50 protein-coding genes (2 of these 50 only partly in view) are annotated in these 56,639 nt (G+C 71.4%); 21 read left to right on the top strand and 29 right to left on the bottom strand.

Translation table 11 applies throughout. From position 1 onward, the window contains the following. Positions 1-645: the 3' portion of a universal stress protein gene (locus tag AC6H2I_RS03890; protein WP_497499256.1), read on the top strand. It extends 177 nt beyond the left edge of the window; 645 of the gene's 822 nt are visible here — the last part of the coding sequence; the start codon falls outside the window, past its left edge; its stop codon occupies positions 643-645. Between the two features lie 37 nt (positions 646-682). On the opposite strand, the gene AC6H2I_RS03885 is transcribed toward AC6H2I_RS03890, so the two are convergent. Next, complete coding sequence (locus AC6H2I_RS03885; RefSeq protein ID WP_497499255.1) at positions 683-1,162, bottom strand: flavin reductase family protein; 480 nt, start codon at positions 1,160-1,162, stop codon at positions 683-685. 257 nt (positions 1,163-1,419) lie between these two features. Between AC6H2I_RS03885 and AC6H2I_RS03880 the strand changes: the two genes are divergently transcribed. The 6 genes from AC6H2I_RS03880 (at position 1,420) to AC6H2I_RS03855 (ending at position 8,281) form a co-directional block, all read left to right on the top strand. Then, positions 1,420-2,487, top strand: a complete 1,068-nt coding sequence (locus tag AC6H2I_RS03880) for a flagellar motor protein MotB (protein ID WP_497499254.1) — start codon at positions 1,420-1,422, stop codon at positions 2,485-2,487. A gap of 194 nt (positions 2,488-2,681) precedes the next feature. Beyond that, a complete protein-coding gene (locus tag AC6H2I_RS03875; protein ID WP_497499275.1) occupies positions 2,682-4,157 on the top strand; it encodes a circularly permuted type 2 ATP-grasp protein in 1,476 nt (491 codons plus the stop codon). Then, positions 4,154-5,179 carry an alpha-E domain-containing protein gene (locus AC6H2I_RS03870; protein ID WP_497499253.1) on the top strand — a complete coding sequence of 342 codons (1,026 nt, stop codon included), beginning with the start codon at positions 4,154-4,156 and terminating at the stop codon, positions 5,177-5,179. The genes AC6H2I_RS03875 and AC6H2I_RS03870 overlap by 4 nt, the downstream gene beginning before the upstream one ends. A gap of 49 nt (positions 5,180-5,228) precedes the next feature. Further along, a complete protein-coding gene (locus AC6H2I_RS03865) occupies positions 5,229-5,972 on the top strand; it encodes an arginyltransferase (protein ID WP_497499252.1) in 744 nt (247 codons plus the stop codon). A 214-nt stretch (positions 5,973-6,186) separates the two neighbouring features. Next, positions 6,187-6,726 (top strand): TRAP transporter small permease subunit, encoded by a 540-nt coding sequence (locus tag AC6H2I_RS03860; protein WP_497499251.1) that lies wholly within the window; start codon positions 6,187-6,189, stop codon positions 6,724-6,726. Positions 6,727-6,745: 19 nt separating this feature from the next. Beyond that, on the top strand, positions 6,746-8,281 hold the full coding sequence (locus AC6H2I_RS03855) for a TRAP transporter large permease (protein WP_497499250.1): 1,536 nt from the start codon (positions 6,746-6,748) through the stop codon (positions 8,279-8,281). Positions 8,282-8,396: 115 nt separating this feature from the next. Here the strand turns inward: AC6H2I_RS03855 and AC6H2I_RS03850 are convergent, their stop codons facing one another. The 3 genes from AC6H2I_RS03850 to recO form a co-directional block, all read right to left on the bottom strand. After that, on the bottom strand, positions 8,397-9,491 hold the full coding sequence (locus tag AC6H2I_RS03850; protein WP_497499249.1) for a TRAP transporter substrate-binding protein: 1,095 nt from the start codon (positions 9,489-9,491) through the stop codon (positions 8,397-8,399). A 379-nt stretch (positions 9,492-9,870) separates the two neighbouring features. Then, positions 9,871-12,096: a DNA topoisomerase IV subunit A gene (parC, locus tag AC6H2I_RS03845; protein ID WP_497499248.1), complete on the bottom strand. Its 2,226-nt coding sequence runs from the start codon at positions 12,094-12,096 to the stop codon at positions 9,871-9,873. Positions 12,097-12,160: 64 nt separating this feature from the next. Next, positions 12,161-12,871: a DNA repair protein RecO gene (gene recO, locus AC6H2I_RS03840; RefSeq protein ID WP_497499274.1), complete on the bottom strand. Its 711-nt coding sequence runs from the start codon at positions 12,869-12,871 to the stop codon at positions 12,161-12,163. A 192-nt stretch (positions 12,872-13,063) separates the two neighbouring features. Between recO and AC6H2I_RS03835 the strand changes: the two genes are divergently transcribed. After that, positions 13,064-15,595 carry a sensor domain-containing protein gene (locus tag AC6H2I_RS03835; protein ID WP_497499247.1) on the top strand — a complete coding sequence of 844 codons (2,532 nt, stop codon included), beginning with the start codon at positions 13,064-13,066 and terminating at the stop codon, positions 15,593-15,595. A 55-nt stretch (positions 15,596-15,650) separates the two neighbouring features. Here AC6H2I_RS03835 and era read toward each other — a convergent pair whose 3' ends face one another. The 13 genes from era to AC6H2I_RS03770 all read right to left on the bottom strand — a co-directional run bounded on the left by era (position 15,651) and on the right by AC6H2I_RS03770 (position 28,533). Then, a complete protein-coding gene (gene era, locus AC6H2I_RS03830; RefSeq protein ID WP_497499246.1) occupies positions 15,651-16,598 on the bottom strand; it encodes a GTPase Era in 948 nt (315 codons plus the stop codon). Continuing rightward, positions 16,591-17,313 (bottom strand): ribonuclease III, encoded by a 723-nt coding sequence (gene rnc, locus AC6H2I_RS03825; RefSeq protein WP_497499245.1) that lies wholly within the window; start codon positions 17,311-17,313, stop codon positions 16,591-16,593. The genes era and rnc overlap by 8 nt, the downstream gene beginning before the upstream one ends. Positions 17,314-17,323: 10 nt before the next feature. Beyond that, positions 17,324-18,076, bottom strand: a complete 753-nt coding sequence (gene lepB, locus AC6H2I_RS03820; RefSeq protein WP_497499244.1) for a signal peptidase I — start codon at positions 18,074-18,076, stop codon at positions 17,324-17,326. A 59-nt stretch (positions 18,077-18,135) separates the two neighbouring features. After that, positions 18,136-18,591, bottom strand: a complete 456-nt coding sequence (gene acpS / locus AC6H2I_RS03815) for a holo-ACP synthase (protein ID WP_497499243.1) — start codon at positions 18,589-18,591, stop codon at positions 18,136-18,138. After that, positions 18,588-19,337, bottom strand: a complete 750-nt coding sequence (locus AC6H2I_RS03810) for a pyridoxine 5'-phosphate synthase (protein ID WP_497499242.1) — start codon at positions 19,335-19,337, stop codon at positions 18,588-18,590. Before AC6H2I_RS03810 ends, acpS begins: the two co-directional genes overlap by 4 nt. Before the next feature lie 117 nt (positions 19,338-19,454). Beyond that, positions 19,455-20,813, bottom strand: a complete 1,359-nt coding sequence (locus AC6H2I_RS03805; protein ID WP_497499241.1) for a bifunctional folylpolyglutamate synthase/dihydrofolate synthase — start codon at positions 20,811-20,813, stop codon at positions 19,455-19,457. Beyond that, positions 20,810-21,841 carry an ATP-binding protein gene (locus tag AC6H2I_RS03800; protein ID WP_497499240.1) on the bottom strand — a complete coding sequence of 344 codons (1,032 nt, stop codon included), beginning with the start codon at positions 21,839-21,841 and terminating at the stop codon, positions 20,810-20,812. Before AC6H2I_RS03800 ends, AC6H2I_RS03805 begins: the two co-directional genes overlap by 4 nt. Before the next feature lies 1 nt (position 21,842). After that, entirely contained in the window at positions 21,843-23,246 is a 1,404-nt protein-coding gene (locus AC6H2I_RS03795; protein WP_497499239.1) for a bifunctional folylpolyglutamate synthase/dihydrofolate synthase, read from the bottom strand. A 2-nt stretch (positions 23,247-23,248) separates the two neighbouring features. Next, complete coding sequence (gene accD / locus AC6H2I_RS03790) at positions 23,249-24,244, bottom strand: acetyl-CoA carboxylase, carboxyltransferase subunit beta (protein WP_497499238.1); 996 nt, start codon at positions 24,242-24,244, stop codon at positions 23,249-23,251. A 31-nt stretch (positions 24,245-24,275) separates the two neighbouring features. Next, positions 24,276-25,148 (bottom strand): tryptophan synthase subunit alpha, encoded by an 873-nt coding sequence (gene trpA / locus AC6H2I_RS03785; protein WP_497499237.1) that lies wholly within the window; start codon positions 25,146-25,148, stop codon positions 24,276-24,278. After that, positions 25,145-26,362, bottom strand: a complete 1,218-nt coding sequence (gene trpB, locus AC6H2I_RS03780; RefSeq protein WP_497499236.1) for a tryptophan synthase subunit beta — start codon at positions 26,360-26,362, stop codon at positions 25,145-25,147. The genes trpA and trpB overlap by 4 nt, the downstream gene beginning before the upstream one ends. 174 nt (positions 26,363-26,536) lie before the next feature. Beyond that, positions 26,537-27,532, bottom strand: a complete 996-nt coding sequence (locus AC6H2I_RS03775) for a transporter substrate-binding domain-containing protein (protein WP_497499235.1) — start codon at positions 27,530-27,532, stop codon at positions 26,537-26,539. 35 nt (positions 27,533-27,567) lie between these two features. Continuing rightward, complete coding sequence (locus tag AC6H2I_RS03770; RefSeq protein WP_497499234.1) at positions 27,568-28,533, bottom strand: amino acid ABC transporter substrate-binding protein; 966 nt, start codon at positions 28,531-28,533, stop codon at positions 27,568-27,570. A 279-nt stretch (positions 28,534-28,812) separates the two neighbouring features. On the opposite strand from AC6H2I_RS03770, the gene AC6H2I_RS03765 reads away from it, so the two are divergent. The 7 genes from AC6H2I_RS03765 to AC6H2I_RS03735 all read left to right on the top strand — a co-directional run bounded on the left by AC6H2I_RS03765 (position 28,813) and on the right by AC6H2I_RS03735 (position 42,312). Next, positions 28,813-32,301, top strand: a complete 3,489-nt coding sequence (locus AC6H2I_RS03765) for a response regulator (protein WP_497499233.1) — start codon at positions 28,813-28,815, stop codon at positions 32,299-32,301. A 69-nt stretch (positions 32,302-32,370) separates the two neighbouring features. Beyond that, on the top strand, positions 32,371-34,794 hold the full coding sequence (locus AC6H2I_RS03760) for a sensor histidine kinase (protein ID WP_497499232.1): 2,424 nt from the start codon (positions 32,371-32,373) through the stop codon (positions 34,792-34,794). 172 nt (positions 34,795-34,966) lie between these two features. Continuing rightward, positions 34,967-35,749, top strand: a complete 783-nt coding sequence (locus AC6H2I_RS03755; protein WP_497499231.1) for an oxepin-CoA hydrolase, alternative type — start codon at positions 34,967-34,969, stop codon at positions 35,747-35,749. A gap of 74 nt (positions 35,750-35,823) precedes the next feature. Further along, on the top strand, positions 35,824-38,247 hold the full coding sequence (locus tag AC6H2I_RS03750; protein ID WP_497499230.1) for a ligase-associated DNA damage response DEXH box helicase: 2,424 nt from the start codon (positions 35,824-35,826) through the stop codon (positions 38,245-38,247). A gap of 159 nt (positions 38,248-38,406) precedes the next feature. Next, positions 38,407-39,429, top strand: a complete 1,023-nt coding sequence (gene fliG / locus AC6H2I_RS03745) for a flagellar motor switch protein FliG (RefSeq protein WP_497499229.1) — start codon at positions 38,407-38,409, stop codon at positions 39,427-39,429. 49 nt (positions 39,430-39,478) lie between these two features. Next, positions 39,479-40,207 carry a ligase-associated DNA damage response endonuclease PdeM gene (pdeM, locus tag AC6H2I_RS03740; protein ID WP_497499228.1) on the top strand — a complete coding sequence of 243 codons (729 nt, stop codon included), beginning with the start codon at positions 39,479-39,481 and terminating at the stop codon, positions 40,205-40,207. A gap of 641 nt (positions 40,208-40,848) precedes the next feature. Next, positions 40,849-42,312, top strand: coding sequence for a cryptochrome/photolyase family protein (locus AC6H2I_RS03735; protein WP_497499227.1), 1,464 nt, complete (start codon positions 40,849-40,851; stop codon positions 42,310-42,312). Here the strand turns inward: AC6H2I_RS03735 and AC6H2I_RS03730 are convergent. The 6 genes from AC6H2I_RS03730 to dapA form a co-directional block, all read right to left on the bottom strand. Next, complete coding sequence (locus tag AC6H2I_RS03730; RefSeq protein ID WP_497499226.1) at positions 42,290-43,000, bottom strand: c-type cytochrome; 711 nt, start codon at positions 42,998-43,000, stop codon at positions 42,290-42,292. The two genes, AC6H2I_RS03735 and AC6H2I_RS03730, sit on opposite strands and share 23 nt — an antisense overlap. Positions 43,001-43,085: 85 nt before the next feature. After that, positions 43,086-43,523 carry an ArsC/Spx/MgsR family protein gene (locus AC6H2I_RS03725; RefSeq protein WP_497499225.1) on the bottom strand — a complete coding sequence of 146 codons (438 nt, stop codon included), beginning with the start codon at positions 43,521-43,523 and terminating at the stop codon, positions 43,086-43,088. A 99-nt stretch (positions 43,524-43,622) separates the two neighbouring features. Then, the gene (locus AC6H2I_RS03720) at positions 43,623-44,180 is read right to left on the bottom strand and encodes a class I SAM-dependent methyltransferase (protein WP_497499224.1); all 558 of its coding nucleotides are present in this window, start codon (positions 44,178-44,180) and stop codon (positions 43,623-43,625) included. A gap of 11 nt (positions 44,181-44,191) precedes the next feature. Further along, entirely contained in the window at positions 44,192-45,253 is a 1,062-nt protein-coding gene (locus AC6H2I_RS03715) for a class I SAM-dependent methyltransferase (RefSeq protein ID WP_497499223.1), read from the bottom strand. Continuing rightward, a complete protein-coding gene (gene smpB, locus AC6H2I_RS03710) occupies positions 45,250-45,729 on the bottom strand; it encodes an SsrA-binding protein SmpB (RefSeq protein WP_497499222.1) in 480 nt (159 codons plus the stop codon). The genes AC6H2I_RS03715 and smpB overlap by 4 nt, the downstream gene beginning before the upstream one ends. A 30-nt stretch (positions 45,730-45,759) precedes the next feature. Beyond that, the gene (gene dapA / locus AC6H2I_RS03705) at positions 45,760-46,635 is read right to left on the bottom strand and encodes a 4-hydroxy-tetrahydrodipicolinate synthase (protein ID WP_497499221.1); all 876 of its coding nucleotides are present in this window, start codon (positions 46,633-46,635) and stop codon (positions 45,760-45,762) included. Positions 46,636-46,719: 84 nt separating this feature from the next. Here dapA and AC6H2I_RS03700 point away from each other — a divergent pair, with 84 nt between their 5' ends. The 3 genes from AC6H2I_RS03700 to AC6H2I_RS03690 all read left to right on the top strand — a co-directional run bounded on the left by AC6H2I_RS03700 (position 46,720) and on the right by AC6H2I_RS03690 (position 49,816). Next, positions 46,720-48,663 (top strand): lytic transglycosylase domain-containing protein, encoded by a 1,944-nt coding sequence (locus AC6H2I_RS03700; protein WP_497499220.1) that lies wholly within the window; start codon positions 46,720-46,722, stop codon positions 48,661-48,663. Then, on the top strand, positions 48,660-49,349 hold the full coding sequence (locus AC6H2I_RS03695) for a haloacid dehalogenase type II (protein ID WP_497499219.1): 690 nt from the start codon (positions 48,660-48,662) through the stop codon (positions 49,347-49,349). Before AC6H2I_RS03700 ends, AC6H2I_RS03695 begins: the two co-directional genes overlap by 4 nt. Positions 49,350-49,600: 251 nt before the next feature. Further along, a complete protein-coding gene (locus tag AC6H2I_RS03690) occupies positions 49,601-49,816 on the top strand; it encodes a hypothetical protein (protein ID WP_497499218.1) in 216 nt (71 codons plus the stop codon). 152 nt (positions 49,817-49,968) lie between these two features. On the opposite strand, the gene AC6H2I_RS03685 is transcribed toward AC6H2I_RS03690, so the two are convergent. The 6 genes from AC6H2I_RS03685 to fabD form a co-directional block, all read right to left on the bottom strand. Then, positions 49,969-50,298, bottom strand: a complete 330-nt coding sequence (locus AC6H2I_RS03685; protein ID WP_497499217.1) for a DUF2934 domain-containing protein — start codon at positions 50,296-50,298, stop codon at positions 49,969-49,971. Between the two features lie 83 nt (positions 50,299-50,381). Next, a complete protein-coding gene (mltG, locus tag AC6H2I_RS03680; RefSeq protein WP_497499216.1) occupies positions 50,382-51,377 on the bottom strand; it encodes an endolytic transglycosylase MltG in 996 nt (331 codons plus the stop codon). A 10-nt stretch (positions 51,378-51,387) separates the two neighbouring features. Continuing rightward, positions 51,388-52,650: a beta-ketoacyl-ACP synthase II gene (gene fabF, locus AC6H2I_RS03675; RefSeq protein ID WP_497499215.1), complete on the bottom strand. Its 1,263-nt coding sequence runs from the start codon at positions 52,648-52,650 to the stop codon at positions 51,388-51,390. Between the two features lie 85 nt (positions 52,651-52,735). Next, a complete protein-coding gene (locus tag AC6H2I_RS03670; RefSeq protein WP_497499214.1) occupies positions 52,736-52,975 on the bottom strand; it encodes an acyl carrier protein in 240 nt (79 codons plus the stop codon). Positions 52,976-53,168: 193 nt separating this feature from the next. Beyond that, positions 53,169-53,912 carry a 3-oxoacyl-[acyl-carrier-protein] reductase gene (gene fabG / locus AC6H2I_RS03665; RefSeq protein WP_497499213.1) on the bottom strand — a complete coding sequence of 248 codons (744 nt, stop codon included), beginning with the start codon at positions 53,910-53,912 and terminating at the stop codon, positions 53,169-53,171. Between the two features lie 8 nt (positions 53,913-53,920). Next, positions 53,921-54,862 carry an ACP S-malonyltransferase gene (gene fabD / locus AC6H2I_RS03660; protein ID WP_497499212.1) on the bottom strand — a complete coding sequence of 314 codons (942 nt, stop codon included), beginning with the start codon at positions 54,860-54,862 and terminating at the stop codon, positions 53,921-53,923. Between the two features lie 350 nt (positions 54,863-55,212). Between fabD and rpsF the strand changes: the two genes are divergently transcribed. The 3 genes in view from rpsF to AC6H2I_RS03645 are tightly spaced (at most 51 nt apart) and all read left to right on the top strand, a layout consistent with a single transcriptional unit that may run on beyond the window. Next, the gene (rpsF, locus tag AC6H2I_RS03655; protein WP_497499211.1) at positions 55,213-55,659 is read left to right on the top strand and encodes a 30S ribosomal protein S6; all 447 of its coding nucleotides are present in this window, start codon (positions 55,213-55,215) and stop codon (positions 55,657-55,659) included. Continuing rightward, positions 55,659-55,928: a 30S ribosomal protein S18 gene (rpsR, locus tag AC6H2I_RS03650; RefSeq protein ID WP_029006782.1), complete on the top strand. Its 270-nt coding sequence runs from the start codon at positions 55,659-55,661 to the stop codon at positions 55,926-55,928. The genes rpsF and rpsR overlap by 1 nt, the downstream gene beginning before the upstream one ends. A gap of 51 nt (positions 55,929-55,979) precedes the next feature. Next, positions 55,980-56,639: the 5' portion of a DUF2232 domain-containing protein gene (locus AC6H2I_RS03645; protein ID WP_497499210.1), read on the top strand. It continues 312 nt past the right edge of the window; 660 of the gene's 972 nt are visible here — the first part of the coding sequence; it begins with the start codon at positions 55,980-55,982; its stop codon lies off the right edge, out of view.

Genomic DNA, 56,639 nt, shown 5'->3' with positions numbered 1-56,639 from the left:
GCCGAGGCGACCGCCATCGCCCACGAGAAGGCCGCGGAGGTGGAGCACGAGGTTCGCCAGTCCCTGAAGGACTGCTCCTATGCCTGGGCGGTGGTCGAGGGCGACCATGAGGAGCTCCTGGCGGCCCGCGCCACCTACGCCGACCTGGCGGTGATCACCCAGTCCCATCCCGCCTACATCGAGGACCGCGTGCTGCTGCACGTGCCCGACCGCCTCCCCCTCGACGCCCCCTGCCCCGCCCTGGTGCTGCCCTATGACGGCAAGACCGACGGCTTCGGGCGCCACGTGATGGTCGCCTGGAAGAACACCCGGGAGGCCGGCCGCGCCCTGCGCGATTCCCTGCCGATCCTCCAGGCCGCCGACAAGGTGACGGTGCTGACCATCGACGCCCCCGGCCACACCGGCGACAGCGGCCGCGACCCCATGATCTTCCTGGAGCGCCACGGCGTGCGCTCGCAGCACCACGCGGAGACGCACCGCGGCGGTGACATCGGTGAGACCATCCTGGCGCGCGCCCACGACCTCAAGGCCGACATGGTGGTGATGGGTGCGTACGGCCATTCCCGCCTGCGCGAGATGGTGCTGGGCGGAGCCACGCGCACCATCCTCCAGCACGCCCGCATCCCGGTGCTGATGTCCCATTGAGGCGGCGGGAGCCGCCCCCGCCGCGCCGGCCGTCGCGTCAGGCCAGGGTGGCGTAGGCGCCGCGGAAGTACAGCAGGGGCCCGCCGTCCTGCCGGGCCCCCAGGCGGCGCACGCGGCCGACCAGGATGACATGGTCGCCGCCGTCGTGGACCGCCTCCTTGGTGCAGTCGAGGTTGGCAAGGCAGCCCTGGAGCACCGGCGCACCGGTCTCCCACTCCTCGACGCCGACGCCCTCCCAGCGGTCCTGCTCATCGCGGCGGGCGAAGCGCGACGACAGGTCCCCCTGATCGTCCGCCAGCACGTTGGCGGCGAAGCAGGTGCCGTGGGCGAACACGTCGAAGGACCGCGAGGCGCGGCCGAGGCAGAACAGGACCAGCGGCGGGTCGAGCGACACCGAGGAGAAGGAGTTGACCGTCACGCCCACGGGCGTGCCGTCGGGGCACCGGGTGGTGATCACGGTCACACCCGTGGCAAACGTGCCGAGGGCGTCGCGGAACGCCCGGGGATCGATGGTCATGGCAGCCTGTGGTCGGACATGGACGGGGTGCGGACGGGCGGTTGGGCCGGCCGGATTATCCCACCCCGGGGCGCCAGCGCAAGGCGCTTGTCCCCATTCCTTCCCGATCCCCCGTCGCGAGCGCCGCCGCGGGCCGGGCGCCGGCACCATTAAACGGATCTTAAGGAAGAACGGACACCGTGCCGTGGGGCGCGCGCGTGCCTCCGGGCGCCACCCGCGGCGCCCCAGTCCCGCTCCTTCATTGACGATTGGTCCCGATGTCCGCCACCCCCGCCGGCACCGAGCAGCCGATCATCATCAAGAAGAAGAAGGGCGGGCACGGCGGTCACCACGGTGGTGCGTGGAAGGTCGCCTACGCCGATTTCGTGACGGCGATGATGGCGTTCTTCCTGCTGCTGTGGCTGCTGAACGTCACCACCAGCGACCAGCGCAAGGGCATCGCCGACTATTTCGCGCCGGTTTCGGTGAGCCGCGAAACCTCCGGGTCGGGCGGCCTGCTGGGCGGCCAGACCATCACCGCCCCGGGCGCCCAGATGTCCCCGTCGTCGCCGATGTCCGCGGACGTGCCGAGCAGCGGGCCGCCCGGCAATCAGGACACGGAGACCGACCCCGAGGACGATTTGGACGAACCCGCGGCCAGCGGCGGTCCCAACACCGGCGACGCCGCCGAGCAACGGCCCAACGAGACCCGGTTCGAATACCAGGAGCGGCTGGAGCAGATGGCCGAACAGGTGGGCCAGCCCGGGCAGAAACCGGGCGAGACCCTGTCGGACTTCGCCGACCGGGTGCACGAGGCCTCGGACGTGCTGAACATCGGGCAGAGCGAGGCGCAGCAGTTCCAGCAGGCGGCGGCCGAGATCCGCCAGGCCATCCAGTCGATTCCCGAACTGGAGCCGCTGGCCCAGAACCTGATGATCGACCAGACCCCGGAAGGCCTGCGCATCCAGATCGTCGACCAGGACCGCGTGTCCATGTTCCCCGGCGGGTCCAGCCAGATGTTCCCGCAGACCCGGCAGCTGGTGACGCAGCTGGCCCAGGTGCTGTCGAAGCTGCCGAACCGGCTGTCGATCACCGGCCACACCGACGCCGTGCCCTTCGCCGCCAACGCCGGGCGCGACAACTGGGACCTGTCCAGCGAGCGGGCGAACGCCCTGCGCCGCGCCCTGGTCGCCGGCGGCATCCCCGACGCGCGCGTCCAGGACGTGGTCGGCCGCGCCGACCGCGACCTCCTGGTGCCGGACCAGCCGGCGTCGCCGCAAAACCGCCGGATCTCCATCGTTCTGCTGCGCGAAACCCAGGCGAGGGGCGACGCTGCACAGAATTAAGGCGGTACCACGAACGTCTGCCGCGCGTGTATGCAGTATGGCAGCCGTCACACGCCACCGCAGCTTGCCCCTGTTCAAGTCACGAACACTTGGTTCATACTCCCCGAAAGCACCGAAGCGTGCGATGAGCGTTCACAAAGGGTTGCGAAGCGGGGGAGCCGGTGAGTGGAACCGAACCGAGGGTCATCGACCTTTTGTCGTCCTATGACAGCGGAGTTTATTTTGATGAATTGTTCGGGAGTTCTGCCGCTCCCGCCCGTCATACGGAAATCATCCGGTCGCGGATCGGCGGGCTTGATTTTGAAGAGCTGACGCGGCGTGCGTCGGATGCCGAACGTGAACTGTACAATCTCGGAATCACGTTCCTGGTTTACTCGGAAAAGGAGGCGGTCGACCGCATCCTGCCGTTCGACATCGTTCCGCGCGTGCTCTCGGCGCAGGAATGGGCGCATCTCGAAGCCGGAATCGTGCAGCGGGTGGCGACGCTCAACCTCTTCCTGCATGACATCTACCATGACCAGAAGATCCTGAAGGACGGCGTGATCCCGGCCGAACTGGTGCTGGGGAACCCCAACTACCGCCCCCAGGTGCAGGGGCTGAAGGTGCCGTTCGGGACCTACATCCACATCAACGGCACCGATCTGGTGCGCGACCGCGACGGCGCGTTCCGCGTGCTGGAGGACAACGGGCGCGTTCCGTCGGGGGTCTCCTACGTGGTGGAGAACCGCCACATGATGCAGCGGGTCTTTCCGGACCTGATGCAGGACATCGGCATCCGCCGGGTCGACGACTACGGCCACCGTCTGCTCGACGTCATGGCCGAGATCGCCCCGTCGGAGGTCGGCGATCCGGAGGTGGTTCTGCTGTCGCCGGGCGCGTTCAACTCCGCCTATTTCGAACACATCTTCCTGGCCCGGGAAATGGGCGTCCCGCTGGTCGAGGGGCGCGACCTGGTGGTCGAGAACGACCGCGTCTACATGAAGACGACGGACGGCTTGGCCCCGGTCCATTCCATCTACCGCCGACTCGACGACGACTTCCTCGACCCGCGGGCCTTCAACCCCGACAGCCTGCTGGGCGTGCCCGGCATCCTCGAGGCGTACCGCAAGGGCAACGTGGCCCTGGCCAACGCGATCGGCACCGGGGTGGCCGACGACAAGGCCGTGTATTGCTACGTGCCGCGGATGATCAAGTACTACCTCGACCAGGACCCGATCCTGCCCAACGTCGACACCCGGATCTGCCGCGAGGCGGAGTCCCTGCAATACACGCTCGACCACCTGGACGAGCTGGTGGTCAAGCCGGTCGGCGAGGCCGGCGGCTACGGCATCACCATCGGCCCGCGCGCCACGAAGGCGCAGCTCGACGACTGCCGGGCCAAGCTGCTGGCCGATCCCGCCAACTACATCAGCCAGCCGCTGATCGACCTGTCGGTCTGCCCGACCCTCACCCCCGACGGGATCGAGCCGCGCCACGTCGACCTCCGCCCGTTCGCGGTCACCGGCAGCAAGACCTGGGTGCTGCCCGGCGGGCTGTCGCGGGTGGCCCTCAAGAAGGGGACGCTGATCGTCAACTCCTCCCAGGGGGGCGGATCCAAGGACACCTGGGTCCTGGAGGACGGCGCCGGAGACGGCAACGACATCGCCAAGACAGAGGGACACGCCCCGTGAACCTGCTCGCCCGCTATGCCGAGTCCATCTTCTGGATGGCCCGCTACATGGAGCGCGCCGAGAACCTGGCGCGCATCCTCGACGTCCACGAGACCTTCGCCCGCGACAAGCGCGGCGCCTCGAACTGGCTGAGCATCGTCCAGCTCAACGCCGACGAGGCCGATTTCTTCAGCCGCCACGACCGCGCGACGTCCGAAACGGTGATCCACTACTACGTCCTCGACCAGGCCCACATGAACTCGCTGGTGTCGGTCATCCGCGTCGCGCGGTTCAACGCCCGGACCTTGCGGCCGTGGATCTCGACAGAGATGTGGACGCAGCTCAACGTGCTCTACAACCGCCTGCTGGAATTGCGGGCGAAGGACGTGACGGTGCAGAACCTGAGCCGCGTGTGCGCCTGGATCAAGGAGGCCTGCCAGACCCACACCGGCATCACCGAGGGCACGTTCTACCGCGACCAGGGATGGTACTTCTACCAGCTCGGCAAGTACATCGAGCGCGCCGACCAGACCACGCGCCTTCTCGACATCAAGTACCACACGCTGCTTCCCGCCTCGGCCGACGACGGATCGAGCCTGGACATGTTCCAGTGGTTCACCGTGCTGCGCTCGACGGCGGGCTACCACGCCTTCCGGCGGGTCTACCCGCGCGGCATGACCCCGGCCACGGTCGCCGGCTTCATGGTGTTCAACGAAGGCTTCCCGCGGTCCGTGGTCATGTGCGTACGGCAGATGGACGGGGTGCTCACCCGCCTCAAGTCGCGCTACAATCTGCGCCGCGGCAGCGAGGCCATGGAGAAGGTGGACGAATTGCTGGCGGCCCTGCTGTCGCGGCCCATCGAGGCGGTCATCCGCGACGGGCTGCACGAGTATCTGGACTGGGTGCAGTTGCAGCTTGGCAGCGTCGCCGAAGAGATCGGCTACGCCTTCTTCGGACAGGAGCGGGCGGCCGCCGAGTCCGAAGCGGGTGTCGCGCTCGCCGGTGGCGGTGGGATGGCGCAGACGCAGGGCCAGGCCGGCTAGGGCCTGGCCATCGCTCGGGGCAACGGGGTTGGGCCAACAGGGTTCGGGCATGTCGATCATTTCGCCGCAGACGCGGCCGCTTCAGCAGTTCTTCCGATCCGGGCCGATGCCCTGCCCCTATCTGCCCGGCCGGGTGGAACGCAAGCTGTTCACCCGGCTGGCCGGCCCCTTCACGGCGGAGGTCAATTCGACCCTGTCGCGTGCCGGCTTCCGGCGCAGCCATGACATCGTCTACCGCCCGGTCTGCCCGAACTGCCAGGCCTGCGTTCCCGTGCGAATCCCGATCGCCGCCTTCCGCCTGTCGCGCTCGCTGCGCCGGGTCCAGCGGGCCAACGCCGACCTCCACCTGGCGGAGGCGCCCGCCGCCGCCACCGGCGAGCAGTATCGGCTGTTCGCCGCCTACCAGGCCTCCCGGCACGGCGATTCCGACATGGCGCGGATGGCCATGGCGGATTTCGCCGCCATGGTCGACGAGGGGCGCGCCGACACCAGCCTCCTGGAGGCGCGGGACGGCACCGGGCGGCTGGTCGGATGCATGCTGACCGACCGCCTTGCCGACGGGTTCTCCGCCGTCTACAGCTTCTACGACGCCGACGCCGACGCGCGCAGCCTCGGCACCTTCCTGATCCTCGCCCTGATCGAGCGTGCCCGCGCCGAGGGCCTGCCTCATGTCTATCTCGGCTATTGGATCGCCCAGAGCCGCAAGATGGCCTACAAGGCCCGGTTCCAGCCGCTCGAGGCGCTGGGGCCGGAGGGGTGGCACGCCCTTCCCGGGGAACCGGCGGCCGACTAGGCGCGTCCGAACGCCTGTCAAGCGTCTCTTTTTCGATGGGCTGCATCGCAACGCTTGCATGGCGGGGCCATCCGGGAAATATTCCCGCCCAGTGAAATCGATGGTGCTACCAATTCTGGCGGTTGCCGCGGTCGCCGCCCGGACGCGCCGCGATGGACGCGTGACGCACACACAAATTCAACAACCCGGCGCACGGGGACAGGGAGAACATCCGGTGAATGTCCTGCTATCCGTCAGCAGGTTGATCGACGCGCTCAACACCCGCGTCGGACAACTCGCCTATTGGCTCATTCTCGTTGCGGTGCTCGTCAGCGCCGGCAACGCGTCGATCCGCTACCTGTTCGACACCAGCTCCAACGCCTGGCTGGAGTTGCAATGGTATCTGTTCTCCGCCGTGTTCCTGCTGTGCGCCGGCTACACCTTCCTTCGCAACGAACACATCCGCATCGACATCATCGTCGGCCGCTTCTCCAGGCGCACCCAGGCCTGGGTCGATGTGTTCGGAACGATCTTCTTCTTCTTCCCGATGGTGCTGCTGATCCTGCTGCTGTCGTGGCCGATGTTCTCCGACTCCTTCGCCATCGGCGAGATGTCGAGCAACGCCGGCGGCCTCATCCGCTGGCCGGTCAAGCTGCTGGTCCCGGCGGGGTTCCTGCTGCTGCTGCTGCAGGGCGTGTCCGAGCTGATCAAGCGCATCGCCTTCCTGATGGGCCTGATCGACGAGCCCGGCGAGAAGATGAGCGGCGGCCACTGACCCGGGGAATGCACACATCATGATCGAATTCCTGACCGCCGAGATGGCGCCGCTCATGTTCGGCGCCCTGGTGGCGTTCCTCCTCCTGGGCTACCCCGTCGCCTTCGCGCTGGCCGCCAACGGCCTCATCTTCGGCCTGCTCGGCATGGAGCTGGGGCTGCTGCGGCCCGAGCTGTTCCAGGCCCTGCCGGAGCGCGTGTTCGGGATCATGCAGAACGACACGCTGCTGGCCATTCCCTTCTTCACCTTCATGGGCCTGATCCTCGAACGGTCGGGCATGGCGGAGGACCTGCTCGACACCATCGGGCAGCTGTTCGGGCCGTTGCGCGGCGGCCTCGCCTACGCCGTGGTGTTCGTCGGCGCGCTGCTGGCGGCGACCACCGGCGTGGTGGCGGCCTCGGTGATCTCGATGGGGCTGATCTCGCTGCCCATCATGCTGCGCTACGGCTACGACCGCCGCCTGGCGACCGGCGTCATCGCCGCGTCCGGCACCCTGGCGCAGATCATCCCGCCGTCGCTGGTGCTCATCGTCATGGCCGACCAGCTCGGCCGCTCGGTCGGCGACATGTACGCCGGCGCCCTGTTCCCCGGCCTTGTGCTGACCGGGCTCTACGCCGCCTACGTCATCGGCTTCTCGGTCATCGATCCCAAGGCCGCACCGGCGCTGCCGCCGGAGGCGCGCACCCTGCGCGGCACCAAGCTCCTGGTCCGCGTTCTGGTCTCGCTGGTGCCGCCGCTGGTGCTGATCTTCCTGGTGCTGGGAACCATCTTCCTGGGCATCGCCACGCCCACCGAGGGCGGCGCCATGGGCGCGACCGGGGCCATCATCCTGGCCATCGCCAAACGCAAGCTGTCGTTCGGGCTGCTGCGCCAGGCGATGGACTCCACGGCCAAGCTCTCGTCCTTCGTGATCTTCATCCTCATCGGCTCGACGGTCTGGGGACTCGTGTTCCGTGGCGTCAACGGCGACCTCTGGGTCGAGCATCTGTTGACCAGCCTGCCCGGTGGCGAGATCGGCTTCCTCATCGTCGTCAACGTCATGGTGTTCCTGCTGGCCTTCTTCCTCGATTTCTTCGAGCTGGCCTTCATCATCGTGCCGCTGCTGGCCCCGGTGGCCGAGAAGATGGGGATCGATCTGATCTGGTTCGGCGTTCTGCTCAGCGTCAACATGCAGACGTCGTTCATGCACCCGCCCTTCGGCTTCGCCCTGTTCTTCCTGCGCTCGGTGGCGCCGCGCAACGCCTACGTCGACAAGGTCACCGGCAAGACCATCGACGGCATCACCACCGGGCAGATCTACTGGGGCGCCGTCCCCTTCGTGTGCATCCAGATCGTCATGGTGGCGATCGTTCTGCTGTTCCCGGAGCTGGTGCTGTCAGGCATCGAGAAGGGGCCGGAGGTCGATCTCGACACCATCCACATCGAGATCCCGACCCTCGACTACAACGAACCGCCGCCCGTCTTCCCGGGCATGGAGCTGCCCGAGGGCGAAGCGCCGGCGCCCTACGACCCCGGCGCCGACATCATGCGTCAGCTCCAACAGCAGATCCAGTGAGCGCCCCGTCCCCCGGCTCCGGCCGGGGGAGCACACCGCGCCACGGCCGAAGCCGCCGGGCTGTGTCCACAAAAAAAGCCCCGCTTGCGCGGGGCTTTTTCCTGGGATCTGATGCTCAGCCCTTCTTGGGCGGCGGTGCCGTGTAGACGAACTGGTCGAAGCTGAACTCGGCGACGCGGAACCACAGGTACTCCTCGTCCCGGAACTTCTTCCAGGGCTCGTAGACCGTGCGGAACGCCTCGTTGCTCGCCGCTTCCTCCTCGTAGAGCTGGAAGGCGGCCTGATAGCAGGCCTGCATGACGTCGCGCGGGAACGGCTTCAGCACCGTGCCGGCGGCCACCAGCCGCTTCAGGGCGTCCATGTTCTGGACGTCGTACTTGCCGAGCATGGAGGTGTTGGCGGCGGCGCAGGCGGCCTCGAGCACCGCCTTGTAGTTGGCCGGCAGCTTCTCGTACTCCTCCATGTTGGTGAGGAACGACACCTGCGGGCCGCCTTCCCACCAGCCGGGGTAGTAGTAGTACTTGGCCACCTTGTAGAAGCCGAGCTTCTCGTCGTCGTACGGCCCGACCCACTCGGTGGCGTCGATGGTGCCCTTCTCCAGCGCCGGATAGATGTCACCGCCGGCGATCTGCTGCGGCACCGCACCCAGCTTCTGCACGACGCGGCCGGCGTAGCCGCCGATGCGCATCTTGAGGCCGTTGAGGTCCTCGACCGACTTGATCTCCTTGCGGAACCAGCCACCCATCTGGGTGCCGGTGTTGCCGCCGGGGAACTGGACGATGTTGTACTTCTTGAAGAACGCGCGCATCAGCTCGAGGCCGCCGCCGTGGGTCATCCACGCCTGCTGCTGGCGGGCGTTGAGGCCGAACGGGATGGCCGCGTCGAAGGCGAAGGTCGGGTCCTTGCCGACGTAGTAGTACGACACGGTGTGGCCGCACTGGACGGTGTTGTTCTGGACGGCGTCCAGGACCTGGAGGCCCGGCACGATCTCGCCACCGGCGAAGACGCGGATCTGGAAGTTTCCGTCGGTGGCCTCGGAGACGCGCTTGGCGACCTCCTCGGCCCCGCCGTAGATGGTGTCCAGGCTCTTGGGGAAGCTGGACGCGCAGCGCCACTGGATCTTCGGGGCGCTCTGGGCGATGGCGGGTGCGGCAATGGTCGATGCGGCGGCGCCGACACCGGCCGTTGCAAGGAAGGAACGACGCTTCATGCTTGAAGTCTCCCTGGGGTTCTCTTCTTTGTGGGGATTCCAACGCCGCGGCACAGCACGCCCACACGCACACGGCGCCGCGGGTGCCCTAAATCGAAGCGGGATGGGAACGTGGTGTGAGGTGCCCCGGGCCGGTCATCGGCGGACAGGGTCCTGGCCGCGTCCGGACGGCAGGCCCGGGATGGCCCGGGTGGCCGCTGCGGTCACCGCCTCCGCAACCTGTCTGGTCACGCGTTCCTCCCCGTGTCGATCGCTCCGGGTTCCGGAGGCGGGCGGTCGCCCACCCCCGGCCGCGGATTGTTTGGCTGGGTCAACTATGCCGGAAAGAACGGTGGATCTTCAAGCGCTAGCGCACGCTGGTCCTACCAATACGCACCCGTCAGGTGAACTTGTTGATGCGCGGGAACCCGTTGGGCGGAATCTTGCCGATGCCCGCCCGCGGGCCCAGCCAGCCGGCCAGGTCGGTGACGCGGAACACCCGCTCGCCCTGCTTCCAGCTCAACCCGTCGGCCAGCGCGAAGACCTTGAGGTCGGAGAGACTCGCGTCCTTGTACTTCTGGAGCTGCACGCCCTTGCCGCGGGCCAGGAGCGGCAGTTCGTCGAGCGGGAACACCAGGAGCTTGCGGTTGTTGCCGACCACCGCCACGTGGTCGCCGTCGGCCGGCGCGCAGATCAGGGCGTGGCGCCCCTCGTCCAGGTTCAGCACCTGCTTGCCGCCGCGCGTCTGCGCCAGCACCTCGCCCTCGTCCACCTGGAAGCCGCGGCCGTCCTCGGAGGCGACGACCATGCGGCGGCCGGCGACGTGCGGAAACAGGGCGACGATGTCGGTCTCGTTGCCGAGCTCGATCATCAGCCGCACCGGCTCGCCGAAGCCGCGGCCCCGCGGCAGCTTGTCCGCCGGCAGCGTGTAGAATTTGCCGTTGCTGGCGAACACCAGGATCTTGTCGGTGGTCTCGCAGCGCACGGCAAAGCGCGGGCGGTCGCCTTCCTTCACCTTGACCTCGGCCACCTCGGCCTCCGCCAGATGGCCGCGGACCGCCCGGATCCAGCCCTTCTCGGAGCACAGGACGGTCAGCGGCTCGCGCTCCACCATGGCGTCGACCGGGATGTCGATGACGGTGGGGGCATCGGCGATGTCGGTGCGGCGGTCGCCCAGCGCGCCCTTGCCGAAGCGCTTCTTGGTTTCCCCCACCTCCTTGTCGATCCGCTTCCACCGCAGGGGCTCGTCACCCAGCAGGGCCACCAGCTCGGCGCGCTCGGCGGCGAGCTGGTCGTTCTCCTTGCGGATCTCCATCTCCTCGAGCTTGCGCAGGTTGCGCAGGCGCATGTTGAGGATGGCCTCGGCCTGGACCTCGCTGAGCGCGAACGCCCCCATCAACGACGCCTTGGGCTCGTCCTCCTCGCGGATGATGCGGATCACCTCGTCGAGGTTCAGATAGGCGACGAGGTAGCCGCCCAGCACCTCCAGCCGGTGGTCGATCTGCGCCAGCCGATGCGCGGAGCGGCGGACCAGGACGGTGTGGCGGTGGTCGAGGAAGGCCTGCAGAACCTCGCGCAGGTCCATGACGCGGGGCACGTTGTCGGCGCCCAGGACGTTCATGTTGAGGGCGAAGCGGATCTCCAGGTCGGTGGCCTGGAACAGCGAGGCCATCAGCACGTCGGGATCGACGTTGCGGCTCTTCGGCACCAGCACCAGGCGGACGTCCTCGGCCGACTCGTCGCGAACGTCCTCCAGCAGCACCAGCTTGCGTGCGGTCAGCAGTTCGGCGATGCGCTCGACCAGCCGCGCCTTCTGCACCTGGTAGGGAACCTGGGTGACGACGATCTGCCAGGTCCCCTGCCCCAGCTTCTCGACCTCCCAGCGGGCGCGCAGCCGGAAGGAGCCGCGCCCGGTGCGGTAGGATTCCACCACCGAGGCCCGTGGCTCCACCAGGAGGCCGCCGGTGGGGAAGTCGGGGCCGGGCATGAACCCGACCAGCGTCTCAATGCTGGCGTCGCGGTGCTTGATGAGGTGGCGCAGGGCGTCGCAGATCTCGCCCACATTGTGGGGCGGGATGTTGGTGGCCATGCCCACGGCGATGCCGCTGGAGCCGTTGGCCAGCAGGTTCGGGAAATTGGCGGGCAGGACGACCGGCTCCTCGCCGTCGCCGTCGTAGGTGCCGCGGAAATCCACGGCGTCCTGCTCGATCCCCTCCAGCAGCGCCTTGGCCACGTCGGTGAGACGGGCCTCGGTGTACCGCATGGCCGCGGCGTTGTCGCCGTCGATGTTGCCGAAGTTGCCCTGGCCGTCGATCAGGGGGTAGCGCACCGCGAAGTCCTGGGCAAGGCGCACCAGGGCGTCGTAGACGGCGGTGTCGCCGTGCGGGTGGAATTTACCGATGACGTCGCCGACCACGCGGGCCGACTTCTTCGGCGGCGTGGATGGGTCGAGGCGGAGCTGGCTCATGGCGAAGAGCAGGCGGCGGTGGACCGGCTTCAGCCCGTCGCGCACGTCGGGCAGCGAGCGCGCCATGATGGTCGACAGCGCGTAGCTGAGGTAGCGCTCGCCAAGCGCCTCGGCCAGCGGCTTGTCGAGAATGTCGGAGGCGGGGATGGGCGTCTTCATGGTCGCAAGCTACCCGATTTTGCACCACGGAATCCACACGGAACGGTTCGCGATACGTTCCCCGTCAGCCATCACGGGTCAGGCGCTCCACCAGGCGCCCGCGGGCCGGCGGCAAGGGGCCGTTCAGAACGTGCCGCTCCAGGAAGTGGCCGGTGAGCCGCAGCCCGGCCAGGGTCTCGTCGCGCCCGCCGCCGCCGCTCCCGGCGAGGAACCCCGGCAGCGGCAGCAGCCGGTCGCGGTAGGGTTCCCCCGCCGCTGCGGACACGGCGCGGCCCGACCGCGGGCTGACATAGGCGAGGTGATCGTTGCTGCCGGTTGCGGCGCAGCGGTCGAGGTCGAGTGCGAAGCCGAGTTCGCCCAGCAGCCCGCACTCCCACCGCACGTAGGCCTCCGGCCAGGCGTCGCCGCCCAGCACCCGGAACAACGCCACCAGGGCATCGAACACGGCGCCGTGGGGCTCCCGTTCGGGCAGCGCGGCCTCCACCAGGGCGCAGGCCGCGGTCAACGCCGCCAGCCGCGGCGGATCGTCCAGCAGGGCGGCGGCGTAGCCATGCTCGGCCTCCAGGGTGAAGGTTCCGAGGTGCTCGGGCAGGCGCGCCCGCCAGCGGGCGGCGACCACCGTGCCCGGCTCCAGCGTCGCGCGCTGCCGGCTCGACCGCCCGCCCTGGACCAGCCCGCCATGCCGGCCGTGGTCGCGGGTCAGCAGGACGGCCACCGCGGCCGCCTCGCCGTGGGGCTTGGCCGAGAGAACGACGCCCCGGTCCGTCCAGTCCATCGCCATGCCCGATCCGGGCCTCCGCCTGCCTCAGCCACCCCCATGGTAGCGGCTGGCGCCCGGGGGAACGACCACTTTGCTCGGCCCCCTTCATTCATCGTTCACCATTAAATCCCTATCGTTGTGGTTCGAATTGTCCGACGCGCGGGGCGTTCCCCGCGGCGCCGAGGCGTTCAGCCGGTGAGGGTTCGTTTGAGCGGTCCGATCGATCGATATCTGCTGGCGGAGAAGGCTGGAAGCCAGGGCGTGTGGGATTGGGATCTCCGAACCGACACGCTCTACCTGTCTCCCCGCTTCCAGGAATTTCTCGGGCTGCCGCCGTCCGACGGCCAGCACAAGCCGGCGGACTGGCTCGACCGCGTCCATCCCGACGACGTCGAATGGCTTTACGCCTCGTTCGAGGGGCAGATGGTCAGCGTCAGCCTGCCCTTCCAGATCGAGCATCGGGTGCGCCGCAAGCACGGCACGGGGTGGCGCTGGCTGGTGTGCCGTGGCGTCGCCGTGGCCGACGAGACCGGCGAGCCGATGCGCCTGGTCGGCGCGGTGGCCGACATCACCGAACGCAAGCTCGCCGAGGAGCGGCTGCGCCAGAGCGAGGAGCGCTACGCCCTGGCCTCGGCCGCCAGCAACGACGGCCTCTACGACTGGGACCTCAAGACCGGCACCCTCTATTATTCCCCGCGCTGGAAGTCGATCCTCGGCTTCACCGAGCACGACATCGGCACCAGCCCCGACGAGTGGCTGGGGCGGGTGGTCGAAGAGGACCGCCCCGCCCTGCTGACGGCGCTCGAACGCCACCGCGCCGGCAGCGGCGGCGAGCCGTTCCTGGTCGAGTACCGGATGCGCGACGCATCGGGGGGGCAGCGCTGGATGGCGTGCCGCGGCCTGGCCCTGATGGACGAGTCGGGGGCGGCGGTGCGGATCGTCGGCAGCCAGGCCGACGTCACCGACCGCAAGACGGCCGAGCACCAGCTGCGCCAGAGCGAGGAGCGCTACGCCCTGGCGGCGCGCGGCGCCAACGACGGGCTGTGGGACTGGAATCTGCTGGTCGGCGAGATCTACCTGTCGCCGCGTTGGAAGGCGATGCTCGGCCACCACGAGTCGGAGATCGGTGCCAACCCGGAGGAGTGGTTCTCCCGCGTCCATGCCGCCGACCTGGCCGGTCTCGAAGGGGCCATCGAACTTCATCTCGCCGGCGAGCGGGACAGCCTCCAGCACGAGTGCCGGATGCACCACGCCGACGGCTCTGAGCGCTGGGTCCTGGTGCGCGGGCTGGCGGTGCGCGGCTCCAGCGGCCACGCCGTGCGCATGGCCGGGTCGATGACCGACATCACCGACCGCAAGAAGGCGGAGCAGCAGATCCTGTTCGACGCCCTGCACGACACCATGACCGGGCTGCCCAACCGCACGCTCCTGCTCGACCGCATCGGCCAGGCGCTGGACCGCAGCCGGCGCTCCGATGGCCGGCCCTTCGCGGTCCTGCTGCTGGACATCGACCGTTTCAAGGGCATCAACGACACCCTGGGCGCACACGTCGGCGACCGCATCCTGAAGACCATCGCCGACCGCCTCGAGGCCGGCCGTCGGCGTGGCGACACCCTGGCCCGTCTCTCCGCCGACGAATTCGGCATGCTGATCAACGACGCCGACGACGTCGGCGACGCCCTCGACTCGGCGGAGCGCCTAAGCGCCGCCGTGGCGCAGCCGATGCACATCGACGACCACCGCATCGTGCTGACCTGTTCGATCGGCGTGGCGCTCAGCGTCTCGGGCTACCAACGCCCGGAGGACGTGCTGCGCGACGCCAGCCTCGCGGTGTTCCGCGCCAAGTCGGGCGGGCGCAACAGGGTCGACGTGTTCGACAGCGCGTTGCGCCGCCAGGCCATGGCGCTGGTTCGCACCGAGGCCGACCTGCGCCGGGCCCTCGACGACGGCCAGCTCCATCTCCACTACCAGCCCATCGTCGCCATGGCGACCGGGCGGATCGCCGGGTTCGAGGCGCTGATGCGCTGGAACCACCCCACGCGCGGCCTGGTGTCGCCGGCGGACTTCATCCCCTTGGCCGAAGAGACCGGGCTGATCGTGGCGATGGGCCGCTGGGCCCTGCGCGAGGCGGTGCAGCAGGTGGCCTCCTGGCAGGACCGTTTTCCCCGCCGCGAGCCGCTGTTCATGAGTGTGAACGTGTCGTCGCGCCAGTTCCTCGACGACGACCTGCCGGAACGCGTGCGCGAGACGCTGACCGACACCCCGATCCCGCCGCACACCCTGAAGCTGGAGATCACCGAGAGTCTGCTGATGAAGGACCCGGAGCGGTGCCGGGTCATCATGGAGCAGATCCGCGCCATGGACGTCCGTCTGTCCATCGACGACTTCGGCACGGGCTACTCGTCGCTGGCCTACCTGCACCGCTTTCCGGCCGACACCCTGAAGATCGACAAGACGTTCGTCCAGGCCATCTCGTCCGGCGCCACCACCGGCGCCAACACCGGCGCCATCGTCCAGGTCGTCACCACCCTGGCGGCGCTGCTCGGCATGGACACGGTCGCCGAAGGGGTGGAGACGGCCGCCGAGGCGGCCTTCCTGTGCGGCCTCTCCTGCCCCTACGGGCAGGGATTCTACTACGCCCGCCCCGCCCCGGCCGGCGAGGCGGAGGCGCTTCTCGCCGGCGAGCCGGCCGAGGTGACGGCCGCGCCGGCCCCCACCCTCGCCACCGCCACCCCCTGACCGCCCGCCGGACCACCCCCCGATCCGCCGGGGCGCGCCGCCCGGCCGCCGGCCGCTACGAGCTGCCGAAATCCAGGCCCCAGACGCCGTAGCGTTCGGGATCCTCCAGCCAGTTCTCGCGCACCTTCACGAACAGCATGAGATGGGCGCGGCGCTCCAGCAGCGTCTCCATCTCGGTGCGCGCCGCCAGGCCGATCTGCTTGATCCGCTGGCCGCCCTTGCCCAGCACGATGGCCTTCTGGCTCTCACGCTGCACGAAGATGACCTGGCTGATCTTGACCGATCCGTCCTCGAACTCCTCCCACGTCTCCGTCTCGACGGTGGCGGAATAGGGAAGCTCCTGGTGGAGTTGGATGAACAGCTTTTCCCGGGTGATCTCGGCCACGAGCAGGCGCATCGGCATGTCGGAGATCTGGTCCTCCGGATAGAGCCATGGCCCCTCCGGCACGCGGTTCGCCAGGAAGGTGCGCAGGTCGTCGACGCCGTCCCCGGTGGTCGCCGACACCATGAACGTGTCGGTGAACAGGCCGTCCTGGTTGAGCGTCTCGGTGAGACCCAGCAGGACCTCGCGCTGGCGCACCAGATCGATCTTGTTGAGCAGCAGGATCGCCGCGCGCCCCTCCTCCTTCAGGCGCCCGATGATGCCCCGGGTGTCGTCGTCGACGCCGCGCCGCGACGCGTCCACCAGCACCCCGATCAGGTCGGCGTCGCCGGCCCCCTGCCAGGCCGCCGCGACCATGGCGCGGTCGAGCCGGCGCTTCGGCTTGAAGATGCCGGGGGTGTCGACGAACAGCAGCTGGCTGTCCGCGGCGATGGTGATGCCCAGCACGCGGGTGCGGGTGGTCTGCACCTTCGGGCTGACGATCGATACCTTCGCCCCGATCAGGGCGTTGAGCAGGGTCGATTTGCCGGCGTTGGGCGCGCCCACCAGGGCGACGAAGCCGCAACGCGGGTGTTCGGGGCCGCCGATCGGTTCCGCCGCGAACAGGGTGTCGTCAGTCATCCACCATCACTCCAAGGGTGCGCAGCAGCAGGCTGGCCGCCTGCTTCTCCGCCGCCCGCTTGGACGGGCCGGAGCCGGTCACCGGCTCCTCCCCGTCGACCCGCACGCGGACGCGAAACACCGGCTCATGGGCCGGCCCCGATTGCTCCAGCAGCTCGTAGGTCGGCAGGGGCCGGCCGCGCCCCTGGGCCCATTCCTGAAGCGCCGTCTTGGCGTCCAACGGCGGCGGTTCCCCCCGCTCGATGGCGGCGGCCCAGGCGCCGCGGATGAAGCGCCGCGCCGCGTCGAGCCCGCCGTCGAGAAACAGCGCACCGATCACCGCCTCGCAGGCGTCGGCCAGGATCGTGCGGTTGTTCCGCCCGCCCCCGGAATCCTCGGCGGGCGACAGCCGGAGGTACCGGCCCAGCGCGATCGCCTCGGCCACGCGGCCCAGCGCCTCGCGCCGCACCATCGACGCGTGCCGCTTGGCAAGCGCCCCCTCCCGCTCGCGCGGGTAGTGCTCGAGCAGCCACTCGGCGATGCACAGCCCGAGGACGCGGTCGCCCAGGAACTCCAGGCGCTCGTAGGCGATGCCCGGGCCGCGCACCGGAGACGCGCCCTTGCCGGCACGCTCCAGCCCCATCAGGCTGGGGTGGGTCACCGCGTCGGCGAGCAGGCTCTCGTCGGCGAAACGATGGCCCAGCGCCTCCGCCAGCGCACCGAGATCGGCTTCCATATCCGCCCCGTCAGTCCACGCCGTCCAGCAGGCGGCCGAACCGCACGTCGAGCGGCCACCGCCACACCTGGTAGAACGACGTGCCCTCGGCCAGCGAGAAGAACAGGAACTCGGCGCGGCCGACCAGGTTCTCCACCGGAACGTAGCCCACCATCTGCGGGACGCGGCTGTCGAGGGAGTTGTCGCGGTTGTCGCCCATCATGAACAGATGGCCCTCGGGCACCGTGTACACCGGCGTGTTGTCGAGGGGGCCGCTGTCGGACTCCTCGATGATGCGGTGGCTGACGCCGTTGGGGAGGGTCTCCAGATACTGCGCCTCGCGCACTTCACGCCCCTGGGGCGTCGTCGCGACGTAGTCCTCGATCCGCTCGCGCTTGACCGCCTCGCCGTTGATGTGCAGGACGCCGCCGACCACCTGCACGGTGTCGCCGGGCAGACCGATGACGCGCTTGATGTAATCGGTCTTGTTGTCGCGCGGCAGCTTGAAGACCGCGACGTCGCCGCGCTCCGGCAGCGATCCGACGACGCGCCCGTCGAACAGCGGAAGCCCGAAACCCACGGTGTACTTGCTGTAGCCGTAGGAGAACTTCGACACGAACAGATAGTCGCCGATCAACAGGGTCGGGATCATCGACCCGGAAGGGATGTTGAAGGGCTCGTAGGCGAAGGTGCGGACGCCGAAGGCGATCAGCACGGCGTAGAACACGGTCTTCAGCGTCTCGCCGAAGCCGCCCGCCTCCTTCTTCATCGGGGTGGCGTCCATCGGTTTCCGATTCTGGGCTTCGGACCCGGCGCGCGGGGGCGCGGGCGGTGAGTTCAAGGTCATGCGGGGGCGCTTGTCGGGCTGCGGTCGGGAACGTCGCCGGGTTCGGCGCTGATGATGACCACGGCCTCCGCCAGCGGGTGCTCGTCGGTCAGGGTGAGATGGATGCGGGCGGTCATGCCCTTGGGGGTGAGGGTGCGCAGGCGGCGCAGGGCGCCGCCGGTCAGCACCAGGGTGGGCTGTCCCGACGGCAGATTGACGACCCCCATGTCACGCCAGAACACGCCCTGCCGGAACCCGGTGCCGAGCGCCTTGGCGCACGCCTCCTTCGCGGCGAACCGCTTGGCGTAGGTCGCGGCACGGGCGTCGTGGCGCCCCCCCTTGCCGACCCGTCGCTCCGCCTTGGCCCGTTCCGCCGGCGTGAAGACACGGTCGAGGAAGCGCTCGCCGAAGCGCTCCAGCGTCTTGGCGATGCGGTCGATGTCGGCGAGGTCGTTGCCGATGCCGAGGATCATGGGCGGGAGGTCCCGGGCCGCGCCTGGTCCATCAACGCGCGCATGTGGGCAACGGCCTCGTGCAGACCGACGAAGACGGCCTCGCCGACCAGGAAGTGGCCGATGTTCAGCTCGGTGATGGTCTTGATCGCGGCGACCGGGCCGACCGTGCCGTAGGCGATTCCGTGCCCGGCGTGGCACTCGACGCCGATGGCTTCGGCGTGGGCCGCCGCCTGGGTCAGGCGGGTCAGCTCGGAGCCGCGGCCGGCCCCGGGATCCGCGTCGCAATAGGCCCCGGTGTGCAACTCCACCACCGGCGCGCCGAGGTCGCGGGCCGCGTCGATGTGACGAACCTCGGGGTCGATGAACAGCGACACCCGCACGCCCGCCGCCCCCAATTCCTGAACGTACCGGGTGAGGTGCTCGCGCGCGCCGTCGACATCCAGACCGCCCTCGGTGGTCACCTCGGTGCGCTTCTCCGGCACCAGGCAGACGGCGTGCGGCTTGTGGCGCAGGGCGATGGCCAGCATCTCCTCGGTGGCCGCCATCTCCAGGTTGAGCGGCAGCGTGCTTTCCGCCACCAGGCGCTCGATGTCCTCGTCGCGGATGTGGCGGCGATCCTCGCGCAGGTGGGCGGTGATGCCGTCGGCCCCGGCGTCGGCCACCAGCCGGGCCGCGCGCACCGGGTCGGGATGCCGGTCGCCGCGGGCGTTGCGAAGGGTCGCCACGTGGTCGATGTTCACGCCCAGGCGCAGGTATCGGGTCATCGCTCGCTCCGGAGTGCGTCGCCGGCCGGACGCTCCCGGCGACCGGCACCTCGCCCTATATAGCGACGCAAACCTTCCCCGTCACGCCTTGCGGCACTGCCGCACCGCATCGCCGCCTCAGAAAAAGCGCAAGGCCCGCGGATCGCGGCCGGCCAGCGCCTCCGCCGCCTCCATCGCCAGGAACAGCCCGCCGGCGACCAGCACCATCATGCCCGCGGCGCGCGCTTGCGCCACCGCCAGCTCCATCGCCTCCGCCACGGCCGGGGCCTCGACGACGGCGAGGTCCGGCCGCGCCCGTTCGACGGCGGCACGCACGCGTTCGGTGCCGGCCCCGCGGTGATGGGCGCGCGTGCAGACCACCGCGGCGGCGGCGGCGGCGAGCGCCCCGGCGATGCCCTCCACGTCCTTGTTGTGGGACACCCCGGTCACCAGCAGGACCGGCTTGCCGTCCGCCAGGGCGGGCAGGTCGCGCAGGGTCGTGGCGATGGCGTCGGGGGTGTGGCCGACGTCGACGAACACCGGGGGGTCGTCCTGCACCCGTTCCAGTCGGCCGGGCCAGCGCACGGCGCCGACCGTGTCGCGGAAGGCCGCGGCGAAGCGGGCGGCGTCGGGCATGGCGCCGCGCCGCTCCAGCCACGCCCGGACCAGGCCCGCGGCGACCAGCGCGTTCACCACCTGGTGGCGTCCCAGCAGCGCGAACGCCACCTCGTCCAGCCGCACCCCGGCCACCGTCAGGTCCGCCGTCATGCGCCGCTCGGCGAAGCGCACGGCGTGCACCGTCCCGACGTCCCGCCACGACACCAGCCCGACGCGACGCAGCGCGAGGTAGGCGCGCAACCGCCGCAACACCTCGTCGTCGATGGCGCCCACGACCAGGGTGCCGCCCTCGGGGCAGAGGTCGGCCTTGTCGTAGGCGATCAGCTCCAGGGTGGGCCCGAGGATCTCCGCGTGCTCGCGGTCGAGGGACACCAGCGCGGCCACCGCGCCGGGCAGCGCCCGCACGGCGTCGTAGCGCCCGCCGATGCCGGCCTCCGCCACCAACGCGGCCGGGCGGCACGCCGCGAAGTGGTGCATGGCCATGGCGGTGAACGCCTCGAAGGCGCCGAAACGGTCGTCGGGATGGTCGGCGGCGTAGGCCGCCTGGCGCTCCTCGAACCACGCGGCGGCGGCGGCCAGGGCGTCGTCGGCGATGGGATGGTCGGCCAGGACGATGCGCTCGTGGAAGCGCAGGAGGTGGGGGGAGGTGTAAAGGCCGGCGCGGTGGCCGAGCCGCCCCAGCAGGTCGGCGGCGAGCCGGCACACGCTGCCCTTGCCGTTGGACCCCGTGACCTTCAGCGCGTCGAGGCCGCGCCCCCAGGGCCCGTCGAGCAGTGGCCCGAGCAGCCACGCCATGCGGTGCAGGCCGATTCCGCGTCCCGCCTTCGGCAGGGCCATCAGCCGCGCGATCGTCGCGTCGAGGGGACCCGCCGCGGTCACCGCCCGGCCTCGGCAAACCACGTCCGGCAGATCCGTTCCCACAGGTCGAGCACGGCGGCGCGGTGGCCCGCCCGGGCGGCCCCGCCGAGCCCGGGGTTGGCGTTGACCTCGAGCAGGGTGAAGCCGGCGGGATCCAGCCCGCCGCTTGCGATCGCGCCGGTTGCGCTCCCCCCGTCGGCGATCACGTCGATCCCGCACACCCGCAGCCCGATCGCCGCGGCGACCCGCCGGGCGTACGCGGCGACCGGGGCGGGCGCCGGTGCCTGGAAGTCGGCGACGCCGCCGCCGCCGCTGACGTTGCGCCGGGCCGCGAACGCCACCCCCCGCCCCGCAGCCGGTACCGAACCCAGGGCCAGGCCGGCGGCGTCCAGCGCCCGCGCCAGGAACGGCGACTCCGGGGCGACCGCCGGCAGGCCCTCGTCGGCAAGGCGGGCGTTCATCGCGTCCAGCAGCGCCCCCACGGTCGCGACGCCGTCGCCCCGCAGGACGTTGCCGGTCCGGCGGTAGAGGAACGGGGCCTCGCCGTCGACCACGACGATGCGGTACTCCGGCCCGTCGAGCACCTCCTGCACCAGCGCCACCGGGTGCTGCGCCGCCATGGCCGCGAACTGACGGACCAGGTCGTCGGCATCGTAGGCGACGTCGGCGAAGGCGCCGCGCGCCCCGCCGTTCGGCTTGACGAACACCGGGAATCCCAGGGTGCGGGCGAAGGCCACGGCGTCATCGACCGCGCGCCCGGGTCCGCGCTGGCCCCGGTAGCGCGCGGTGGTGAAGAAGTGTTCGCCCCGCGGCACCCGCAGCCCCGCCCGGCGCGCCAGCAGCGCGGTGTGCGCCTTGTCGTTGGCGATGGTGGCGGCGGTCGCGCCGTTGAGCGGATAGGCGCACACCGCACCGGCGCCGGTCAGGAACTCGTGCCGGCCATCGGACACCGCGGCAAGGTAGCCGGAATGCCCGTCGAGGACGGTCAGGCGGAATCCCGTGCGGGCGCAGACCTCATCAAGGAAGTCGATGGTGTCCGGCCACGCCATGTCACCGCCCTGCCGGCACCGTGGCGAGCACCGCCGCGGCCTGGTAGAGCGACCCGCACACCAGCACGCGGCAAGGTGCCGCGCCGCGCGCGCCGAGACCGGCGACCGCCGCCGCGATGCCGGGCGCCGCCGCCGCGTCGGCGATCCCGGCGGCGGCGGCGGCGGCGACGAGGCGCGCCGCCGGCATGCTGGTGCCGCCGCCCGGCAACGGTCCGTCCAGCGGCACCGCGCGCAGGGCCGCCGCCCATCCGCCCAGGGGGGCCAGGAAGGCCGCCGCGTCCTTGCTGGCGAGCATGCCCACCACGAGGCCGAGGGGGCGCCCGTCGGCCGCCCAGGAGGCCGCCTGCCGGCCGAGCACCTCCCCCGCCGAATCGTTGTGTCCGCCGTCCAGCCACAGCTCCGAGCCCGGCGGCAGGGACGCCACGAGCGTGGAGCGGTCCAGCCGCTGCAGGCGGGCCGGCCAGTCGACGGTGCGCAGGCCGCGGCGCACGGCGGCGTCGGGAACCGCCGGCCCTCCGCCCGCGCGCAGCGCGTCGAGGGCGGCGATGGCGGTGGCGGCGTTGACCATCTGGTGGTCGCCGGCCAGCGCCGGCGGCGCCAGCTCCAGGCTGCCGCGGGGTCCGCGGTAGACGAAGCCGCCGGGAAACGCAACGCTCTCCCAGGCCACGACCGGCGCGCCGAGGCGCCGCGCCGCCGCCGTCACCACCTCGACCACCGCGGCGTCGGCCTGGGGGGCGGCGACCACCGGGCATCCCGCCTTGATGATGCCGGACTTGGCCGCGGCGATGGCGGCGAGCCGGTCGCCCAGATACTCCGCGTGGTCATGGGAGATGCGGGTGATCACCGACACCGCGGGGCGGTCGAACACGTTGGTGGCGTCCTCGCCGCCGCCCATACCGACCTCCACCAGGGCGGCGTCGGCACGCTCCTCGGCGAACAGCAGGAAGGCGGCGCAGGTCAGCGCCTCGAACACGGTGACAGGGTCGTCCACGGACGCCCGCTCGCACCGCGTGAGGGCGTCCGCCAGCCGGGCGTCGTCGACCAGCCCGTCGGCCAGGCGCACGCATTCGCACACGCTGGCCAGGTGCGGCGAGGTGTAGGCCTGAACCCGCCATCCCGCCGCCTCGAGCATGGCGCGCAGGAAGGCGACGGTCGACCCCTTGCCATTGGTGCCGGCGACGTGCAGCACCGGGGCCATGCGCCGTTCCGGATGGCCGAGCCGCGCCAGCAGCCGATGCACCCGGCCCAGGGTCAGATCGATGGCCCGCGGGTGCCGGCCGCGGAACCGCTCCAGCGCCGCCGCGGCCGCGCCGTCAGGCGTCAACACCGCGGCCGCGCCGCGGGACGCCGACGCCGCGGCCACTTCGGATGGTGGTGGTGCGGCGGCCATCACCGGCGCGGCCACGCTCAGCGCTTCTCCGCGGCGGGGCCCTCGACGTCGGTGGCCTCCTCCTCGTACTCCGCATCGACCGCCCCGTCGGGCGCCGCCGCCGCCTCGTCGGGAGCCGGCAGGGCGGGGATCTCCAGCTCCGACTCGGCCGCCCCGGCCGCCCGCACCGGGCGGGTCAGCAGGTCGAGGACCCGGCTCAGCGTCGCCCGCAGGTCCTTGCGGTGCACGACCATGTCGACCATGCCGTGCTCCAGCAGGTACTCGGCGCGCTGGAAGCCCTCGGGCAGGGTCTCGCGGATCGTGCTCTCGATGACGCGGGCCCCGGCAAAGCCGATCTGCGCGCCCCTCTCCGCGATGTGGACGTCGCCCAGCATGGCGAAGGATGCGGTCACGCCGCCGGTGGTCGGGTCGGTCAGCACCACCACATAGGGCAGGCCCGCCTCCTTGACCATCTCCACGGCGATGGTGGTGCGCGGCATCTGCATCAGCGACAGGATGCCCTCCTGCATGCGCGCCCCGCCGGACGCCGGGACCACCACCAGCGGCGCGTTGCGCTCCACCGCGGTGCGCGCGGCGGTGACCAGCCCCTCGCCCACCGCGATGCCCATGGACCCGCCCATGAACCCGAAATCGAAGGCGGCCACCACCACCGTCATCCCGTCCATGGTGCCATGGCCGACGACGATGGCGTCGGACCGCCCGGTCTTGGACTGGGCCTCCTTGAGACGGTCCGAGTAGCGCTTCTGGTCGCGGAACTTCAAAGGGTCGGCGACCGACTTCGCCAACTCCACGGTCTCGTACGCGCCGCCGTCGAACAGCATCGCCAGGCGCTTGATCGGGTCGAGGCGCATGTGGAAGCCGCAGTGCTGGCACACCGACAGGTTCTCTTCCAGGTCGCGGTGGAAGAGCATCGCCTCGCAGTTCGGGCACTTGTGCCAGAGGTTGTCCGGAACGTCCTTGCGGGCGTAGAGCGCGCGGATCTTCGGACGGACGTAGTTGGTGAGCCAGTTCATCGCGGTGCTCGATCTCGAATGGGGGGAGCGGTCAGCCGCGCGCGCGGCGGACGCCCTGGGCGAGGGAACGCACGAACGTCAGGACGTCGTCGACCAGGCCGGCCTGGGCGCGGTCGTCGGCGTCCAGGTTCGCCTGGATGCGGGACACGATGGCCGACCCGACGACGGCGGCGTCGGCCACCCGGGCGATGGCGGCGGCCTGCTCCGGCGTTTTGATCCCGAATCCGACGGCGACCGGCAGGTCGGTGTGGGCCTTCAGGCGCTCCACCGCCGCCGCGACGTCCGCCCCCTCGGCCGAGGCCGTGCCGGTGATGCCGGCGATGGCGACATAGTAGACGAAGCCCGACGTGTTCCGCAGGACCGCCGGCAGCCGCGCCGCGTCGGTGGTCGGCGTCGCCAGACGGATGAAGTTGATGCCGGCCGCAAGCGCGGGAACGCACAGCTCGGCGTCCTCCTCCGGCGGCAGGTCGACGACGATCAGCCCGTCGATGCCGGCCGCTCCGGCGTCGGCCAGGAAGCGCTCCACGCCGTAGGCGTAGATCGGGTTGTAATAGCCCATGAGGATCAGCGGCGTGTCGGCGTCGCCGCGGCGGAAGCCGCGCACCAGATCCAGGGTGCGGGTCAGCCGCCCCCCGGCCTTCAGCGCGCGCAGGTCCGACGCCTGGATGGCCGGGCCGTCGGCCATCGGGTCGCTGAACGGCATGCCCAGCTCGATCAGGTCGGCGCCCGCCGCGGGCAGCCCGGCCAGCAGGGCGGCGGCGGTCTCGTGGTCGGGATCGCCGGCGGTGACGAAGGTGACGAGCCCGGCCCGCCCCTCGTCCTTCAGGGTGGCGAAGCGGCGGGCGATGCGCCCGTCGGTGAGGGCGGCGGACAGCGCGGCGGCGGGCGATGCGGTGGTGCTCACAGGTTCACCCCAAGATGCTGGGCGACGGCGAAGATGTCCTTGTCGCCGCGCCCGGACAGGCACAGCACCATGAGATGGTCCTTCGGCAGCGTCGGCGCGCGTTTCACGATCTCGGCCAGGGCGTGGGAGGATTCCAGCGCCGGAATGATGCCCTCGGTGCGGGCGCAGAGCTGGAACGCGTCCAGCGCCTCCTGGTCGGTGATGGCGGCGAACTCGACCCGGCCGACGTCGTGCAGCCAGGAGTGCTCCGGCCCGATGCCGGGGTAGTCGAGGCCGGCGGAGATGGAATGCCCCTCGAGGATCTGCCCGTCCTCGTCCTGCAGCAGATAGGTGCGGTTGCCGTGCAGCACGCCCGGGCGGCCGCCGGTGATCGAGGCGGCGTGGGCGTCCGGCCCCTTGTCGATGCCGTGGCCGGCGGCCTCGACCGCGATCATCGCCACCGACGGCTCGTCGAGGAACGGATGGAACATGCCCATGGCGTTGGAGCCGCCGCCGACGCAGGCCACCAGGCTGTCGGGAAGGCGCCCCTCCAGCGCCTGCATCTGCACCCGCACCTCGTCGCCGATCACCGACTGGAAGTCGCGCACCATGCGCGGGTAGGGGTGCGGGCCGGCGACGGTGCCGATGAGGTAGTAGGTATCGGTGACGTTGGTCACCCAGTCGCGCAGCGCCTCGTTCATCGAGTCCTTCAGCGTGCGCGCGCCCGACGTCACGGAGCGGACCTCCGCCCCCAGCAGCTTCATGCGGAAGACGTTGGGCTGCTGGCGGGCGATGTCGACCTCGCCCATGTAGATGGTGCAGGGCATATCGAACAGCGCGCACACCGTGGCCGTCGCCACGCCGTGCTGGCCGGCCCCGGTCTCGGCGATGATCCGCTTCTTGCCCATGCGCCGGGCCAGCAGGATCTGACCGATGCAGTTGTTGATCTTGTGGGCCCCGGTGTGATTCAGCTCCTCCCGCTTGAAGTACACCTTGGCGCCGCCGAGCTGCCCGGTCAGCCGCTCGGCGAAGTAGAGCGGGTTGGGCCGGCCCACGTACTGGGCGAGGCGGGTCTTGATGTCGGCCTGGAATTCCGGATCGGCGCGAGCCTCGTCGTAGGACTTCTCGACATCGAGGATCAGCGGCATCAGGGTTTCGGCGACGAAGCGGCCGCCGAAGATGCCGAAATGGCCGTGTTCGTCGGGGCCGGCGCGGAAGGTGTTCGGTCTGGTCATCGCGGGAATGGGCCTGCGGCTGTACGCGGCGAACAATACACGAGGCTCGCCGTCGGGGAAGGCGCCACCATAGCGGCGCAGGGCGGGGATTTGAAGCGGCTCCTGTGGGGGTCGGCCGCCACGTTCCACCCTACGGGGGGGCGGCGGCCCCGGATCACCCCGAAGACGCCGGGCTCAGCCGCCCAGAGGGGGCGCGTAGAGCAACCCGCCGCGGGTCCACAGGTCGTTGAGGCCACGCTCGATGGCCAGCGGCGACTCCGCCCCGAGGTTGCGGCTGTAGATCTCGCCGTAATTGCCGACCGCGGCGATGACCCGCGCCGCCCAGCGGTCGTCGAGCCCCAGCCCGACGCCGAGCCCGGGCGCGACCCCGAGGAACTTGCGGACCGCCGTGATCGGGCTTTCCCGATGGGATGCCAGCGTCGCCGACGTGATGCCCTCCTCCTCGGCGAAGACGGTGGCGAAGAAGATCCAGCGCAGGACCTGGGCCCACTCGTCGTCACCCGGGGCGATCACCGGGCCCAGCGGTTCCTTGGAGATGACGTCGGGAAAGATCACGTAGTCCGCGGGGTCGGGCGCGCCGAGCACGCGGCGCCCGTGCAGGTTGATGCGGTCGGTGGTCAGCAGCTCGCAGTGATGATTGAAGAAGTTGTTCTGGGAGACGTCGCCGGAGCTGCCGCGGCGAAGCGTCAGGCGGGCGCCGGTGCGGGCGATCCACGATTCGAGGTTGGCGATCGTGGTCGTCCGCTCGGTCACGCACACCGTGGCCTCGCCGACCTCCGACAGGCGGCGCGCCGACAGCGACCGGTGGGCCATGAAGCCCTGGCCGTCGTAGAGGTAGACGAAGGGGAAGACGATGCCGAGGGCCGCCTCGCGGTGCAGCGTCCAGGTGCTGCCACCCATCAGGACGTCGATCGAGCCGGAGTGGACCACGTCGAAGCGGTTCAGCGAACTGACCTCGACGAAATCCACCCGGTCGGCCGCACCGGCCACCGCCGCCGCGGCGGCCCGGCAGAAATCGGGAAAGAAGCCGCTCCACCGGCCGTCGCCCTCCACCGTCGACAGGCCGACACCGCTCATCGTCACGCCGCAGCGCAGCACGCCCGTGTTGCGCACGCGGTCGAGGACCTCTCCCGCCGCCACCGCACCGGTCCCGGCGACGAGCGCGGTCACCGCACACAGCGCGAGAACCGCCCGCCGCACCCGCGTCACCCGCCCAGCGGCGGCGCGTACAGCAGCCCGCCCCTGGTCCACAGTTCGTTGAGGCCGCGCTCGATGCGCAAACGCGATCCGACGCCCAGATTGCGGTCGAAGATCTCCCCGTAATTGCCGACCTGCCGGATCACCCGGGCCGCCCAGCCGTCGTCGAGCCCCAGCCCGGCGCCCATCCCCGGCTCCGTGCCGAGCAGCTTGCGTGTCTCGGCGTCGTCGCTCTCGGCGAGATCCGCGAGGTTGGCCGAGGTCACCCCCTTCTCCTCGGCGACGACGGTGGCGAGGAACGCCCAGCGCACCACCTCGAACCAGCGGGCGTCGCCGTCCGTCACCACAGGGCCCAGCGGCTCCTTCGAGATGATCTCGGGGAAGATCACATAGTCCGACACCTGCGGCGCGTTGAGCAGGCGCTGCGCGTGGAGGCTGACGCGGTCGTTGGTCAGCAGGTCGCAATGATGGTTGAAGAAGGCGCTGAGCGCCCCTTCCGTCGACTGCACGCGCTTGACGGTCAGGGTCGCCCCGGTGCGGGCGATCCAGCGCTGCAGGTTGTCCAGTGTCGTGGTGCCGTCGATGACGCAGACGGTGGCGTCCGCGACCTCCGCCAGACGGGTGGCGCCCAGCGATTTGTGGGCCATGAAGCCCTGCCCGTCATACTGGTAGACGGCCGGGAAATCGACGCCGAAGGTGGCGTCGCGCTGCAGCGTCCAGGTGGTGCCCGCCATCACCACGTCGACGGACCCGTCGCGCACCGCCTCGAAGCGGTTCTGCGACGACACCTCCAGGATCTCGACGTTGTCGGCACCGCCTGCCGCGGCGGCGGCCAGCGCGCGGCACATGTCGACGAAGAACCCCTGCCAGCGCCCGTTGACGTCGATCGCGGCGAGGCCGATGCCGCTGGTCGAGACGCCACACCGCAGCACCCCGCTGTCGCGCACCCGCTGCAAGGTCCCGTCGTCCGCCATGGCGATCCGCGGCCACGCCACCGCAGCGACGAGCAGAAGCGCAACACCCCACCGCCCCATGGCATCCCCCGAACCGCCGATCCCCATCGCCGCGTCCAAGATCGCGTGACAGGAGCCCGCCGGTCAAGCATTCGCGCGACACGCGAGTTGGACCGGCACGGTGAATTGCGCTGCGCTCTCCGATCATGCTAAGTGGATCCACACCGTTTTCGGCCGTGGTCGGCAAGGCGCCTGCCGTCGCCTCCGGGCCGGCGCCACCGCCAGGAGGCATGTTTGCTCGTGCGGTTTCCTCGCCTGGGGGTAGCCTTTCGCATCCTTGCCGGCCTGACGGTGATCGGCGGCCTCACCGCGGCGACCGGCGTTGTGGCCGTTTCGCTGTTCGCCCGCTTCCTCGACGGGTTCGAGCAGATCGCCACGTCGAAGGTGCCGGGGCTGGTCAGCGCCTCCCAGCTCGCGCAGCAGACCGGGACCATCGCCGCCAACGCCCCGGCCCTGGTGGCGGTGCAGAGCCAGTCCGTGCGCGAGGCGGTGATGGCCCGCATCGGCGACCAGATCGTCCTTCTCGAAGACCTGATGCAGCGGCTGCGCACCCGCGGCGGCGAGGCCGCCGACCTGGCCGAGCTCGACCGCCGCAAGAACGAGCTGGTCGACAATCTGCGCGCCCTGAACGGCCTGGTCGAGCGCCAGCTCACCGTCGCCACCGAAACCGCCGCCATGGCCGGGCGCATCCTCGACCTCGACGGCCGCCTGCGCCGGACGAAGCAGGCCTACGTCGCGGCCGGGCCGGTCGGCCCCGGCCGCGACGTGGAGCACCGCGTCGAACGCTGGGCCGACCACGTCACCCACGCCCTGACGGTGCTGCTCGCGACCACCCGCTCCGATCACGAGGCCAAGGTGGAGCGCATGCGCCGGGAGTTCCGCCAGTCCCTCGACGACGGCGCGCGGGAGTTGACGGGGCTGCCGCCCGACGCCGTGGCCGCCCTGGAGCCGCTGCACCGCCAGGTCAGCGCGCTCGGTCTCGGCGAGGACAACCTGTTCGCCAACCGGGCGGCCGAGATCGCCCTGCAGCGCGCCATCAAGGGGGCGGTGACCCGCAACCAGAACGTCTCGGACCGCCTGGTGGCCGCCGTGTCCGACTATTTCCTGGCGGCCGAGCAGGACATCGCGCACCGCTCCGACGAGTTCGAACGGGTGATCCGCGAGGGCGAGCGCGCCATCGTCGCCATGGCCCTGTTCTCCATCCTCGGCGCCGCCGGCATCTTCTTCTACATCCACCGCAACGTGGTGCGGCGGCTGCGCATCCTCCAGTCGACGATGGTGGCCCACGAGGCCGGGCACGCCGTCGCCATCCCCACCCGGGGCCGCGACGAGATCGGCGACATGGCCCGCGCCCTCCAGTTCTTCGTCAGCACCATCCGGGCGCGCGAGCGTGACCTCCTGGACAGCGAGCGGCGCCTGCGGGCGATCCTGGAGCAGAGCCCGGTGGGCGTCGCCGTCGGCCGCGCCGACGGCACCGTCGTGTTCGCCAACGCCCGCGCCGCGGAGATGGCCGGCATGCCGCTCGACTCCTTCGTCGGCCGGCGCCACACCCTGGCCGCCCCCGACGCGCCGACCCCGGCGACGGCGGCCGGCGACGGCGCCGGTGTCGTCGCCCGCGACGTCGAGGTGGCCGTGGAGCGTCCCGACGGCCGCCAGGTCTGGGCCCTGCAGACGCTCCAGCGCACGGAGTTCGAGGGCCAGCCTGCGATCCTCGCCTGGAGCTACGACATCACCGAGCGCAAGCAGGCCGAGCAGGCGCTGTTCGCAGCCAAGGAGCAGGCCGAGGTGGCGGCACGCTCCAAGTCCGAGTTCCTGGCCACCATGAGCCACGAGATCCGCACGCCCATGAACGGGGTGATGGGCATGCTGGAGCTGATCGCGCTGACGCCGCTCAACGCCGAGCAGCGCAGCCTGGTGACCACCGTGCGGGACAGCGCCACGGCGCTGCTGCGCATCATCGACGACATCCTCGACCTGTCGAAGATCGAGGCGGGCAAGCTCGACCTGGAGGAGCTCGACCTGTCGCCGGTCGACCTTCTCGAAGGCGTCGCCGACCTGCTGGCGCCCCAGGCCCAGCACAAGTCCCTCTCGCTGGTCTGCCACGTCGATGGCTCGGTGCCCGCGATGGTGCGCGGCGACCCCGGCCGGCTCCGGCAGATCCTCTTCAACCTCGCCGGCAACGCCATAAAGTTCACCGAGACGGGCCGGGTCGTCCTGCGGGCCATGGTGTGCGGGCGCCCTGCCGGCGGCACCCTGCCGCTGCGGTTCGAAATCGAGGACACCGGCATCGGCATCAGCGACGAGGGGCAGGCCCGCCTGTTCCAGCCATTCAGCCAGGCCGACAGCTCGACCACCCGGCGATTCGGCGGGACCGGCCTGGGACTCGCCATCTGCACCCGCCTCATCGAGATGATGGGCGGCCGGATCGGCGTGGTCTCCGCGCCGGGCCGCGGCTCCACGTTCTGGTTCACCTTGAGCGTTCCGGCCGGCGAGCCCGCGCAGCACACCGCCATCGCCCCGGACCTTGCGGGCCTCTCCCTCATCGTCGCCGAGGGCGATCCGGCGCAGCGGGCGGCGCTGCTGCACTATCTGGAGGGGGCGAACGCCGCGGTGGCGGACGCGACCAGCATCGGGGAGGTGCTGGAGTTGATGGAGATGGCGCCGCCCGACGTCCTCGTGCTGGCCAGCCACCTGCCCGACGGCGACGTCGCGTCGGCCCTGGCGCGGATCGCCGCCGCCGGCGCCGCCCGTCCGCCGGTGCTCATCCTGGGCGAGGCCGCGGACGCCGGCGCCACCCGGCCCGCCGGCGCGGCGGTCGACTCCCTGCCGCGGCCCCTGCACCGCAACGCGCTGTTCGCGCGGATCTGCGCCCTCGCCGGCCGCCCCGCGGTCACCGCCGACGCGCTGGAGGGCGGGGCGCCGGCGGTGCCCGGCCCGCTGAGCGGTGCCGAGGGCGCCACCCTCCTGGTGGCGGAGGACCATCCGACCAACCAGCAGGTGATCCTCCGCCAGCTTCGCCAACTCGGCTTTGCGGCGGAGATCGTCGGGGACGGCGTCGATGCCCTGTCGGCCTGGCGAGCCCGCCCCTTCCGCCTGCTCATCACCGACTGCCACATGCCGCAGATGGACGGCTACGAACTGGCCCGGCAGGTCCGCGCCGCCGAGCAGGATGCCGGTGCGGGAGCGCGCATTCCCATCGTCGCCATGACCGCCAACGCGCTGGCCGGCGAGATGGAGCGCTGCACCGCCGCCGGGATGGACGACTACATCGCGAAGCCGGTCACCCTGCGCCAGCTCGCCGCGGTGCTCGAGCGGTGGCTGGGCGAAGGCGCCGTCGCCCCCATCGCCGCTCCGCCGGAGGCGCCGGCGGAGCCCTGGCCGGTGCTCGACCTCGCCCATGTCCGGGCGACCTTCGGGGCGCTGGACGCCAACGCCGTGGAGATGCTGCACTTCTTCGTCGAGACGACGCGGCCCCTGGTGACGCAGGCCGCGGCCGCGTTCGCCGGTGGCAACCTCGAGGACGTGCGGAACGCCGCCCACACCGCCGCCGGCGCGGCACGCACCGCCGGCGCCAAGGCCCTGGCCAAGGCCTGCGCCGATCTCGAGCTGGCGATACACCACAACGACCTCGCCGCCGCCGAAAGCAGCGTGCGGGCGATGACCCATGCGCTGCCCACGGTGGCCGACACCATCCGGACGCTCCGCCCCGACCCCGTTCCGGTCGGCTGAAATAGGCACACGAAGAAATCCGTGGGGGCACGCTTGTCCGTCGAAGGGGAGTCGACTACTCTTCGCCCCGTGACACGGATCTCAGCCACATCCATCCTGCCGGTTCTGTCGGCACTCGGGGTCGCGCTGGGCGTGTTCCTGGCCTGCGGCGCGATGGGCGACGGCGCGGCGGTCGCGGGGGTGGCGCTGGCCGCGGCCGGCTGGTCCCTGCTGGCGTGGGACGGGATGCGCAAGGACCGCCGCGGTGCCGCGCTCGCCCGTGCCCACACCGATCTCGAGGCGGCGCTCGCCACCTCCCCCGGCACCTGGCTGATCCTCGGCGCTGACGGGGGCGCGCCGTTCGATGCGTTGGCACGCCGGCTGACACCCGCCGACCGTGCGACCCTGGAGCGGGCCGCGCGGACCCTGTGCGACGGCGGACGGCCGTTCCGCCTCGACCTCGCGACCACCGACGGGGCCCGGCTGGTGCTCGACGGGCGCCGCAGTTCCACCGCCGAGCGCGAGGGCAGCGGGGACGTCCTGTGGATCACCGACGTCAGCGAGGCCCGGGCCGCCCTGGACGCGGAGGGCGCGGCGCGGCGCGCCGCCGAGACGAGCCTCGAGGACCTGCGCGCGGCCCTCGACACCCTGCCCATGCCGGTGTGGCTGCGCCGCGACGCCTGCACGCTCGCCTGGTGCAACACCGCCTATGGCCGCGCCGTGGACGCCGCCGCGGAGCAGGCGGTCGCCGAAGGGCGCGAGCTGCTGGCCGACGGCACCGGGCGCGCGCTGGCCGAACGGGCGCACCGCAACGGCTTCGCCCAATCGGCCCGGGGCCCGGTGGTGATCGGCACGGAGCGCCGGCTGCTGGAGGTGACCGAGGCGCCGCTGCCGGCCTCCAACGGTCACGGGGGCCTGGTGATCGGCTACGCCATCGATCTCACCCCGCTGGAGGACCTGCGCACCGAGCTGCACCGCCACGTCGCGGCCCACGCCGAAGTCCTGGAGCGGCTGGGCACCGCGATCTCGGTGTTCGGCCCGGACACGCGCCTGCGATTCTTCAACCAAGCCTATGCCCGGCTGTGGGAGCTCGACGAGGCCTTCCTGCGCAGCGAGCCCACCCATTCCGAGCTTCTGGAGGAGCTGCGGGTGCGCCGCCGGCTGCCCGAGCACGCCGATTTCCAGAGCTTCAAGCGCGAGCGCCTGTCGGGCTACACGCGCCTGATGGAGCCGTCGGAGGAGCTGCTGCACCTGCCGGACGGGACGACCATCCGGGAAATGGCCGCGCCCCACCCGCTGGGCGGTCTGATCGTGGTCATGGAGGACGTCACGAACACGCTGGCGCTGGAATCCTCCTACAACACCCTGATCGCCGTGCAACAGGAAACCCTCGACAACCTGGCCGAGGGGATCGCGGTGTTCGGTGGCGATGGCCGCCTGAAGCTGTGCAACCCGGCCTTCGCCCGGGTGTGGGACCTGCATGACGAGGACCTGCGCGGCGAGCCGCACATCGGCGAGGTGTTCGACCGCATGCAGCCCTTCCTCGATTCGGGCGGCGACTGGGACGAGTTGAAGGACGAGATGATCGGCGCGACCCTGGAGCGGGCGGAACGGTCCGGCCGGCTGGAGCGGACCGACGGCTCGGTGGTCGAGTTCACCACCGTGCCGCTGCCCGACGGGGCCGTGCTCATCAGCTACCTCGACGTCACCGACAGCGCCCGGCTGGAGCAGGCGCTGCGCGCCGCCAACGCGTCGCTGGAAGCGGCGGACGAGATCAAGAACGAGTTCATCGCCAACGTCTCGCACCATCTGCGCACACCACTCAACGGCATCATCGGCTACGCCGAGGTGCTGGGGAACGAGTATTTCGGCACGCTCAACGCCCGCCAGGCCGAGTACGTGAAGGGCGTTCTGGAAGCCGGCGAGCGCCTTCTGACGCTGGTCGACGACGTCGTCGACCTCACCAGCGTCGGCGCCGGGGTCGCGGCCCTGGACGTGGGCGAGGTGGACGTCGCCCACCTCCTGGACTCCGTCGCCGGGCTGACCCGGGAATGGGCCCGCCGGGAGGGCGTGCGCCTCGACCTGTCGGCCGGGGATGATCTCGGCACCATCCGCGGCGACGAGCGGCGCCTCAAACAGGCCCTGTTCAATCTCGTGGTGTCGGCGATCCGCCGCCCGCCCGACGATGGCCGCATCGTCGTCGACAGTCGGCTGGAGGGCGACGGGATCGTCTTCACGGTGGGCGCCCCGCCCCCTGCCGCCCCGCCGGACACCCCCGCGACGCAGCCCGTCGGGGCGGCGTCGACGCCGGCCGAAGCCGCCGACACCGTCGCGGCGTCCCACGCCGTGGGGGCACCGCCGGAATCCGCCCCCCCGCCCCAGGGGCCGAGCTTGTCCCTGGTCAAGACGGTGATCGAGATGCACGGCGGGCGGATGGCGGTGGACATCACGCCCCGGCACGGATTCCAGGTCCGCTGCATCCTGCCCCGCGGGCCCGCCCCCACCGCGGCCTGACCCCGCCGGTCCCGCCGCCCTCCGCACCGTCACGCGGGACCGCGTCCCGATGGCATCTTGGTGGCAGCACCGAAAGCTGGCAGACTCCGTTCAACGGCGTGGCGCCAGGCGGCCGCACGCGCGGCCCGGGTGCCCCACCACGCCGCACAACCGATCGGGGGAGGATCTCGACATGTCCGAGCATCTCGACGTGGCACGCCAGGGGCGTGTCCTCGTCCTCACAATGAACGACCCGGCCAACCGCAACGCCCTCGGCCTCGACATGATGGGCGAGGCCCGCGAGGCCGTGGTGGAAGCGGGTCACGACGACACCGTCGGCGCGCTGGTGCTGACCGGGGCCGGCGGCGCCTTCAGCTCCGGCGGTCATCTCACCCGGCTCTACGACCACGCCAACAAGTCCCGCTCCGAAAACCGCGAGTCGATCGAGCGATTCCACAGTTGGGTGCGCGCGATGCGCGAATGCCCGAAGCCGATCATCGCCGCCGTCGAAGGGCCGGCCGCCGGGGCGGGGTTCTCCCTGGCGCTGGCGTCGGACCTGATCGTCGCCGCGGAGTCCGCCAGCTTCCTCACCGCCTATGTCCGGGTCGGCCTCAACGCCGACGGCGGCGCCTCGATCTCCCTGGCGCGGGCGCTGCCGCCCCAGCTCTACGCCGAGCTGATGTTCGACGGCGGCCCCGTCTCCGCCTCCCGGCTGCACGGCCTGGGCGTCGTGAACCGCCTGACCGCACCGGGGGGTGCGCTCGCCGAGGCCCTGGCCTGGGCGGAGCGGCTCGCCGCGGGGCCGCCGGCCGCGATCGGCCGGGCCAAGAAGCTGATCGAGCTGGCCTACGGCAACTTCGCCACCCAGCTCGCCCGGGAAAGCGACCTCTTCGTCGAGGCCCTGCACCACGCCGAGGCCGATGAGGGCATCTCCGCCTTCTTCGCCAAGCGGGAGCCCACCTTCCGCGGCGAATGACGGCGCCGGGGGAGGTGGCGCACCCTGTTTCCGCAAGGCCTCCCCCTCCCCGCCCCGCCAGACCGCGACACCCGATGGACACCGACGACCTACTGCCCGCCAACGTCGCCGCCTGGTTCCGGTCCCGGGGCTGGACGCCGCACGACCACCAACGCGCCATGCTCGCCGCCGGCGCGGCGGGCTTGTCCGCGCTCCTCATCGCCCCCACCGGCGGCGGCAAGACGTTGGCCGGCTTCCTGCCAAGCCTGGTGGACCTGTGGGAACGGCCGCGCGAGGGGCTGCACACCCTCTACGTCTCGCCGCTGAAGGCGCTGGCGGTGGACGTCCAGCGCAATCTCGAGGTCCCAGTCGCCGAAATGCGTCTGCCGATCCGGACCGAGACCCGCACCGGCGACACCCCGGATGCGCGCCGGCGGCGCCAGCGGACCCATCCCCCGCAGATCCTGATGACCACCCCGGAAAGCCTGGCGCTGCTGCTCTCCTACCCCGACGCGCCGGCCATGTTCCGTCATCTGCGCTGCGTCGTCGTGGACGAGTTGCACGCTCTGGCCGACGGCAAGCGGGGCGACCTGCTGGCGCTTGGTCTGGCGCGCCTGGCCCGCCTGGCGCCGCTCGCCCGCCGGGTCGGGCTGTCGGCCACGGTGGCCTCGCCCGATCCGTTGCTGGCGTGGCTGTCGACGACGGGCCGGGCGGACGCCGGGGATGTGCGGCTGGTGACGGGCCGGTCCGGCGCCCGGGCCGAGATCGACATCCTCACCACCCGCGAACGCCTGCCCTGGGCCGGCCACATGGCGGTCCACGCGCTGGGCGAGGTCTACGAGCAGATCCGCCGGCACCGCACGACCCTGGTCTTCGTCAACACCCGGGCCCAGGCGGAGCTGGCGTTCCAGGAGCTGTGGCGGCGCAACGAGGACAACCTGCCGATCGCCCTCCACCACGGCTCCCTGGCCGTGGAACAGCGCCGCAAGGTGGAGGCGGCGATGGCCCGCGGGGCGCTGCGCGCGGTGGTCGCCACCTCGTCCCTCGATCTCGGCATCGACTGGGCGGCGGTGGACCTGGTGGTCCAGGTGGGTGCGCCAAAGGGTGCCAGCCGGCTGGTGCAGCGGATCGGCCGCGCCAACCACCGCCTCGACGAGCCGAGCCGTGCCCTGCTGGTGCCGGCCAACCGCTTCGAGGTGTTGGAGTGCCGTGCCGCCAGCGACGCGGTCGCCGCCCACGACCTCGACGAGACACCCTCCCGGCCGGGTGGCCTCGACGTGCTCGCGCAGCACATTCTCGGCATGGCCTGCGCCGAGCCGTTCGCCAGCGACGCCCTCTACCGGGAGGTCACCGCGGCCGCGCCCTATGCCGCCCTCGACCGGGCCACCTTCGACGACGTCGTGGCCTTCGTGTCCACCGGCGGCTACGCGCTGGGCGGCTACGAGCGGTTCCGCCGCCTGGCACCCCAGGACGACGGGCGCATCGCCGTCGCGTCACCCCAGGTGGCGCGGCAGTACCGCCTGAACGTCGGCACCATCGTCCAGGAGGCGATGCTGCGCGTCCGGCTCAACCGCGGGCCGGTGCTGGGCGAGGTGGAGGAGAGCTTCATCCAGCAACTCACCCCCGGGGACACCTTCGTCTTCGCCGGCCAGCTCCTGAAATTCGTCGGCGTGCAGGAGATGGAGGCGCGGGTGGCCAAGGGCGGCCAGGGCGACCCCAAGGTGCCGGCCTACGCCGGTGGCCGCCTGCCCCTGACCACCCGCCTGGCCGAGCGGGTGCGGGCGCTGCTGGCGGATCCTGCGGAATGGGCCGGTCTGCCCGACGCGGTGCGGGAGTGGCTGGACCTGCAGCGCCACCGGTCCGTGCTGCCCGGGCGCGACGGGCTGCTGGTGGAGACCTTCCCGCGCGGCGGCAAGCGCTTCCTGGTCGTCTACGCATTCGAGGGGCGCAACGCCCACCAGACGCTGGGCATGCTGCTGACCCGCCGGATGGAGCGGTCCGGGCTGGCCCCCCTGGGCTTCGTCGCCACCGACTATGTGCTGGCGGTGTGGAGCCTGCGCTCCCCCGACGACCTCGACGCTCTGTTCGACGAGGACATGCTGGGCGACGACCTGGAGGCGTGGATGGCGGATTCCTCCATGCTGCGACGGACCTTCCGCAACGTGGCGGTGATCGCCGGGGTCATCGACCGGCGCCATCCGGGCCAGGAGAAGACGGGCCGCCAGGTCACGTTCTCGTCGGACCTCATCTACGACGTGCTGCGCAAGCACGACCCCGGCCACGTGCTGCTGCGGGCCACCCGGGCCGACGCCGCCGGCGGGTTGACCGATGTCGGGCGCCTGGCCGGGTTCCTCGCCCGCATCCGTGGCCGGATCGTCCACCGCACGCTCGACCGGGTCTCCCCCCTGGCGGTCCCGGTCCTGCTGGAGATCGGCCGCGAGCGGGTCGACGGCGACGCCACCGACGAGGTGCTGGCACGGGCCGCCGCCGATCTCGTGGCGGAGGCGACGGCGGTGTAGGACCCGGCCGGCGCCTTGTTGCGCCGCGGACTCAATGGCACGAAAATCGCACGGCCCGATGACGCCGCCCCCATAGACGGCGCACCGGCTTTTCGCCAATATTCGCAACGGTTGGTTCGATGGTGTGGCTGCGGCGGCGCGGCCCGATGGAGGCTCGGCATGGCGCTCAAGGTGCGTGAGGACTATCGCACCCTCACAGGTCCCGAAAAGGCGGCGATCATGATGCTCGCCTTGGGCGAGGAGCACGCGAGCAAGCTCTTCTCGATGATGGACGACGAGGAGATCAAGGAGCTGTCCCAGGTGATGGCCAACCTGGGCACGGTGTCGGCCAACATCATCGAGCGGCTGTTCGTCGAATTCGCCGAGCAGATGTCGGCCACGGGATCGCTGGTCGGCACCTTCGATTCCACCGAGCGCCTGCTGCTGAAGACGCTGCCCAAGGACAAGGTCGACTCCATCATGGAGGAGATCCGCGGCCCCGCCGGCCGCACCATGTGGGACAAGCTGGGCAACGTGAACGAGACGGTGCTCGCCAACTACCTGAAGAACGAGTATCCGCAGACGGTCGCCGTCGTGCTGTCGAAGGTCCGGCCCGAACACGCCGGCCGGGTGCTGACCCTGCTGCCGGAGAGCTTCGCGATGGAGGTCATCATGCGCATGCTGCGCATGGAGGCCGTGCAGAAGGAGGTGCTGGACGACGTCGAGCGCACGCTGCGGACGGAGTTCATGACCAACCTCGCCCGCACCACGCGGCGCGACAGCCACGAGATGCTGGCCGAGATCTTCAACGGCCTCGACCGCACCACCGAGCACCGCTTCATGGCCGCGCTTGAAGAGCGCAACCGCGACAGTGCCGAGCGCATCAAGGCGCTGATGTTCACCTTCGAGGACCTGGCCAAGATGGACCCGTCGGGCGTCCAGACCCTGCTGCGCAACGTCGACAAATCGAAGCTGGGGACGGCGCTCAAGGGCGCGTCGGAAACCCTCAAGGACCTCTTCTTTTCCAACATGTCGGAACGCGCGGCGAAGATCCTGCGCGAGGACATGGCGGGGATGGGGCCGGTCCGGGTGCGCGAGGTCGACGAGGCGCAGATGTACATGGTGCAGCTCGCCAAGGACCTGGCGGCGCGCGGCGAGATCGTCATCGCCGAAGGCGGCGGCGAGAACGAACTGATCTACTGAGCCGGCGCGCCGGCCCCCGGTTCCATCCAACGCCCGCCGAGGTCGCGGTTTGTCCGCTTCCGTCCCCCTCCAGGCCGGCCCGTCCGCCGTCCCCCCGGCCGAGGCCACCATCACCCTGGCCGGGGCGCGCCTGGTCGCCGATGGCGGCGGGGCGCTGCACTGGCCGGAACAGGCGCTGCTGGCCGTGGCCGACCTGCACCTGGAGAAGGGCTCCCATTTCGCCGCCCACGGCCGGCTGCTGCCGCCCTACGACACCCGGGCGACGCTGGAGCGCCTCGAGGAGGCGGTCCGCCGGTTGCGGCCGCGGCGCGTTCTGTGCCTGGGCGACAGTTTCCACGACGCCGCCGCCGCCGGCCGCCTGGACGCCGAGGACCGCGACCGCCTGCGCCGCCTGACCGCCGCGGTCGACTGGCTGTGGATCGCCGGCAACCATGACCCGGCGCCGCCTGCCGGCCTGGGCGGCCGGGCGGCGCGCGAGGCGGTGGTCGGCCCCCTGACGTTCCGCCACGCCGCCGCACCGGGGGCACGGGGCGAGGTGTCGGGGCACCTCCACCCCGCCGCGGCGGTGCGTCTGCCGCAGCGGCGGATCCGTGCGCGCTGCTTCGCCAGCGACGGCGAGCGGCTGATCCTGCCGGCGTTCGGCGCCTACGCTGGCGGCCTCAACGTGCTGGACCCGGCGTGGGAGGGCGTTCTGGCGCGCCCCTTCGCGGTGCATCTCCTCGCCCGCGGACGGGTGCACCGCTTCCCCCACCACCGGCTGGTGCCGGACCGGCGGTGACGCCGGCCTACTTTCCCCGACGGGTGAACAGGAAGACGAAGACGCCGATGGTGACGGCGAACACGCTGACGGCGCCGGCAAGGGCGATGTAGGTGGGGGTGTCGAAATGCATCGCGCTCCTCCTCGACCGATGGTCCGCGGCACGCCGGTGCGACCGCCGCGCAAGAGTGCGTCCACCGCCGGAGGGGCTCATTGACGATCCGCAGTCGCGGCGAGGCGTGCGACAAAAAGGCCCGGAGGTCGGGGGGACGCCTCCGGGCCTTCGATGCCTGCCGAACTCGAGGGGGGTGTTCGTCAGGAACCGTAGTGTCGAGCTGACGTCCGTCGATCCGGACGATGCCTGCCATCAATCTATTCAAAGATGATCGAGCTGACAAGCGATTTTTATCGACCTGTATTTTGGCACCGTGGTATGGCTCGGCGCTTGATTGGTGCAAAGCGGCATTTTGCGATGCAATTTGCACGAAACGAATTAATTTTACTTAGGTTTCATTGTTGCTTTCGGCGCGCAATCGAACACCCCCGGGCCTTCGCGGCGTCCGCCCCTGGATCGGCGGCACCGGCCGTGGCAGGAAGCCGGGGCGGTGCCGCCGGCTCCAGGCCACCGTTCCCCCCTCCCCGCCCATCGGAAGCCGTCCGCCATGACCGAACAGACCGCCCGTCCCGCCATCGTCTGGTTCCGCCGCGACCTCCGCCTGACCGACAACCCGGCCCTGGCCGCCGCCGCGGCGCGGGGCGGGCCGGTGCTCCCGCTCTACATCCTTGAAGAGGAGCCGGACGAGGCCTGGCGGCCGGGCGCGGCGGCGCGGTGGTGGCTGCACGGCGGGCTGGAGGCGCTGGCGGACGGCCTGGCCCGGCTGGGCAGCCCGCTGCTGCTGCGCCGCGGCGCGCCCGCCTCGGTCCTGGACGCGCTGGTGGCGCGGACGGGTGCCGACGCCGTGTTCTGGAACCGCCGTTACGCCCCGGCCGCCGTCGCCCGGGACCGCGCGCTCAAGCAGCGCCTGACGGAACGGGGGGTGCGGGTGGAGAGCTTCAACGCCTCGCTCCTGTTCGAGCCGTGGGAGGTGCGCACGAAGGGCGGTGGCCCGTTCCGGGTGTTCACGCCGTTCTGGCGGGCCTGCCTCGACCACGCGCCGCCGCCGCCGCCGCTGCGGGCCCCGGCGTCCCTGGCCGCGCCCGCGCGCCCGCCGGAGAGCGAGCGCCTGGCCGATTGGGCCCTGCGCCCGACGACCCCGGACTGGGCGGCCGGGATTCGCGCCGCCTGGACGCCCGGCGAAGCCGCCGCCGCCGCCGCCCTGGGCGTCTTCCTCGACGGCACGGTGGTGGCCTACCGCGGCGACCGGGACCGCCCGGACCGCACGGGCACGTCGCGGCTGTCGCCGCATCTCGCCAGCGGCGACATCGGCCCGCGCCAGATCTGGCATGCGGCGCGGATGGCGGCCGACACCCGCCCCGAGGCGGCGCCCGGCGTCGATGCCTTCCTGCGCGAGGTCGGCTGGCGGGACTTCGCGCACCATCTGCTGCACGACGCGGCCGACCTCGCGGCCGTGCCGCTGGACCCGCGCTTCGCGGCACTGCCCTGGCGCGACGACGCCGACGCGCTCGCGGCATGGCGCCGCGGCCTCACCGGCTATCCGATCGTCGACGCCGGGATGCGCCAGCTCTGGCGCACGGGGTGGATGCACAACCGGGTGCGGATGGTCGCCGCGTCCTTCCTGGTCAAGGATCTGCTGCTGCCCTGGCAGGCCGGCGAGGCGTGGTTCCGCGACACCCTGGTGGACGCCGACCATGCCAACAACGCCATGGGCTGGCAGTGGGTCGCCGGCTGCGGCGCCGACGCCGCACCGTTCTTCCGGGTATTCAACCCGGTGCTCCAGGGCGAGCGCCACGATCCCGACGGCGCCTATGTGCGCGCGCATGTTCCCGAATTGCGCGGTCTGCCGTCCCCGTGGATTCACAAGCCGTGGCAGGCGCCGCCCGCCGTGCTGGCCGCCGCCGGGGTGCGCCTCGGCGACAGCTACCCGCGGCCGATCGTCGACCACGCCGCCGCCCGCCAACGCGCGCTTCTCGCCTACGAGGCGGTCAAGGGCGCGGGGCGGGACTGACCGACGGCCCCGCCGGTGGCCGGCTGGCGTACCAGGCGGCCACCGCCCGCGCCTCGGCGGGGGTGAGCAGGCCGGCGATCCAGGCCATGGCGCCCAGCGGATCGCTGGTCCGCGTGCCGTGGCGCCAATCCGCCAGGGTGGCCCGCAGATAGGAGGCGTGCTGTCCGGCGAGGGCCGGCAAGGCCGGCGGCAGGCCGGTGCCGCCGGCGCCGTGGCAGGAGTCGCACGCCGGCAGGCCGCGCGCGGGGTCGCCGTCCAGGGCCAGCGCGCGGCCGAGGGCGCGTGGCGCCCCGTCCACCGTCGCGGCGGCGACCGTCGCCCCGCCCGGCTCCGCCGTCTGCCCGGCGTAGTGGACGGACACGTCGCGCATGGCCCGGTCGTCGAGGCCGCGCGCAACCGACACCATGGCCGGGTCGTGGCGTTGGCCGGAGGCATAGTCCTTGAGCTGCTTGTAGAGGTAGAAGGGCGTCAGCGTGTCGAGGCGCGGATAGCCGGCGGCCGCGTCACCGCCGCCGTCCAGGCCGTGGCATCCCAGGCACGCCGTGTCCAGCCCTCCGGGACCGGCGCCGACGGCCACCGCGCGGCCGCGCACGGCGTCGCCGCCGTCGATCGCGGCGAGCGGCGACACGGGCGCGGCGGCCAGCGCCAGCGCCGTGGCCAGAATCCTCGCGCCCCGTTCGCCGCCCATGCCGATCACCCTGGCCCGTCCCGCATGGGCAAGGCAACGCCGCCCCGGGCGGCGGGTTCCCGCCGCGCCGGATCAGCGCGGGCGGTCATCCGACCGGGCGCGTGGGCATGTGGTGATGGCCATGGTCGCAGACACCCCGGGCGTGCTTGTCGTCGCAGCTCTCCCCGGACGGCGCCAAGCCGATCCAGGCGTCGATGAGCGTGGGGTCGAAGCCGGCCTCGCGCCGCCCGTCCACCTCGATGAGCGGCCGGCGGATCAGCGCCGGATCGGCGAGCATGGCATCCAGCGCGGCCGCCTCGTCGAGGGCCGCGGGGTCGACCGCGCCGCGTTTGACCGCCGGGGCGCGGCGGTTGAACCACTCCGCCACCGGCCGCTCGCCGAACCAGGCGCGCAGGGACTCGCGGGTCCACGGCTCCTGCGCCAGATCGCGCACCGACACCGCATGGCCCGCCGCCGCGAGCTGCTGGCGCTGCCTGGCGTTGGCCGGGCAGTCGGCCACGCCGTAGAAGATCACCTCCGCCATCGAGTATCCTCATTCAAAGTATGGATATTCGACTATAGCGGAGTGCGCCCACCGACCGGTAGCCCGATCTTCGCGGGTGCGGAACGCCCGCAGCCCGGCCTACTTCACGATCTCGAGGACGTACAGCGTCTCCTCGATGACGTTGTTGTAGGTGTCCATGGCGTAGCGGATCTCGTCCTGGCCGACCTCGCCCGCGGTCATCTTCTGCGCCCAGCGCACGGACAGGCGGTGGTCGACCTTGGCCACCGTGAAGTCCACGTCGTGGTAGAGGCCGAGCGGCGTGTTGGCCTTGCCCTCCGCCAGCACCTGACGGTTCCAGGCCTTGTTGAACAGGAACAGGGTTTCCAGCGTCACCGGGCGCACATGGGTGGGGTCGCTGATGAAGGAGTCGCTGCGCGGGTGAGGGACGATGATCTCGACCTGGGCGCCCGCCCGGCCGACGCGGTGGAGCTCCTTCATCACCCCGATGAAGACGTCGGGGGCCGCGCCGAGATGCTCCAGCACGTGGACCAGCGCGATCGCGTCGGCGCTGCCGGTCTCGAAGGGCCAGGGAAACACCTCCAGGTCCCACACCACGTCCGGCGCGAAGTCGGCATGCTTGTCGACGTTGACGTAGCCGTCGCGCTTGTTGCCGCCACACCCGAGGTTGAGCTTCATCGGTCCCTCCTTCAGACAGCCCCCCGCCACACCTGGTACTGGGGTGTCGTCGCCAGCAGTTCCGCCGCGCGGAACGCGCCCTGGAACAGTGCCCCGGCCCCGGCCGTGCGCTGCATGACGGCGATCAGCGCCCCGCGCGGCCGGAGACGGGACGCCGCCCCCCGAACCAGTGCGTCGAGGGTGCCGAAATCCTCCTCCTTGCCACGATGCAGGGGCGGGTTGGACAGGATCAGGTCGAAATGCCGGCCGGTGGCCAAGCCGGCCCAGCCGTCGCTGGAGACCAGGGCCGCGCCGGGGACGTTCTGGGCGGCGGCGTGCAGGGCGACCGCATCGACGTCCAGCAGGGTGAGATCGGCGCCCGGACACCGCTCCCGCACGACGCGCGCGATGGCACCGCCACCGCAGCCGAAATCGAGGATGCGCGGCGTGCCCGCCAGCGCCGGCAGCGTTTCCAGCAGGCACGCCGTGCCGGGATCCAGGCGGCCATGGGCGAACAGGCCGGGGTACGACACCAGGTCGATCGCCGTCGCGGCACCGGGAGGAACGACGCTCACCGTCTCCCGCCAGCCCTCCAGGGTGCCGCGCGCCGCCACCCCGGCCGTCCGCCGGCCGCGCAGGACGCGGGCGCGGCGCTTGACGGCCAGCGTCTCCGGCGCCTCGACCAGCCCGTCCAGCCGGCCGGCCACCGAGGCGATCCCTTCGTCGTTGCCGCCATAGAGCCACACCGGCGCACCGGGGGCCAGCCGGGCGGCCAGGGCATGCAGGGTCATCGCGAAGGCACCCCACCCCCGGGGCAGGCGCAGCACGGCGCCGTCGACCTGGCCGTCGGGCGGCCAGGGCGCGGCCTCGCGGCCGCCATAGGCCATGCGGTGCCAGGGCACCACCGCCGTCCCGGCGCCGGCCAGCGCGCCCTCCACGGCGCCGTCGTGGTCGCCGGCGACCAGGACGCGGCCCGGCGGCGGCACCGCGGCGGGCACGTCGGCGGCCAGGACGGCGGCGGCAACCGCCGCGATCTCCGCCTCGCGGCCGCCGCCGCGCTGGGCCAGACGCCCCGTCGCCAAGGCCTGGCTCACCCCTTGTCCCGCATCAGGCGGGCCTTGTCGCGCTGCCAGGTGCGCTCCTTCTCCGTCTCGCGCTTGTCGACCTTCTTCTTGCCGGTGGCGAGGCCGAGCTCCAGCTTGGCGATGCCGCGGTCGTTGAAGTACAGCGACATGGGAACCAGGGTGACGCCCTTCTGCTTGATGGCGCCCATGAGCTTGTCGAGCTCGCGCCGGTGCACCAGCAGCTTGCGCGGCCGCCGCACCTCGTGCTGCAGCCAGCGCCCGGCCAGTCCGTACTCCGGAACGTGGGCGTTGTAGAGGAAGAGCTGCCCGCCACGGTCCACCCCGGCGTAGGCCTCGTTGATGGAGGCCTTGCCGGTGCGCAGCGATTTGACCTCGGTGCCGGTCAGCATGATGCCGGCCTCGAGCGTGTCATTGATGAAGTAGTCGAAACGGGCCCGGCGGTTCTGCGCCGCGATCCGCCTCGGCTCAGGCTCGCGCGCTGCCAAGACTCAACTCCTCTCCTTCGGAACCGCCGCTCAGGACAACAGCCCGGTGGCGGCCATGGCGTCGCGCACCACCGCGCGGGTGGCGTCGGAGATCGGCACCAGCGGCAGCCGCACCTCCTCCGTGCCGTGGCCGAGCAGGCTGGCCGCGAACTTCACCGGACCCGGCGAGGTCTCGACGAACAGCGCGTGGTGCAGCGGCATCAACCGGTCGCGCAGCGCGAAGCAGGTCGCGAGGTCGCCGTCGCGCCAGGCGTTCTGCATGGCCGCGCACAGCCCGGGCGCCGCGTTGGCGGTCACCGAGATGCAGCCGACGCCGCCCTGGGCGTTGAAGGCGATGGCCGTCGCGTCCTCGCCGGAGAGCTGGCAGAACTCCGGCCCGATCTCGACACGGGTGCGCAGCGGCCGCGCCAGGTCCGCGGTGGCGTCCTTGACGCCGACGATGTTGGGCAATTTGGCCAGCCGGGCCATGGTCGCCACCGACATATCGACGACACTGCGCCCCGGAATGTTATAAATGATGATCGGCAAATCCGCGGCGTCATGGATCGCTTTGAAATGCTGGAACAGACCCTCTTGCGTCGGCTTGTTGTAATACGGCGTCACGACAAGCGCGGCGGCCGCCCCGGCCTGCTTGGCGTGCCGGGTGAGCGCGATCGCCTCCTCGGTGGCGTTGGAGCCGGTGCCGGCGATCACCGGAACCCGCCCGGCCGCAGCCTCGACGCACAGCTCCACCACACGGCGATGCTCGTCGTGGGTGAGCGTGGGCGACTCACCCGTGGTGCCGCAGGGAACGAGGCCGTGCGTCCCTTCGCGCACCTGCCAGTCGACGAAGGACTGGAAGGCGGCCTCGTCGACTTTGCCGGCCTTGAACGGCGTCAAGAGAGCGACGATGGAACCCTGGAACATGCCGACCACCTCCGTCCGACTGCAAAAAAAACGTCGCGCACCTTAGCCGCACGCCGGAGCCTGGGCAAGTGCGCCAGGACCGCAGTGACCGCAGGACTCGCCTGCCTCGCCGTCGCGCTGGCGGCGCCGTTCACGGCCGCCGCGGCGCCCCTGAGCGCCCAGGACGCCGCCCTCTACCAGCAGGCCTTCGCCGCCGCCGACCGCGAGCGCTTCGACGAGGCCGGGCGGATCGCCGCCGCCGCCCGCGACCGCCTGCCGGCCAAGGTCCTGCAATGGATGCGCCTGGCCACCCCGGGCGAGGCCGGCTTCGCCGAGATCGCCGCGTTCGCCGCCGCCAACCCCGGCTGGCCGAACCAGGCCGGCCTGCGTCGCGCCGCGGAGGCGGCGATGCCGGCGGCGCTCGCCACGGCGGACGTGCTGCGTTGGTTCGAGGCCAACCCGCCGCTCACCGGCGACGGCGCCCTGCGCCACGCCGCGGCCCTTGTCGACGCCGGCCGCAGCGACCAGGCGGTGGCGCTGGTGCGCGAGCGCTGGCGGCGCGGCGGCTTCGCGGCCGCCGCCGACGAGCGCCGGGTGCTCGACCGCTTTGGCGCCAGGCTGCAGCGCGCCGATCACCTCGAGCGCCTCGACGCGCTGCTGTGGGACCACCGCGACGACGCGGCGCGGCGCCTGTTCCCGCTGGTCGATCAGGGCCATCGCCTGCTGGCGGAGGCCCGCATCGCGGTCGCCACGGGGCGCGGCGGCGTCGACGCGGCGGTGGCCCGCGTCCCCGCCGCGCTGCGCGCGGACCCCGGCCTGGTGTACGAACGGCTGCGCTTCCGCCGCCGCCGCGGCGACGACGACGGGGCGGTGGAGATGCTGCTGCGCCAGCCCGTCGACCTCGGCCGGCCGGCCCTCTGGTGGACCGAGCGCCACATCCTGGCGCGCCGGGCCATCGACCAGGGGAATCACCGCCTCGCCTACCGGATCGTCGCCGGACACAAGCAGGACGACGGTGTGCCCCAGGCCGACGCGGAGTTCCTGGCCGGCTGGCTGGCGCTGCGCTTCCTTGGCCGGCCGGACGACGCGTTCGCCCATTTCCACAAGCTCTACAGGTCCGTCGGCTCGCCCATCAGCAAGGCGCGCGGGGCCTATTGGACCGGCCGCGCCGCCGAGGCGCGCGGCGACCGGGCGGCGGCCCGCACCTGGTACGGAACCGCCGCCGCCTTCTCCACCACCTTCTACGGCCAGATGGCGTCGAGCCATCTCGGCACGCCCCCGGCGCTCCCCGCCGAGCCCAGGCTGACACAAGCCGCGGTCGACACCTACGACCGGCGGGAGCTGGCGCGCGCGGCGCGGATGATGGCCCAGGTCGAGGGGGCGCGCGACGAACGGGTCACGGCGTTCCTGCGCCGTCTCGCCCTCGACTCCGGGAGTCCGGAAGAGTACGCCCTGGCGGCCCGGCTGGCGCGCGCCCTCGGTCGCCCGGAACTCGCGGTGGCCGCCGCCAAGGACGCGGCGCAGCAGCACATATTCCTGTTGGAGAGCGGGTATCCGGTGGTTGACACCCGCAGCACCGACCCCGAGCCGGCGCTGGTCCAGGCGATCATCCGCCAGGAAAGCACCTTCAACCCGGTCGTCGTGTCCTCCGCCGGCGCCCGCGGCCTGATGCAGCTGATGCCGGGAACGGCGAAGCTGGTGGCCCGCCGCCTCGGCGTCAGCCACAACCTCGGTCAGCTCACCAGCGATCCGCACCACAACGTCCGCCTCGGTTCGGCCTACATCGCCGACCTGCTCGACCGCTTCAACGGGTCGCACGTGCTGGCCATCGCCTCCTACAACGCCGGGCCAGCGCGGGTGGCATCCTGGCTCAACCAATACGGCGACCCGCGCGCCGAGGGCATCGACGTGATCGATTGGATGGAGCTGATCCCGTTCTCCGAAACGCGCAACTACGTCCAGCGCGTGCTCGAGGCGCTGATCGTCTACCGCGGCCGCCTCGGCGACGCCGGCGCCGACCTCGACCTCGGCCGGGAGCTGCGCCGATGACCGCGCCCCTCGCCGCCGCCCGCGCCGTCGTCTTCGACGCCTACGGCACCCTGCTCGACGTCGCCGCCGCAGCGCGCAGCTGCCAGGCCGCGCTGGGCGACGCCGCCGCTCCCTTGGCCGCGACATGGCGGACCAAGCAACTCGAATACACCTGGCTGCGCAGCCTCATGAGGGACTACGCCGATTTCTGGCAGGTCACGGGCGACGCGCTGGATTTCGCGATGGACGCCCACGGCGTGGCCGACCCTGGCCTGCGGGCGCGCCTGATGGAGCTCTACTTCCATCTCGACGCCTACGCCGACGCGGTGCCGGCGCTGGTTGCGGCGCGCGCCGGCGGGCGGCGCACCGCCATCCTCTCGAACGGGTCGCCCGCCATGCTCGGCGCCGCGGCCGCCGGGGCCGGCCTGTCCCCCCTGCTCGACCACCTCCTGTCGGTGGATGGACTGCGCGTCTACAAGCCCGACCCGGCGGTGTACCAACTCGCCTGCGACACGCTGGCGCTCGCCCCGTCGGACATCCTCTTCGTCTCCGCCAACGGCTGGGACGCGGCGGGCGCCGCGGCCTTCGGATTCACCGTGGCCTGGCTCAACCGCACCGGCGCCCCGCGCGAGCGACTGCCCGCCGCACCGCGGGTCGAGCTGCGCAGCCTCGCCGACCTGCCGCCCCTTCTCGCCGCATCGCCGTAACCGCCGGACCGCGCAGACGACGGCGCAGGGTCACACAAACTTTCCCATTCTTGTCTTAAGGCGTGCCCGTTTTCGATTACAGTTCGGATCAACAGCTTGGGTGGTTACCTGAGATCCGAGGGATTAACACCAAAGATTACTTCGTGGCATCGGGGCCGTGAAAGGGTTTGTTAACCGTGCCGGGCGCTTTTTACCCAGGCACGTTGACCCCGCGCAGCGGCAAGAACCCGCGCTAAAGGAGCACGAGAACGATGCCCGGTCCGTCCATGTCCGAAGAGATCCGCAAGGCCTGCCGTATCCACGCCCGCCTGCTCGACGCCTTCATCGAGCTGACGCAGAAGGAGATGAACCAACTCCAGCCGGGCTTCGCCGAGGAGAGCCTGCGCGAGACGCTGGAAAACATGCGGGCGGCCCGCAAGTCCTATGGCTCCGCGGGGGGCGTGACCGTGGTGTCGAACGCCGCGTGAGCGAACCGGCGGCACTGCCGCCGCCGCCGGGGCAGCCGGTGGCAGTACCGGCACCGGGCCGCCGGCACCCGGACCCGCCCGCCCCACGCCGGGCATGGGGCGCGGGGGCCTGGGGCGGGCCAGGGGAATGCGCCCCCGCACCGGCAGGCCGGTCAGGGCGCTGCCGGCTCAACCTTTCTTCGGGCCCGCGGCTTGCGTGGCGCCGGGGCCGCGGCGGTCGCCTCGTCCGACGCGCTGGCCGCCGGTGTCTTGGCCGCCGCCGGCTTCCGTGTCTTGGCACCAGCCGGCGTCTTTGCGGCCGAGGTCGTCTTTGCCGCCCGCGCCGTGCCGGACGGCGGCGCGTCGGCGAGGGTGATGGTGGGCGGCGCAAGCTCCTGCTCCGCGCGGTACCAGTGCTCGCCATCACGCCCGTCGGGGCACCCTTCCTCGATCCAGATGGTGTAGGCGCGCTCGCGGATGCGATCCTCTCGGTACGGGTCCATCCCCCTCACCCCCCTTGTCTTCCGATCCGCCGGGATCCGGTCCGCCGAATGGTGCCGAAACCCAGGACGGCGCGCAAGACCACTCACTCCGCAGCGCCGTCCTCCGCCTGCCGGCGTTGCACGGCGCGCCAACGGGCGACGTTCCGGTTGTGCTCGGACAGGGTGCGGGAGAAGGCATGGCCGCCGGTTCCGTCGGCCACGAAGTAGATGTAGTCGTGGCGTTCCGGATTCAGCACCGCGTCGATCGAGGCCCGTCCCGGACTGGCGATGGGGCCCGGCGGCAGCCCGTCGGCGACGTAGGTGTTGTAGGGCGAGTCGACCTTCCAGTCCGCCCGGGTCAGTGGGCGCCCCAGGTCGCCGCCGCCCTCGGTGAGGGCGTAGATCACCGTGGGATCGGACTGCAGCCGCATGCCGCTGCGCAGACGGTTCATGAACACCCCGGCGACCCGCGCCCGTTCCGCCGGAACGCTGGTCTCCTTCTCGACGATGGAGGCGAGAACCAGCGCCTGCTCCGGGGTGTCGAAGGGCAGGTCGTCGGCGCGCGACTCCCAGGCCTGCGACAACGCCGTCCGCATGGCGGTCTTCATCCGCTCGACCACCGCGGCGCGGCTGTCGCCATAGGAAAAATGATAGGTCTCGGGGAGCAGCCCCCCCTCGCCGGGAGGTTCGCCGACGGGGCCGGACAGGCCCGGCTCACCGTCGACCAGGGCCAGGATCTGCGGCACCGTCAGACCCTCGGGCACGGTCAAGCGGCGGACCACCGTGCGCCCCTGGCGAAGCTGCTTGAGGACGCCGTCGATGCTGACACCGGGGGCGAAGGCGTACTCGCCCGCCTTCAGCTCCCGGACCGCGCCGGTGAGCTTCGCACCGACCATGAACAGCAGCGGCGAGTCGACGACCCCCGCGTCGCCCAGCGACAGCGCGATGGCCTCGAGCCCGCTGCCGCGCGGCACCACCACGTTCGCCGGCTCCGCCAGCGGACCCGGCGCGTTGATGCGCAGGCCGGCCCAGAAGAGACCGGCGGCGACCGCCGCGGCGGCGGCGAGTGCCCCCGCGCCGATCCGGAGGCCCCACCCCATGCGGCCCTCCCTAGGCGACTTCGCGGAAGACCAGCGTCGCGTTGGTCCCGCCGAAGCCGAAGGAGTTCGACAAGGCGGCACGGACGCGGCGTTCCTGGGCCTGCTTGGGCACCAGGTTCACCCCGACGCAGCTGTCCGACGGGTTGTCCAGGTTCAGGGTCGGCGGCACCACGCCGTGGTTGATCGCCTTGATCGAATAGATCGCCTCGACGGCGCCGGCGGCGCCAAGCAGGTGACCGATCGCCGACTTGGTGGACGACATCGCGACGCCCTCGATCGCCGACCCGAACAGGCGACGGACGGCGCCCAGCTCGATCTCGTCCCCGAGCGGCGTGGAGGTGCCGTGGGCGTTGACGTAGTCGATATCCTCCAGGCTGAGGCCGGACCGCTGCAACGCCATGCGCATGGAGCGATAGCCGCCGCTGCCGTCCTCGGCCGGCGCCGAAATGTGGTACGCGTCGCCGGACAGCCCGTAGCCGACGACCTCGGCGTAGATCTGGGCACCGCGCTTGCGCGCGTGCTCGTACTCCTCCAGCACCACGACGCCGGCGCCCTCGCCGATCACGAAGCCGTCGCGGTCGCGGTCGTAGGGACGCGACGCCTTCTCCGGCGTGTCGTTGAAGGACGACGACAGCGCGCGCATGGCGGCGAAGCCGGCGACGCCCAGGCGGCACACCGCGCTCTCCGTGCCGCCGGCGACCATCACGTCGGCGTCGCCGAGCATGATGAGGCGGCTGGCGTCGCCGATCGCATGGGCGCCGGTGGAGCAGGCCGTCACCACCGCGTGGTTGGGGCCCTTGAAGCCGTGTTGGATCGAAATGTGGCCCGACGCCAGATTGATCAGGCAGCCGGGGATGAAGAAGGGCGACAGGCGACGCGGACCGCGCTCCTTGAGCGTGATCGCCCCCTCCGCGATGCCGGGAAGGCCGCCGATGCCGGAACCGACCATGACGCCGGTCCGCTCGCGCTCCTCCTCGGTCGCTGGTTTCCAGCCGGAATCCCGGACCGCCTCATCCGCCGCCGCGATGGCGAAGAGGATGAAATCGTCCATCTTGCGCTGGTCCTTGGGCGGGACCACCGTGTCCGGATTGAACGCGCCGTCCCCGCTGCCGCGCGGCACCTGCCCGCCGATTTTCGACGCGAGATCGGAGACGTCGAACGACGTGATCGCACGGATGCCCGACTCGGCATCGATCAGCCGCTGCCAGTTGTGGTTGTGGCCCACGCCCAGCGGCGTGACCATGCCCAGGCCGGTGACGACGACACGTCTCATGGGATTCCTTGACCTCTTCCTAACATGCCCACGACGGCCAGGCTTCCTGTCGGCGTGCCTGGCCCCCGGTTCCACCCCCCAGCCGTCAGGCTGCGGAGTTCGACTTGATGAAGTCGATGGCGTCCTTCACCGTCAGGATCTTCTCGGCGGCGTCGTCCGGGATCTCGCAGCCGAACTCTTCTTCGAAGGCCATAACCAGCTCGACGGTGTCGAGACTGTCGGCACCGAGATCGTCGATGAACGAGGACTCCTCCTTCACCTTGTCCTCTTCCACACCCAGGTGGTCCACAACGATCTTCTTAACGCGCGCGGCGATATCACTCATGTTCGTCGACCTTCCAAATCCTTTGACCGTTCTGGCCAAATGCTTGACCGCTTGGGCGAATCCGGCGGACCCGGCGCACGCGATGGAGCGCGTCGTACCGCCGCGAAAAGCCCCGTCCGATAACACATTTCCCCAGGCTTGACCAGCGCCCCCGGGGTCCCGATTCAACGACTTTCGTCGCTTTCCGTCCGCCTCAGATCATCGCCATGCCGCCATTCACATGCAGCGTCTGGCCGGTGACATAGGCGGCCTCCTCGCTGGCGAGGTAAACAACCCCCGCCGCGATCTCCGACGGCTCGCCCATGCGGCCGGCGGGGATGGCGCTCAACAACTTGTCCTTCTGGTCGCCGGTCAGGGCGTCGGTCATCGCCGTGGTGATGAAACCGGGGGCCACGCAGTTCACCGTGACGTTGCGCGATGCCACCTCTGCGGCGAGCGCCTTGGACATGCCGATCATGCCCGCCTTCGACGCGGCGTAGTTGGCCTGCCCGGGGTTTCCGGTCACGCCGACGATCGAGGTGATGCCGACGATTCGCCCCCAGCGCCGCTTCATCATGCCGCGCAGCACCGCGCGCGACAGGCGGAAGGCGGCGGTCAGGTTGACGTCGAGAACCTGCTGCCAATCCTCGTCCTTCATGCGCAGGACAAGCTGGTCGCGGGTCAGACCCGCGTTGTTCACCAGGATGTCGATGCGCCCGCCCAGCGCCGCCTCGGCGTCCTTGGCCAGCTGCTCGGTCGCGGCGGCGTCCGACAGGTTGCCCGGTGCCAGCACCACGCGTTCCCCGCCGATCCCGGCGGCCAGGGATTCCAGCGCCGCCACCCGGGTGCCCGACAGGGCCACGGTCGCGCCCCGGGCGTGCAGGGCCTTGGCGATGGCGGCGCCGATGCCGCCCGACGCGCCGGTCACCAGCGCGCATTTTCCCGTCAGATCGAACATGTTGGGTCTCACAGGCTCTTGAGGAACGACTCTACGTCGGACGGCGTGCCCACCGAGGTGGCCGACACCTCCTTGTCGATGCGCTTGGCCAGCCCGGCGAGCACCTTCCCGGCGCCCAGCTCGACCAGCGACCCCACACCTTGCTCCTTCATATAGAGCACGCTCTCGCGCCAGCGCACCATCCCGGTCACCTGCTCGACCAGCAAGCGGCGGATCTCGACGGGATCGCTGACGGCGGCGGCCGTCACGTTGGCGACCACCGGCACCTCGGGCGCCAGCAAGGTCACCGCCTCCAGCGCCTCGGCCATGGCGTCCGCCGCCGGCTGCATCAGCGGGCAGTGGAACGGGGCGCTCACCGGCAGCTTGACCGAGCGCTTGAGGCCGCGCTCCGCGGCGATGGCGACGGCCCGGTCGATCGCCGCGGCGTGGCCGGAAAGGACCACCTGCCCGGCCGCGTTGTCGTTGGCCACGGTGCACACCTCGCCCTGCGCGGCGGCCTCCGCGACGGCCTGCGCCTGCCCGACGTCGGCGCCGAGAAGGGCGGCCATACCGCCCTGCCCGACCGGCACCGCCTTCTGCATCGCCTGGCCGCGCCGCTTCAGCAGCCGGGCCGCATCGCCCAGGGTCAGGGTGCCGGCGGCGCACAGCGCCGAATACTCGCCCAGCGAGTGGCCGGCGACGAACACGGCGTGGCGGCGCAGGTCGAGCCCGCCCTCGGCGCGCAGCACCCGCAGCACGGCGACGCTGACCGCCATCAGGGCGGGCTGCGCGTTCTCGGTCAAGGTGAGCTCGTCGTCCGGCCCCTCGAACATGAGGCGCGACAGCCCCTGGGAGAGCGCGTCGTCGACCTCCTCGAAGGTCAGCCGCGCGGCCTCGAAGGATTGTGCCAGTTCGCGGCCCATGCCGACGGCCTGGCTGCCCTGCCCGGGAAAGACGAACGCCCGTGTCATAGTCGCTCTGAAACCTCCGATGGCGTGGCGTCATGGCGCCGCCGCCGCGCCCCTTGATGGCGAATTGGCCGACAGTCATACTGGCGAAACCGTGCAAGTCAAGCGGGGCGCGCGGCGCATTCCACCACCCCGTTGCTTCCCACAATGGACGAGGGGCCGTTTGGTCGCGCGTGACCGCGTGATTTTCGCACCACTTGCCTCTTGCCGCCCGGGACGTTCTGTGTATAGTGCGCCGCTTCGCAACTCCTTGCCGGCGTGCATCCGTGCCGTCGGCTAGGACCGGGCGGTCGGCCGTGCGCCCCCATGGGGATCGGAACGACGCCGGTCCATGAACAGCCATGGGGAGTCATATGGCTTTTTACGAGTGCGTGCTGATCGCACGCCAGGACATCTCGGCCGCCCAGGCCGAGCAGCTCGGTGAGACCTACGCCCAGATCGTCCGCGACAACGGCGGCCAGGTGACCAAGTCCGAGTACTGGGGTCTGAAGACCCTCACCTACAAGATCAAGAAGAACCGCAAGGGCCACTACACGATGCTCCACATCGACGCGCCGTCCGCGGCCGTGCTCGAGATGGAGCGGAACATGAGCCTGAGCGAGGATGTGCTGCGCTACATGTCGCTGCGCGTCGACGCCCTCGACCCCAACCCGTCGGTGATGATGCAGAGCCGCGGCGAGCGCAGCGACCGCGGTGACCGCGGCGACCGTGGCCCGCGCCGCTTCGACGACCGTGGCCCGCGTCCGCCGCGCCGCGACGCGCCGCCGCAGACCACCACCGCCGAAGGGGAGTCCGCCTGATGAGCGACAAGCAGACCTCGGGAGCCCCGCGTTCCGGCGGCGGCCCGCGCCGTCCGTTCTTCCGCCGCCGCAAGACCTGCCCGTTCTCGGGCGCCAACGCGCCGGCGATCGACTACAAGGACGTCAAGCTCCTGTCCCGCTTCATCTCGGAGCGCGGCAAGATCGTTCCGAGCCGGATCACCGCGGTGTCGGCGAAGAAGCAGCGCGAACTGGCCCGCGCCATCAAGCGCGCCCGGTTCCTGGCCCTCCTGCCTTACATCGTGAAGTAAGGACGGGATAAGGAACGGGTCGAACGCGACTCTGAGGAACGGGCTGACACCATGCCGACAGGGCCCCTGCAAGCGGCGTTGGCCGTCGCGATGGCCGGCGGTTTGGCCAGCGCGCTGCTCTACGTGTCGGTGCTGACCGGCGGGTTCGGTGCGCTGATCCTGGTGTATCTGGCGCCTCTGCCGCTGTTCGTGGTGGGCCTCTGGCTCGGCACGGCGGCGGCGGCGATCGCCGGAGGCGCGGCGGCCGCCCTGGTGCTGGTCGCCACGGGTGACCTGGTGGCCATGCTGGGCTACGCGGCGACCGGCGTCGTGCCGGCGCTGTTCGTGGTCCGCCAGGCCCTGCTGGCGCGACCGTCACCCGCGGGTGACGGCGGCGGCGGCGGCCTGGAGTGGTACCCGCCCGGCCACCTGGTGATGGGCCTTGCCGGCCTCGGCATCGCGGCGGTTCTGGTCGCGGTGCTGCTGGCGTCGGGGGAACCCGGCGGGCTGGAGGCGATGGTCCGGGAGGTGCTGCGCGGCATGGCCGAGCAGTTCGCACCGGACGGCGAGCCGGCACCGGTGGTCGAGGACTTCGCCTTCGCATCGGCGATGCCGGGCGTCGTGGCGGTCTCCTGGCTGCTGATGACGATCGTCAACGGCGCGCTGGCGCAAGGCCTGCTGATGCGGTTCGGCCGCAACCGGCGGCCGCCGATGCGTCTGGCGGACCTCGAC

The sequence above is a fragment of the Azospirillum sp. NS33 genome (assembly GCF_059703765.1).
Note: the sequence above shows the minus strand (reverse complement) of the source record. Positions and strands in the feature narration are given on the sequence as shown.

What these genes read in the sequence shown, in the direction of transcription:
- AC6H2I_RS03885 (WP_497499255.1), bottom strand. Translation starts at nt 1,162, where the DNA reads ATGACCATCGATCCCCGGGCGTTCCGCGACGCCCTCGGCACGTTTGCC.
- AC6H2I_RS03880 (WP_497499254.1), top strand. Translation starts at nt 1,420, where the DNA reads ATGTCCGCCACCCCCGCCGGCACCGAGCAGCCGATCATCATCAAGAAG.
- AC6H2I_RS03865 (WP_497499252.1), top strand. Translation starts at nt 5,229, where the DNA reads ATGTCGATCATTTCGCCGCAGACGCGGCCGCTTCAGCAGTTCTTCCGA.
- AC6H2I_RS03855 (WP_497499250.1), top strand. Translation starts at nt 6,746, where the DNA reads ATGATCGAATTCCTGACCGCCGAGATGGCGCCGCTCATGTTCGGCGCC.
- AC6H2I_RS03850 (WP_497499249.1), bottom strand. Translation starts at nt 9,491, where the DNA reads ATGAAGCGTCGTTCCTTCCTTGCAACGGCCGGTGTCGGCGCCGCCGCA.
- parC (WP_497499248.1), bottom strand. Translation starts at nt 12,096, where the DNA reads ATGAAGACGCCCATCCCCGCCTCCGACATTCTCGACAAGCCGCTGGCC.
- recO (WP_497499274.1), bottom strand. Translation starts at nt 12,871, where the DNA reads ATGGACTGGACGGACCGGGGCGTCGTTCTCTCGGCCAAGCCCCACGGC.
- era (WP_497499246.1), bottom strand. Translation starts at nt 16,598, where the DNA reads ATGACTGACGACACCCTGTTCGCGGCGGAACCGATCGGCGGCCCCGAA.
- rnc (WP_497499245.1), bottom strand. Translation starts at nt 17,313, where the DNA reads ATGGAAGCCGATCTCGGTGCGCTGGCGGAGGCGCTGGGCCATCGTTTC.
- lepB (WP_497499244.1), bottom strand. Translation starts at nt 18,076, where the DNA reads ATGGACGCCACCCCGATGAAGAAGGAGGCGGGCGGCTTCGGCGAGACG.
- acpS (WP_497499243.1), bottom strand. Translation starts at nt 18,591, where the DNA reads ATGATCCTCGGCATCGGCAACGACCTCGCCGACATCGACCGCATCGCC.
- AC6H2I_RS03810 (WP_497499242.1), bottom strand. Translation starts at nt 19,337, where the DNA reads ATGACCCGATACCTGCGCCTGGGCGTGAACATCGACCACGTGGCGACC.
- AC6H2I_RS03800 (WP_497499240.1), bottom strand. Translation starts at nt 21,841, where the DNA reads ATGGCGTGGCCGGACACCATCGACTTCCTTGATGAGGTCTGCGCCCGC.
- accD (WP_497499238.1), bottom strand. Translation starts at nt 24,244, where the DNA reads ATGAACTGGCTCACCAACTACGTCCGTCCGAAGATCCGCGCGCTCTAC.
- trpB (WP_497499236.1), bottom strand. Translation starts at nt 26,362, where the DNA reads ATGACCAGACCGAACACCTTCCGCGCCGGCCCCGACGAACACGGCCAT.
- AC6H2I_RS03770 (WP_497499234.1), bottom strand. Translation starts at nt 28,533, where the DNA reads ATGGCGGACGACGGGACCTTGCAGCGGGTGCGCGACAGCGGGGTGCTG.
- AC6H2I_RS03755 (WP_497499231.1), top strand. Translation starts at nt 34,967, where the DNA reads ATGTCCGAGCATCTCGACGTGGCACGCCAGGGGCGTGTCCTCGTCCTC.
- AC6H2I_RS03750 (WP_497499230.1), top strand. Translation starts at nt 35,824, where the DNA reads ATGGACACCGACGACCTACTGCCCGCCAACGTCGCCGCCTGGTTCCGG.
- fliG (WP_497499229.1), top strand. Translation starts at nt 38,407, where the DNA reads ATGGCGCTCAAGGTGCGTGAGGACTATCGCACCCTCACAGGTCCCGAA.
- AC6H2I_RS03735 (WP_497499227.1), top strand. Translation starts at nt 40,849, where the DNA reads ATGACCGAACAGACCGCCCGTCCCGCCATCGTCTGGTTCCGCCGCGAC.
- AC6H2I_RS03730 (WP_497499226.1), bottom strand. Translation starts at nt 43,000, where the DNA reads ATGGGCGGCGAACGGGGCGCGAGGATTCTGGCCACGGCGCTGGCGCTG.
- AC6H2I_RS03725 (WP_497499225.1), bottom strand. Translation starts at nt 43,523, where the DNA reads ATGGCGGAGGTGATCTTCTACGGCGTGGCCGACTGCCCGGCCAACGCC.
- AC6H2I_RS03720 (WP_497499224.1), bottom strand. Translation starts at nt 44,180, where the DNA reads ATGAAGCTCAACCTCGGGTGTGGCGGCAACAAGCGCGACGGCTACGTC.
- dapA (WP_497499221.1), bottom strand. Translation starts at nt 46,635, where the DNA reads ATGTTCCAGGGTTCCATCGTCGCTCTCTTGACGCCGTTCAAGGCCGGC.
- AC6H2I_RS03695 (WP_497499219.1), top strand. Translation starts at nt 48,660, where the DNA reads ATGACCGCGCCCCTCGCCGCCGCCCGCGCCGTCGTCTTCGACGCCTAC.
- AC6H2I_RS03690 (WP_497499218.1), top strand. Translation starts at nt 49,601, where the DNA reads ATGCCCGGTCCGTCCATGTCCGAAGAGATCCGCAAGGCCTGCCGTATC.
- AC6H2I_RS03685 (WP_497499217.1), bottom strand. Translation starts at nt 50,298, where the DNA reads ATGGACCCGTACCGAGAGGATCGCATCCGCGAGCGCGCCTACACCATC.
- mltG (WP_497499216.1), bottom strand. Translation starts at nt 51,377, where the DNA reads ATGGGGTGGGGCCTCCGGATCGGCGCGGGGGCACTCGCCGCCGCCGCG.
- fabF (WP_497499215.1), bottom strand. Translation starts at nt 52,650, where the DNA reads ATGAGACGTGTCGTCGTCACCGGCCTGGGCATGGTCACGCCGCTGGGC.
- AC6H2I_RS03670 (WP_497499214.1), bottom strand. Translation starts at nt 52,975, where the DNA reads ATGAGTGATATCGCCGCGCGCGTTAAGAAGATCGTTGTGGACCACCTG.
- fabG (WP_497499213.1), bottom strand. Translation starts at nt 53,912, where the DNA reads ATGTTCGATCTGACGGGAAAATGCGCGCTGGTGACCGGCGCGTCGGGC.
- fabD (WP_497499212.1), bottom strand. Translation starts at nt 54,862, where the DNA reads ATGACACGGGCGTTCGTCTTTCCCGGGCAGGGCAGCCAGGCCGTCGGC.
- rpsF (WP_497499211.1), top strand. Translation starts at nt 55,213, where the DNA reads ATGGCTTTTTACGAGTGCGTGCTGATCGCACGCCAGGACATCTCGGCC.
- rpsR (WP_029006782.1), top strand. Translation starts at nt 55,659, where the DNA reads ATGAGCGACAAGCAGACCTCGGGAGCCCCGCGTTCCGGCGGCGGCCCG.